Origin of the sequence: Devosia sp. UYZn731, assembly GCF_040546795.1 — a bacterium.
GTDB lineage: Bacteria > Pseudomonadota > Alphaproteobacteria > Rhizobiales > Devosiaceae > Devosia.
The window spans coordinates 403,036-458,533 of sequence record NZ_JBEPOL010000005.1 but is presented as its reverse complement, the minus strand read 5'-3'; the positions used below and the strand labels follow the sequence as shown (position 1 = coordinate 458,533).

Annotated in this window: 54 protein-coding genes (1 of these 54 cut by a window edge); 32 read left to right on the top strand and 22 right to left on the bottom strand. The window is 63.6% G+C overall.

The window, feature by feature from the left end:
* The 4 genes in view from ABIB57_RS15005 to ABIB57_RS14990 are tightly spaced (at most 25 nt apart) and all read left to right on the top strand, a layout consistent with a single transcriptional unit that may run on beyond the window.
* A protein-coding gene (locus ABIB57_RS15005; RefSeq protein WP_354041848.1) for a glycosyltransferase family 2 protein crosses the window boundary here: on the top strand, positions 1-961 show its 3' portion. 254 nt of this gene lie to the left of the window's left edge; the window shows 961 of its 1,215 coding nt (coding positions 255-1,215); its start codon lies beyond the left edge, outside the window; the stop codon is at positions 959-961.
* Positions 958-2,229 carry an O-antigen ligase family protein gene (locus tag ABIB57_RS15000; RefSeq protein ID WP_354041847.1) on the top strand — a complete coding sequence of 424 codons (1,272 nt, stop codon included), beginning with the start codon at positions 958-960 and terminating at the stop codon, positions 2,227-2,229. The genes ABIB57_RS15005 and ABIB57_RS15000 overlap by 4 nt, the downstream gene beginning before the upstream one ends.
* The gene (locus tag ABIB57_RS14995) at positions 2,222-3,223 is read left to right on the top strand and encodes a glycosyltransferase (protein WP_354041845.1); all 1,002 of its coding nucleotides are present in this window, start codon (positions 2,222-2,224) and stop codon (positions 3,221-3,223) included. The genes ABIB57_RS15000 and ABIB57_RS14995 overlap by 8 nt, the downstream gene beginning before the upstream one ends.
* A gap of 25 nt (positions 3,224-3,248) precedes the next feature.
* Positions 3,249-4,730 (top strand): lipopolysaccharide biosynthesis protein, encoded by a 1,482-nt coding sequence (locus ABIB57_RS14990; protein WP_354041844.1) that lies wholly within the window; start codon positions 3,249-3,251, stop codon positions 4,728-4,730.
* A gap of 137 nt (positions 4,731-4,867) precedes the next feature.
* Here ABIB57_RS14990 and ABIB57_RS14985 read toward each other — a convergent pair whose 3' ends face one another.
* The 3 genes from ABIB57_RS14985 to ABIB57_RS14975 are packed head-to-tail and all read right to left on the bottom strand — an operon-like array spanning position 4,868 to position 7,873.
* Entirely contained in the window at positions 4,868-5,761 is an 894-nt protein-coding gene (locus ABIB57_RS14985) for a polysaccharide pyruvyl transferase family protein (protein ID WP_354041842.1), read from the bottom strand.
* 26 nt (positions 5,762-5,787) lie between these two features.
* Positions 5,788-6,579, bottom strand: a complete 792-nt coding sequence (exoK, locus tag ABIB57_RS14980) for an endo-1,3-1,4-beta-glycanase ExoK (RefSeq protein WP_354041841.1) — start codon at positions 6,577-6,579, stop codon at positions 5,788-5,790.
* 19 nt (positions 6,580-6,598) lie between these two features.
* On the bottom strand, positions 6,599-7,873 hold the full coding sequence (locus ABIB57_RS14975; protein ID WP_354041839.1) for a polysaccharide biosynthesis/export family protein: 1,275 nt from the start codon (positions 7,871-7,873) through the stop codon (positions 6,599-6,601).
* A gap of 698 nt (positions 7,874-8,571) precedes the next feature.
* Here ABIB57_RS14975 and ABIB57_RS14970 point away from each other — a divergent pair.
* Positions 8,572-10,383: an ABC-F family ATP-binding cassette domain-containing protein gene (locus tag ABIB57_RS14970; protein ID WP_354041838.1), complete on the top strand. Its 1,812-nt coding sequence runs from the start codon at positions 8,572-8,574 to the stop codon at positions 10,381-10,383.
* A gap of 314 nt (positions 10,384-10,697) precedes the next feature.
* Here the strand turns inward: ABIB57_RS14970 and ABIB57_RS14965 are convergent, their stop codons facing one another.
* Positions 10,698-11,744, bottom strand: coding sequence for a LacI family transcriptional regulator (locus ABIB57_RS14965; protein WP_354041836.1), 1,047 nt, complete (start codon positions 11,742-11,744; stop codon positions 10,698-10,700).
* A gap of 484 nt (positions 11,745-12,228) precedes the next feature.
* Here ABIB57_RS14965 and ABIB57_RS14960 point away from each other — a divergent pair, with 484 nt between their 5' ends.
* Positions 12,229-12,447, top strand: a complete 219-nt coding sequence (locus ABIB57_RS14960) for a hypothetical protein (RefSeq protein WP_354041835.1) — start codon at positions 12,229-12,231, stop codon at positions 12,445-12,447.
* A gap of 184 nt (positions 12,448-12,631) precedes the next feature.
* Here the strand turns inward: ABIB57_RS14960 and ABIB57_RS14955 are convergent, their stop codons facing one another.
* From ABIB57_RS14955 to ABIB57_RS14935, 5 genes are read right to left on the bottom strand one after another with little or no spacing between them, the layout of a single operon-like run.
* Positions 12,632-12,829, bottom strand: coding sequence for a hypothetical protein (locus ABIB57_RS14955; protein ID WP_354041833.1), 198 nt, complete (start codon positions 12,827-12,829; stop codon positions 12,632-12,634).
* On the bottom strand, positions 12,816-12,962 hold the full coding sequence (locus ABIB57_RS14950) for a hypothetical protein (RefSeq protein ID WP_354041832.1): 147 nt from the start codon (positions 12,960-12,962) through the stop codon (positions 12,816-12,818). Before ABIB57_RS14950 ends, ABIB57_RS14955 begins: the two co-directional genes overlap by 14 nt.
* Before the next feature lie 53 nt (positions 12,963-13,015).
* A complete protein-coding gene (phnN, locus tag ABIB57_RS14945; protein WP_354041831.1) occupies positions 13,016-13,579 on the bottom strand; it encodes a phosphonate metabolism protein/1,5-bisphosphokinase (PRPP-forming) PhnN in 564 nt (187 codons plus the stop codon).
* Positions 13,580-13,583: 4 nt separating this feature from the next.
* Positions 13,584-14,714, bottom strand: coding sequence for an alpha-D-ribose 1-methylphosphonate 5-triphosphate diphosphatase (locus ABIB57_RS14940; protein ID WP_354041829.1), 1,131 nt, complete (start codon positions 14,712-14,714; stop codon positions 13,584-13,586).
* Positions 14,714-15,409 (bottom strand): DUF1045 domain-containing protein, encoded by a 696-nt coding sequence (locus tag ABIB57_RS14935; RefSeq protein WP_354041828.1) that lies wholly within the window; start codon positions 15,407-15,409, stop codon positions 14,714-14,716. The genes ABIB57_RS14940 and ABIB57_RS14935 overlap by 1 nt, the downstream gene beginning before the upstream one ends.
* Before the next feature lie 141 nt (positions 15,410-15,550).
* On the opposite strand from ABIB57_RS14935, the gene ABIB57_RS14930 reads away from it, so the two are divergent.
* From ABIB57_RS14930 to ABIB57_RS14920, 3 genes are all read left to right on the top strand, one after another.
* Entirely contained in the window at positions 15,551-16,804 is a 1,254-nt protein-coding gene (locus ABIB57_RS14930; RefSeq protein ID WP_354041826.1) for a glycerate kinase type-2 family protein, read from the top strand.
* 113 nt (positions 16,805-16,917) lie between these two features.
* Positions 16,918-17,271 carry a VOC family protein gene (locus tag ABIB57_RS14925; protein ID WP_354041825.1) on the top strand — a complete coding sequence of 118 codons (354 nt, stop codon included), beginning with the start codon at positions 16,918-16,920 and terminating at the stop codon, positions 17,269-17,271.
* Between the two features lie 73 nt (positions 17,272-17,344).
* The gene (locus ABIB57_RS14920; RefSeq protein ID WP_354041824.1) at positions 17,345-18,283 is read left to right on the top strand and encodes a Gfo/Idh/MocA family protein; all 939 of its coding nucleotides are present in this window, start codon (positions 17,345-17,347) and stop codon (positions 18,281-18,283) included.
* 154 nt (positions 18,284-18,437) lie between these two features.
* Here ABIB57_RS14920 and ABIB57_RS14915 read toward each other — a convergent pair whose 3' ends face one another.
* Genes ABIB57_RS14915 through ABIB57_RS14905 form a run of 3 tightly spaced genes read right to left on the bottom strand, consistent with a single transcriptional unit; the run spans position 18,438 to position 20,283 of the window.
* Positions 18,438-19,364, bottom strand: coding sequence for an aldo/keto reductase (locus tag ABIB57_RS14915; RefSeq protein ID WP_354041822.1), 927 nt, complete (start codon positions 19,362-19,364; stop codon positions 18,438-18,440).
* Between the two features lies 1 nt (position 19,365).
* Positions 19,366-19,890 (bottom strand): hypothetical protein, encoded by a 525-nt coding sequence (locus ABIB57_RS14910; protein WP_354041821.1) that lies wholly within the window; start codon positions 19,888-19,890, stop codon positions 19,366-19,368.
* 3 nt (positions 19,891-19,893) lie between these two features.
* A complete protein-coding gene (locus ABIB57_RS14905; protein ID WP_354041920.1) occupies positions 19,894-20,283 on the bottom strand; it encodes a VOC family protein in 390 nt (129 codons plus the stop codon).
* A 221-nt stretch (positions 20,284-20,504) separates the two neighbouring features.
* On the opposite strand from ABIB57_RS14905, the gene ABIB57_RS14900 reads away from it, so the two are divergent.
* The 6 genes from ABIB57_RS14900 to ABIB57_RS14875 all read left to right on the top strand — a co-directional run bounded on the left by ABIB57_RS14900 (position 20,505) and on the right by ABIB57_RS14875 (position 26,578).
* Positions 20,505-22,103 carry an ABC transporter substrate-binding protein gene (locus tag ABIB57_RS14900; protein ID WP_354041820.1) on the top strand — a complete coding sequence of 533 codons (1,599 nt, stop codon included), beginning with the start codon at positions 20,505-20,507 and terminating at the stop codon, positions 22,101-22,103.
* A gap of 63 nt (positions 22,104-22,166) precedes the next feature.
* Positions 22,167-23,174 (top strand): ABC transporter permease subunit, encoded by a 1,008-nt coding sequence (locus ABIB57_RS14895; protein ID WP_299722833.1) that lies wholly within the window; start codon positions 22,167-22,169, stop codon positions 23,172-23,174.
* A 7-nt stretch (positions 23,175-23,181) separates the two neighbouring features.
* Positions 23,182-24,078 carry an ABC transporter permease subunit gene (locus tag ABIB57_RS14890; protein WP_354041819.1) on the top strand — a complete coding sequence of 299 codons (897 nt, stop codon included), beginning with the start codon at positions 23,182-23,184 and terminating at the stop codon, positions 24,076-24,078.
* 7 nt (positions 24,079-24,085) lie between these two features.
* Positions 24,086-24,715 (top strand): hypothetical protein, encoded by a 630-nt coding sequence (locus ABIB57_RS14885; RefSeq protein WP_354041817.1) that lies wholly within the window; start codon positions 24,086-24,088, stop codon positions 24,713-24,715.
* Positions 24,716-24,899: 184 nt separating this feature from the next.
* Complete coding sequence (locus tag ABIB57_RS14880) at positions 24,900-25,748, top strand: ABC transporter ATP-binding protein (RefSeq protein WP_354041816.1); 849 nt, start codon at positions 24,900-24,902, stop codon at positions 25,746-25,748.
* Positions 25,745-26,578, top strand: a complete 834-nt coding sequence (locus ABIB57_RS14875; RefSeq protein ID WP_354041814.1) for an ABC transporter ATP-binding protein — start codon at positions 25,745-25,747, stop codon at positions 26,576-26,578. The genes ABIB57_RS14880 and ABIB57_RS14875 overlap by 4 nt, the downstream gene beginning before the upstream one ends.
* On the opposite strand, the gene ABIB57_RS14870 is transcribed toward ABIB57_RS14875, so the two are convergent.
* From ABIB57_RS14870 to ABIB57_RS14860, 3 genes are all read right to left on the bottom strand, one after another.
* The gene (locus tag ABIB57_RS14870; RefSeq protein ID WP_354041813.1) at positions 26,575-29,193 is read right to left on the bottom strand and encodes a bifunctional diguanylate cyclase/phosphodiesterase; all 2,619 of its coding nucleotides are present in this window, start codon (positions 29,191-29,193) and stop codon (positions 26,575-26,577) included. The two genes, ABIB57_RS14875 and ABIB57_RS14870, sit on opposite strands and share 4 nt — an antisense overlap.
* 204 nt (positions 29,194-29,397) lie before the next feature.
* Positions 29,398-30,171, bottom strand: a complete 774-nt coding sequence (locus tag ABIB57_RS14865) for a DeoR/GlpR family DNA-binding transcription regulator (RefSeq protein ID WP_354041811.1) — start codon at positions 30,169-30,171, stop codon at positions 29,398-29,400.
* 64 nt (positions 30,172-30,235) lie between these two features.
* Positions 30,236-31,645, bottom strand: coding sequence for a protein adenylyltransferase SelO (locus ABIB57_RS14860; RefSeq protein ID WP_354041810.1), 1,410 nt, complete (start codon positions 31,643-31,645; stop codon positions 30,236-30,238).
* A gap of 94 nt (positions 31,646-31,739) precedes the next feature.
* Here ABIB57_RS14860 and ABIB57_RS14855 point away from each other — a divergent pair, with 94 nt between their 5' ends.
* Complete coding sequence (locus ABIB57_RS14855) at positions 31,740-32,423, top strand: HAD family hydrolase (protein ID WP_354041809.1); 684 nt, start codon at positions 31,740-31,742, stop codon at positions 32,421-32,423.
* Positions 32,424-32,791: 368 nt separating this feature from the next.
* Complete coding sequence (locus ABIB57_RS14850; protein WP_354041808.1) at positions 32,792-33,703, top strand: cell wall hydrolase; 912 nt, start codon at positions 32,792-32,794, stop codon at positions 33,701-33,703.
* An 891-nt stretch (positions 33,704-34,594) separates the two neighbouring features.
* Here ABIB57_RS14850 and pckA read toward each other — a convergent pair.
* Positions 34,595-36,184, bottom strand: a complete 1,590-nt coding sequence (pckA, locus tag ABIB57_RS14845; RefSeq protein ID WP_354041806.1) for a phosphoenolpyruvate carboxykinase (ATP) — start codon at positions 36,182-36,184, stop codon at positions 34,595-34,597.
* A gap of 254 nt (positions 36,185-36,438) precedes the next feature.
* Between pckA and ABIB57_RS14840 the strand changes: the two genes are divergently transcribed.
* The 11 genes from ABIB57_RS14840 (at position 36,439) to ABIB57_RS14790 (ending at position 46,658) form a co-directional block, all read left to right on the top strand.
* Complete coding sequence (locus tag ABIB57_RS14840) at positions 36,439-37,155, top strand: response regulator transcription factor (RefSeq protein WP_354041805.1); 717 nt, start codon at positions 36,439-36,441, stop codon at positions 37,153-37,155.
* A gap of 7 nt (positions 37,156-37,162) precedes the next feature.
* Positions 37,163-38,962 (top strand): sensor histidine kinase, encoded by a 1,800-nt coding sequence (locus ABIB57_RS14835; RefSeq protein ID WP_354041804.1) that lies wholly within the window; start codon positions 37,163-37,165, stop codon positions 38,960-38,962.
* A 9-nt stretch (positions 38,963-38,971) separates the two neighbouring features.
* Positions 38,972-39,442 (top strand): HPr kinase/phosphorylase, encoded by a 471-nt coding sequence (locus ABIB57_RS14830; RefSeq protein ID WP_299725836.1) that lies wholly within the window; start codon positions 38,972-38,974, stop codon positions 39,440-39,442.
* A 164-nt stretch (positions 39,443-39,606) separates the two neighbouring features.
* Positions 39,607-40,008 (top strand): PTS sugar transporter subunit IIA, encoded by a 402-nt coding sequence (locus ABIB57_RS14825; RefSeq protein WP_354041802.1) that lies wholly within the window; start codon positions 39,607-39,609, stop codon positions 40,006-40,008.
* A 63-nt stretch (positions 40,009-40,071) separates the two neighbouring features.
* Complete coding sequence (locus tag ABIB57_RS14820; protein ID WP_299725841.1) at positions 40,072-40,380, top strand: HPr family phosphocarrier protein; 309 nt, start codon at positions 40,072-40,074, stop codon at positions 40,378-40,380.
* Positions 40,377-40,907, top strand: coding sequence for a GrpB family protein (locus tag ABIB57_RS14815; RefSeq protein ID WP_354041801.1), 531 nt, complete (start codon positions 40,377-40,379; stop codon positions 40,905-40,907). Before ABIB57_RS14820 ends, ABIB57_RS14815 begins: the two co-directional genes overlap by 4 nt.
* Positions 40,908-40,967: 60 nt before the next feature.
* Complete coding sequence (locus ABIB57_RS14810; protein ID WP_354041800.1) at positions 40,968-41,471, top strand: DUF2937 family protein; 504 nt, start codon at positions 40,968-40,970, stop codon at positions 41,469-41,471.
* A gap of 275 nt (positions 41,472-41,746) precedes the next feature.
* The gene (gene ahcY / locus ABIB57_RS14805) at positions 41,747-43,150 is read left to right on the top strand and encodes an adenosylhomocysteinase (RefSeq protein WP_354041799.1); all 1,404 of its coding nucleotides are present in this window, start codon (positions 41,747-41,749) and stop codon (positions 43,148-43,150) included.
* Between the two features lie 319 nt (positions 43,151-43,469).
* The gene (locus ABIB57_RS14800; RefSeq protein WP_354041797.1) at positions 43,470-45,926 is read left to right on the top strand and encodes a sensor histidine kinase; all 2,457 of its coding nucleotides are present in this window, start codon (positions 43,470-43,472) and stop codon (positions 45,924-45,926) included.
* A complete protein-coding gene (gene tsaE, locus ABIB57_RS14795) occupies positions 45,926-46,345 on the top strand; it encodes a tRNA (adenosine(37)-N6)-threonylcarbamoyltransferase complex ATPase subunit type 1 TsaE (protein ID WP_354041796.1) in 420 nt (139 codons plus the stop codon). Before ABIB57_RS14800 ends, tsaE begins: the two co-directional genes overlap by 1 nt.
* Before the next feature lie 139 nt (positions 46,346-46,484).
* Entirely contained in the window at positions 46,485-46,658 is a 174-nt protein-coding gene (locus ABIB57_RS14790) for a hypothetical protein (RefSeq protein ID WP_354041795.1), read from the top strand.
* On the opposite strand, the gene ABIB57_RS14785 is transcribed toward ABIB57_RS14790, so the two are convergent.
* The 3 genes from ABIB57_RS14785 to ABIB57_RS14775 form a co-directional block, all read right to left on the bottom strand.
* Positions 46,645-47,067 carry a DUF1810 domain-containing protein gene (locus tag ABIB57_RS14785; RefSeq protein WP_354041794.1) on the bottom strand — a complete coding sequence of 141 codons (423 nt, stop codon included), beginning with the start codon at positions 47,065-47,067 and terminating at the stop codon, positions 46,645-46,647. The two genes, ABIB57_RS14790 and ABIB57_RS14785, sit on opposite strands and share 14 nt — an antisense overlap.
* A 17-nt stretch (positions 47,068-47,084) precedes the next feature.
* On the bottom strand, positions 47,085-47,342 hold the full coding sequence (locus tag ABIB57_RS14780; protein ID WP_354041793.1) for a DUF2171 domain-containing protein: 258 nt from the start codon (positions 47,340-47,342) through the stop codon (positions 47,085-47,087).
* A gap of 148 nt (positions 47,343-47,490) precedes the next feature.
* On the bottom strand, positions 47,491-48,918 hold the full coding sequence (locus tag ABIB57_RS14775) for an MFS transporter (RefSeq protein WP_354041792.1): 1,428 nt from the start codon (positions 48,916-48,918) through the stop codon (positions 47,491-47,493).
* A 136-nt stretch (positions 48,919-49,054) separates the two neighbouring features.
* Between ABIB57_RS14775 and ABIB57_RS14770 the strand changes: the two genes are divergently transcribed.
* Both ABIB57_RS14770 and ABIB57_RS14765 read left to right on the top strand, forming a co-directional pair.
* On the top strand, positions 49,055-49,630 hold the full coding sequence (locus ABIB57_RS14770; RefSeq protein WP_354041791.1) for a TetR/AcrR family transcriptional regulator: 576 nt from the start codon (positions 49,055-49,057) through the stop codon (positions 49,628-49,630).
* A gap of 156 nt (positions 49,631-49,786) precedes the next feature.
* Complete coding sequence (locus ABIB57_RS14765) at positions 49,787-50,257, top strand: molybdopterin-dependent oxidoreductase (RefSeq protein ID WP_354041790.1); 471 nt, start codon at positions 49,787-49,789, stop codon at positions 50,255-50,257.
* 3 nt (positions 50,258-50,260) lie between these two features.
* Here ABIB57_RS14765 and ABIB57_RS14760 read toward each other — a convergent pair whose 3' ends face one another.
* Both ABIB57_RS14760 and ABIB57_RS14755 read right to left on the bottom strand, forming a co-directional pair.
* Positions 50,261-50,413 carry a hypothetical protein gene (locus tag ABIB57_RS14760; protein ID WP_354041789.1) on the bottom strand — a complete coding sequence of 51 codons (153 nt, stop codon included), beginning with the start codon at positions 50,411-50,413 and terminating at the stop codon, positions 50,261-50,263.
* Positions 50,410-50,586 (bottom strand): hypothetical protein, encoded by a 177-nt coding sequence (locus tag ABIB57_RS14755; protein WP_354041788.1) that lies wholly within the window; start codon positions 50,584-50,586, stop codon positions 50,410-50,412. Before ABIB57_RS14755 ends, ABIB57_RS14760 begins: the two co-directional genes overlap by 4 nt.
* A gap of 105 nt (positions 50,587-50,691) precedes the next feature.
* Between ABIB57_RS14755 and ABIB57_RS14750 the strand changes: the two genes are divergently transcribed.
* Together ABIB57_RS14750 and ABIB57_RS14745 are read left to right on the top strand one after the other, a co-directional pair.
* Positions 50,692-51,453 carry an ImmA/IrrE family metallo-endopeptidase gene (locus ABIB57_RS14750; RefSeq protein WP_354041787.1) on the top strand — a complete coding sequence of 254 codons (762 nt, stop codon included), beginning with the start codon at positions 50,692-50,694 and terminating at the stop codon, positions 51,451-51,453.
* A gap of 1 nt (position 51,454) precedes the next feature.
* A complete protein-coding gene (locus ABIB57_RS14745) occupies positions 51,455-52,534 on the top strand; it encodes a hypothetical protein (protein ID WP_354041786.1) in 1,080 nt (359 codons plus the stop codon).
* An 18-nt stretch (positions 52,535-52,552) separates the two neighbouring features.
* Here ABIB57_RS14745 and polA read toward each other — a convergent pair whose 3' ends face one another.
* Complete coding sequence (gene polA, locus ABIB57_RS14740) at positions 52,553-55,462, bottom strand: DNA polymerase I (RefSeq protein WP_354041785.1); 2,910 nt, start codon at positions 55,460-55,462, stop codon at positions 52,553-52,555.
* Positions 55,463-55,498: the final 36 nt, after the last annotated feature.

The following is a 55,498-nucleotide window of genomic DNA, read 5'->3' as shown; positions in this document are numbered from 1 at the left end:
CCGCAATCGCGGGCTGAAGGCAGCGCGCGGGCAGTGGATCGCGGTGGTGGATTCCGACGACATCATCCATCCAGAACGTTTTGAGCGGCTGCTGGCGGCGGCGAACCATGCGGGCGCCGATATCATCGCCGACGATCTGCTGCATTTTTATGAGGACGGCGCCCCCGCCAGCCTGCTGCTGGGCGCCGGGCAGGATACGTTGTTTTCCGTCGATGCCGCGCGATGGGTCGGGGCGGGTTTCGATGGCTCGGCAGCGCTGGGCTATCTCAAGCCGATGATCCGCGCCGAGGTGCTGGGCGATCTGCGCTATGATGAGAGCCTCCGCATCGGGGAAGACTATGACCTGGTGCTGCGCCTGCTGCTGGCGGGCGCCGCCATGAGCATTCTCCCGGAGCCCTATTATCTCTATCGCCGCCATAGCGGCTCGATTTCCCATCGCTTGTCGGTCGCCGACCTGGAAGCCATGCTCATCAGCCAGACCGTCATGCGGGCCTGGCTTGGCAGCGTGCCGCCGGACCTGGCGCAGGCCTTTCATCGCCGGCAGGAGCAACTGGGCAATGGCCTGGCTTTCGAAGAGCTGGTGGCCGCCATCAAGGGCCGGCGTCTGGTGCGGGTGGCATCCTTGCTGCTGAGCGAACCCCGATTGGCCCAGCGGCTGTGGCAATCCTTCAGCGAGGGCCGCCGCCGCAAGGCCCGGGCGCCGCGCGCACAACAAGCGGCCGGGGCAGTGACGCTTGGGCCATCCGAGCAACGCGTACCGGCCTATATCCCGGTGGACGCCGAGGACTGGAACGCGCCGCGTCAGCGTCAGGCTTGGCTGGAACTGGCCGATCTCGGCGGCGGCCAAACCATCGACGTCACCTGCCCGGACCAGGCGTCGCGCTATGCGGCCGGCTTTATCCCGATGGCGCGTATCCGCGAGCCGGCGATGCGCACCGAACTGGGGGAACTGGTCAAATGATCACGCGCTCGCCCGCCCATGGCCATTACATCACGGTCAATTTCGCCGCCGTGCTGACCTTTTTGGCGCTTGCGGCCCTGGTGCTCAATGCCATGCTGGGCTCCATGGCGGCGCTGGTCTTCATGGTCTGCGGCGGACTGCTGATCCTCACCAATATTCCGCAAAGCCTCGACAGCGTCATGCGCTGGTGGATCGTGCTGCTGCTGCCGGCCTATTGCCTGCTCTCAGCGTTGTGGTCGCAATATCCCGACAACACGCTGCGCTACGGGCTGCAACTGACCTTCACGCTCATCGTGGCGGTGGTCATTACCGGGCGCATGTCGACAACGACCCTGATGCGTGGCCTGTTCGTCGTCTATGCCATCGGCGTCGTCTTGAGCGTCGTTATCGGTCGCAATGGTGGCGGGGCCTGGCTCGGCATTTTCGGCAGCAAGAATGCGTTCGCCGCGCACATAGCCGTCTTTGCCCTCATTGCCGTGGCCATGATCGCCGACAAGGGCGCCCATCCGCTGTTGCGGATCGGGGCCATTGGCGGTGCGCTGATTTCCGGGCCGCTGCTGATTCTGGCGCAATCGGCCGGCGCCATCATGATGGTGGTGCCCTGCATCATCATCATCGTGCTGGTGCTGCTGACCGGGCGGCTGAGCCCGCAGCAAAAACTGTTCCTCGGCATTTTCATGGCTATCGCACTGGCCGCTTTGACCTTGGTCGTCGTCACTATGGGCGATACCCTCCTGGCTGATGCGCTGGAGGGCTCGGGCAAGGACCCGACGCTGACCGGGCGCACCGAATTGTGGGCGACCGGGTTCAGTTTCATCGCCGAGCGGCCGCTGCAGGGGCTGGGCTATCGCGCCTTTTGGGTCAGCGGCTTTGCCCCGGCCGAAGAGCTATGGGCCATGTTCCTCGTGCCCTCGGGTGCGGGCTTCAATTTCCACAACACCTACATTTCCAACGCGGTGGAGATCGGCTTCATCGGCTTGGCCCTGCAAATCATGATCATGTATGGCGGGGCCGCCATGATCGGCGCCTATGCGATGGCCCGGCCCAACGCCGCCAATGCGCTGCTGCTGGGCATGCAGGTGCTGATGATCCTGCGCAGCTTCATCGAGGTCGAGGTGTTCTTCGAATTCTCCATCCGCTCGATGCTGGCCGTCTGCACCTTCATCTATGCCGCCCAGGGCCTGCTGACCCTGCGCGCCGAAGCGAAGGCGCGCGAGCGGGCAGGCAATGTTTATCCCTACCAGCGAAAAGGACTGATCGATGCGTGACGTCACCGCCGGCCTGGTCCAGATTCGGACCCCCACCTACAAGCGCCCCGCCGCCCTCAAGCGCGCGCTGGAATCCATGATCGCCCAGACCTGGGACAACTGGGTCTGCGACGTCTATGACGACGATCCCGCCGCTTCGGGACGTGACGTCTGCGAAGCCCTCGGTGATCCACGCATTCATTACACCCACAACGTTCCGCAGCGGTTTGCCTCGCGCAATATCGACGGGTGTTTCACGGCTGATAATCCGCGTGGCGCCGATTATTTCTGCGTGGTCGAGGACGACAATTTCATCCTGCCAACCTTCTGCGCCGAAAACATTGCGCTGTGCCGAGCGCGGGGCGTCGAGATCGTGCTGCGCAATCAGGTTGTCGAGCATGCCAGCGGCACCGAACGAGCGCACTTGAGCGAAGGCGGCGTGCTCGATGAGCTGTTGGTCGAAGGGCTCTATGATGCGGCAGATTTCCGCCTGTCGCTGCTGATCGGCATCGGCGTGTCCAATGGCGGGCTGTTCTGGTCGCGCCATGCGCGCAGCCAACTCGAAATCCAGTATGGCTGCACGGCGACCTTGCAGGAATATCTGCGCACCTTCGCCATTGCCGAGCCAGTTTACGTGGCGATGACGCCCCTGGCCGTATGGGCCGAAAACGCCGAACAGACGACGCGCAATGCGGAGCTCAAAGCCTCCTATATGCGCCGCGAGCTGGACCTCAAGCGCTCGATCCAGGCGCTGCAACGCCAAGTCTGGCATGAGGCGACACCGGCCCAGCGCGCCGGTTTCATGACCAATCCGCGGTTTGCGGCTTCCCCGAAGGGACGCGCGCTTGGCATGGCCAAGGCCTTGCTCGCGCAGCCCATCGGTGACTATCTGCCATCCCAGGACGCTTGGCGCTTGCGCGGGCGGGGGCTGGCGATCCGGCTGCTCGGCCGCGTGACGCCCGAGTTCAACACCTTCGTGCGGGAGCGCGGCGCCGTGCCGCTGTCCCATCCCTGAGCCAGTTCCCCCAGTCGGTGTGCCCATGGCGGCGATAGACATTGTCGGCTCCGGTCCCGACCTCAATCACGTCAAGACCGGACGCGCCGGCGCCGCCATGCGTGGCGCGCTGTGGTCCATGCTGTCCAGCTTTGCGCCGGCCGCTTTCGGCATCGTGGTGTTCATGGCGACCTCGCGCGTGCTGGGTCCGTCCGAATTCGGCATCGTGGCCTTTGCGGCCAGCATCGCCACCTTCGGCATGGCGGTTGCGCCGGCCGGTTTTCGCGACGCGCTGATCCAGCGCACGTCCATCACCGCGCGGCATCTCGATGCGGTATTCTGGTTGAGTGTCGTATCGGCGGTGGTGATTTATGGCGTCATCGTCGCCGCAGCGCATCCCATCGCCACCGCCTATGGTGAGCCGGAACTGGCGCTGCTGATCCCATTCATCGGCCTGCGCGTCGTATTCGACATGGCCGCCACCGTGCCCAATGGCCTCTTGGTCCGCGCTATGTCGTTCAAGAAGCTGGCGCTGCGCACGGCGGCCGCCTCGCTGGTCGCGGCGATCGGCTGCCTCGTGCTGCTGTGGTTCGGCTTCGGGCTGTGGGCGCTGGCCTTCTCGCAACTGGCGACCTCGATCGTCACCTGTGTGGGGGCGCTGATCGCCTCGCGCTGGCGGCCGGGGTTCAGCTTCGATCTCAAGGCGCTCAAGGAATTGCGCAGCTTTGGCCTGTTCGCCACCGGCAACAATTTCATCACCACGGTGAGCATCGACCAATTGCTGATCGGCGTGCTGCTAGGGCCGGCGGGGCTGGGCATCTACGGCTTTGCCCGGCGCATTTTCCAGATTTTGACCGACCTGATCACCGGGGCGCTTAACCTCGTCTCATATTCGCTGCTGTCCTCGATGCAGCAGGAGCAGGAAAAACTCCGTGAGGCCTATCTGTTTGGCACGTTCGCGTCCTCGATCATTGCCTTTCCGGTCTTTGCCGGGCTGGCGCTGATCGCGCCCGATTTCATCCCCTTCGCGTTTGGGCCGCAATGGGTGGAAGCGGTGCCGGTGGTGCAGGCATTCTGTGCGTTGGGGCTGCTATCGGCTGTCGGCGTGTTGCAGGCCTCGCTGGTCAAAAGCCAGGGCCAGGCCGATCTGTGGTTCTATTACATGGCCAGCAAGATGGCGATCACGGTGCTCTACGTGTTCCTGTTCAGCGGCTGGGGTGTCAGTGCGCTGACCAATGCACTGGTGATCCAGAATTTTATCATGTGGCTACCCACCGTGCATATGGTGGTGCGGCTGCTGCGCATTTCGCCCTGGGCATATCTGGGCAGTTTCGCCCTGCCGGTGTTTGCGACCCTGGTGATGCTGGGGGCGGGGATGCTGGTGCAGTATGAGCTGGCGGAGAGCACGCCGCTCATCCGGCTGGGCGCGACCATTGGGGCTTCCGGCCTGGTCTATGGGGCGGTCGTGCTGCTGCTCGGCCGTCGCAAGATGCTGGCGATCATGGCGACGCTGCGGCGGCGGGGGTGATTCTTCACCTCTCCCTTCGGGGGAGAGGTCGGCGCGCAGCGACGGGTGAGGGGGCCTTCCCCAAACACCGAGTCGAGAAAAGGCCCCCTCACCCGACCCAAGAAGGTCGACCTCTCCCCCAAGGGAGAGGTGAGGCCTCAGCTCACCGAAACACGGCTCTGCACGAAATCGGCCACGGCCGCCTGTGCACGTTCGGTTGCGCGGGCGATCGCGCCGTCGGCGCTGAGTTGCGGTTCCAGCTTGGCCATGGTCTGCAGATGGCGGGCGGCCGAGTGGGTGAGCATGCTGTTGGGAATGCTCGCCAACGGCGACTGGCTGAGCTTGCCAACCTTGCCCTGACCACCGCCGCGCCCGGTGCGGCCAATGTAATATTCGAGCACGCTGGTGGGCTTGAGCAGGTTCATGCGCAGGTCGATATCGAGCGCACCGGCCCAGTCGAGCCATTTCATGTGATGGCCGCCATAGATCGGCTTGGCGCCGATCCAGGGGGTACGCAGCGCATCGGCCACGATGGCGCCATGCATGGCCTCGGTGATCAGCAGCTTGGCACCACGCAGTTGGCTCAGCACCTTGTCGACCGGATCGGTGGCGTCGATCAGCGTGATCCCCGCCAGCCGGCAGGCCTCGCCCCAGTTGCCGCGTTCCAGGCTCTCGTAATGCGGCATGAAGGCGATGCCGACATCCTTGGCGGGCTCCGGCAGGTCCATGGCACGCAGCAGCACGGCGCTATCGCAGATCGCGAGGTCCGGCGAGATCTTGAGCTTGCTTGCGGTCTGCGGGCCGCGCACGAAGCGGATGTCCCAGGTGCCGTCATGCACGTCGGGCAGGCCCATATAGCCGGCATAGCCCGAGCCCATGACGAATTTGCGCGCCTTGGGGTCCATTTGCGTGCCGATGATCGAGCCGATGCCGACGAACAGCTCGCTCTCGTCCTCGTCGAGGAACCCCCTGGGCAGCAAAGCCGGCCACACATGCAGGTTCAGCTCGTCGCCGAAATTGGGCACGGTGCCCCGGAAGAATACCAGCTTCATTTACAAGCCCCCATTTTGGTTCGGATTCACGGTTGCGCGCACAGCACGGATTCGGGAAATGCGCAGGCTTCGCCTTGCGCGGTGAAGGCGACCCAATCGACCTGCATGGCGATCGGCGCGGTTTGCGGGTCCATCTTGCCCATCCAGTCGGTCAGCGTATCTGTGCCCCAAAGGCTGAAGAACACGCGCTGCGGATTGGCGGGGATGGTGGTGGGATCGTCCATGGTGCGTACCAGCTTGCCATCGATGTAATAGAGGATTTTGTCCGGCTCCCAGGTCATGGCGAAGGTGGTGAAGTCGCTGTCGGAGGGATGGGGCAGGGCATGGGTCTGGCCGGAGCCAACCTTGCCGTCGCCGCTCTTGCCGTTGACGAAGGTCGTGGTCTGGACGCTTGAGGTATCCTTGAGCAGGATTTCGAAGTCGATCTCGTCATGCGGCTGTTTCTGTTCGGCGCCGATATAGGTGAAGAAGGCCGCGTTCAGGCCCGAACCCTTGGGCGTCTTGAGGCGGGCCTCATAGGTGCCGTAGCCATAGGCTTGCTTGGTCTGGATTTCGCCGCAGCTATATTGCCGGTCGCCCTTGGGGAGGGGCGCCAGCCCGACATTGAGCATGCCGTCTTGGCTGGTGACCTGGCTGCTCGACCAGGTGCAGTTCTGGTGCGCGCCGTTGGCCCAGCCATCCGAAACATACCAGCGCTTGGTGTCGAGCGTGTTGAAGTCGTCGTGGAAGCTGGCGCCCTGCGCCATGGCGGCCGTGGGTGCCAACACCATCAGCATGGGGACAACGGCCCGCATTCGGTTCTGCATCGTCTTGGTCATGGGAACGCCTCTACGCTGGTCAATTGGTGGGGACGGCTTCCGCCTCGCTGGGAGCGGCTTCTGCCCCGCCCGGAAGAGTGAGCCTGGCGACGACGACGTCGCCGGCCTGCACCTTGGTGCTCATGTCGGCGGCGATGTCCTCGCCATCGCGAACGATCAAATAGCTGTAGATCGGCGGCGCCGAATTGCCCGCAATGGCCGTGCCCGAATAGACCGCGGCTTCCTGCAACAGCGCCTGCTGGTTGCTTATCTTGAGCGCCAGGGCGGCGATCTGGCCATCCACCGTCTGGCGCTCCAGCGACAGGTCCGAAATTCGCGCATCGCCCAGTTCGGCGCGTTCGCGCTCGGCGGTGCCGATATCCTGCTTGGCTTGCAGGCTTGATGTATCGAGATCGAGCAGGCGGCTCTGCAAGTCCGCCACGCTGGTTTGGAGCGCGGTGACGCGCGAGGCCAGAGCCAGCCCGTTATCGGACAATTGGTTGATCTTATCGAGCTGCTCGCGGGCCTGTTCGAGCTGCTGCTCCATTGCGGTGCGCTTCTGCTCGAAGGTGTCGATCTCGCGATTGAGCAAGGCCACCTCTTCGTCGAGCGAGGTGGTCTGCGCAGTCATCTGGCGTTGCCGGGCGAGGAGGATCGACTGTTCCGCCGCCACCAGCGGCTGCGTGCCCTCGACCTGGGCCAGCTCCGGCGGCAGGGTAACGGTCTGTGCCCCGGCCAGTTCGGCGTCGAGCCGCGCCAGCCGCACCTGCAGGCGCATATGCTCGTCCACCAGCAGGTCGAGCGCGCCCGAATTGGTCAGCAATTCCCGCTCTGGCCGGCTGGTGGCGCTGGCCGCACGGCGTTCGCCGCCGGCCAGGGTCAGGGCCTTGATCACCGTCAGGCCGGGGGCAAACGGGTAGGCGCCCGGTGTGCTGACATCGCCGCTGACATAGACCGGCCCATAGGTGGCGATCTCGATGGTCACGTTGGGGGCAACCGTCAGGCCAAGCGCCTGCCGCAACGCGCTGCCCAAGGTCGCGGCCAGTTCGGTGGTGCTCTTGCCGGCGCTCGGGGTCGCGCCCACGAAGGGGAACGACGCCTGGCCGTCGGCGCCGATGACGTATTCGCCGCCCAAAGCCGTCAGGTCCTCGAACGTGGATTGGCCGGCATTCCATTCCACCACCTTGACCGTCAGCTTGTCGGAAACCGACAGCAGATAGGGCTCGGCGGCGGCGGCGCTACCCACCAGGATCAGGCTGACGGCAGCAACACATCCAAACAGTCGTCGCCGCGTTCGCATCGGATCGTCTCGCATGGCGTGTCCTCGCTACTGTACTCACCACAATGGTCGACGTAGATGATGCCCTCAATGGGGCAGTGGCCTATCTCATTTCTCGGTTTCGTGAACGACACGAGAGCCCCTAAGCCCCGGATTTCCTACCGATTTTGAGCCCCGTACGTCGTGCTGCCCGCCCAGCTCAAGGCAGACATGCGCGGCCGAAGCGGCCAAAACCCGGTTTTTAGGCCTCAGGCCATGCCACCGTGTTTCCTCTCACGGGCATAAAATATGAGTGTGACAGTCATGTTAAATCATGATTATTTCGCCCTACAAATCGCGACGGGCTGACCTCCGCTGGTGGCGATTGCGGAATGACGGGGCTTGCTGCTGCCGTCTCCCCGGGCTGGCCAAGGTCCTCAACACCTTGGCCAGCCTTTTTCGTTTGGACATCACGATGGTCGAGAGCCACCGGCCTGCCTCCCTCCCTCCCCCTTGAGGGAGGGATTGAGGGTGGGGTGTCAAGCCCTCAGTGAGGCCGATGTTCGTTGAGGCTTCGACACCCCCACCCTAACCCTTCCCTCAAGGGGGAGGGGATCAGATTGGGGCTCCCGGGCATCCGCACCCGAAAGTCGATTTAGCCCGGTGGCTTGGCTGCTGCATGCCCGGCCATCGCCGCGGCGCATTGATCTGAACCCCCCACTATGCTCTATCCCGGCCAAACCACCGGAAACCTTATGGCCGCTGCACCCCTTCTTTCGCTTCAGAATATTTCGCTGACTTTTGGCGGCACCCGCCTGCTCGAAAGCGCCGAGCTGATCGTCTCGCCCGGGCAGCGCATCGCGCTGGTCGGCCGCAACGGCTCGGGCAAGTCAACGCTGCTCAAGATCGCCTCGGGCGAGGTCGGCCACGATGGCGGCCTGCGCTTCCTCGAGCCCAGCGCCACCGTGCGCTACCTGCCCCAGGAGCCGGACCTGTCGGCGTTCAAGTCGACGCTGGAATATGTCGAAGGCGGCCTCGGGCCGGGCGACGATATTTACCGTGCGCAATACCTGCTCAATTCGCTGGGCCTGACCGGCGAGGAGAATCCCAAGAGCCTTTCCGGTGGCGAGAACCGCCGCGCGGCCTTGGCACGAGTGCTGGCGCCACAGCCAGATATCCTGCTGCTCGACGAGCCCACTAACCATCTCGACCTGCCCGCCATCGAATGGCTACAGTCCGAACTATCCTCGATGCGCTCGGCCATGGTTCTGATCAGCCATGATCGGCGTTTCCTCAGCGATCTCACCCGCGCCACCGTCTGGCTCGACCGCGGCCTCACCCGCCGGCTCGACAAGGGCTTTTCGGCCTTCGAAGCCTGGCGCGACGTGGTGCTGGAAGAGGAAGAACGCGATCGCCACAAGCTCGACCGCCAGATCGTGCGCGAAGAGCATTGGCTGCGCTATGGCGTGACCGCGCGCCGCAAGCGCAATGTTGGCCGCCTCGAACGGCTGGGCGATCTGCGCCAGGACCGCCGCGAACAGCGCCGCGTCACCGGTTCGGTCAATATGCAGGTTTCCGAAGGCCGCACCTCGGGTGCGCTGGTGGTGGAAGCCGAGAACATCCACAAATCCTATGGCAATCGCGTCATTGTGGGCGATTTCTCGACGCGCGTGCTGCGCGGCGACCGGATCGGCATTGTGGGCCCCAACGGCGCCGGCAAGACCACGCTGATCAAGATGCTGACGGGCCTGCTGGCCCCCGATAGCGGCAAGATCAAGCTCGGCTCGGCGCTGGAGCTGGCCATGCTCGACCAGGGCCGCGCCAAGCTGCTGCCCGAAACCCGCCTCAAGGACGCCCTGACCGGCGGCGGCAGCGACACCATCCACATCAATGGCGAACCGCGCCATGTCGTGGGCTATATGAAGGACTTCCTGTTCACCCCCGAACAGGCCAATACCCCAATCGGCAAGCTGTCGGGCGGCGAGCGCGCCCGTGTCGCTTTGGCCCGGGCCTTGTCGCTGCCATCGAACTTCCTGGTGCTGGACGAACCCACCAACGATCTGGATCTGGAAACCCTCGACCTGCTCGAGGAGATGGTCTCGGACTATACCGGCACGGCCATCATCGTCAGCCATGACCGCGATTTTCTCGATCGCGTCGCCACTTCGATCATCATCGCCGAAGGCGAGGGCGTGTGGACTGAATATGCCGGCGGTTATTCCGATATGGTGATCCAGCGCGGCGAAGGCGTGAACGCCCGCGCCGCCATCACCAAGGCGCATCGGGCCGGCAAGACTGCGCTGCCGCAAACCACCTTGGCGACGGCCAAGCGCAAGATGTCCTTCAAGGAAAAGCACGCGCTGGAGACTCTGCCCAAGCAGATCGAAAAGTTCGAGGGTGAGATCAAGGTGCTGAACGCGGCGCTGGCCGATCCCAAGCTTTATGCCAAGAACCCCGATGCGTTTGCCGAGAAGTCCAAGCTGCTGGCGGCCACCGAGGCCAAGCGGGCCAAGGCGGAAGAGGACTGGCTGGAGCTGGAAGTGCTGCGCGAAGAGCTGGAGGGGTAGGGCGCGCCGGGCAGGGAATACGCCTGCCCACTGTCCTTTCCGCTATCCTGCTTACTATCTTTCCCGCTGTCCTGCCCGCTACCCTGCCAATCCATCCTGCTTAACTTCCCGCCCTACTGCTTACTGTCCTTCCCGCGGACTTGATCCGCGGGCCTCTGGCAGCTCGGCGCGAGTGGAGGGAGGCCCACGGGTCAAGCCCGTGGGAAGAGCGGTGGTTGGGGGGATAGCGGTGGGGGGACGAACAGTGGTTGGGGCGGGAGGGTGGAGAGTGGTGGGGTGACAGAACGAAGCGTGGTGGCTGCGCCGACCTCTCCTCAGTCCTTCCACTCGAATTTCGGCTCGTCAAGGTAACTCAGCGCTTCCGTCTCTGCGCCATTGATCTGCTGCAGCAGCAACCTGCCCAAATGCCGGCCTGCGCTGACGAAGTCCTCGGGCACCGTATCGGCGCCGGGCTGGAACTGGTCGAACAGTGGCGAGGCTTGCTTGGCCACCACGAACGCCGTCTTGCCCACCACCATGCCGGTATCGGTCAGCCCGCCGATCACCGCTAGCGCCGAAATCTCCGAGGCGCAGATGTAGCCATCGGGCGCACCAGGCCGCTTGGCGCGCTTGACCACATAGTTGCGGATCGCGTCGGTGGGGCTGTTGATATTGACGTCGGCGGCAAATTCATAGGCGATGCCCATATCCGCCGCCCCCCGGATGATGCCGTTTTTGAGATGCTCGGTATAGCTCAACGCGCTATCCGGCAGCACGATCGAGACTTTCTTGCAGCCCTTTTGCGCCAGCCTCTTGGTGGCGCCATACGCATAGGCCTCATTGTCGAAATCGACCCAGGCATGCTTGTCCGGCCAGGAACTTTGCCCATGGCTGACAAAGGGAAAATCGCTGTCGATCAGGAAGCGGATGCGCTCGTCGAAGGGCTCGACCTTGGAGAAGATCACCCCATCGGCCATCCGGTTGCGCACGATGTGGCGGATTGGCTCCATCGGCTGCGCATTGCGGAATTGCGGCATGATGACGAGGTGATAGGCGGTGTCGCGCATCGCCTCGGTCAGGCCAGTGACGATGGACGAGCCGAAGCCGTAAATCTGTTCGTCCGGCTCCAGCACCAGCGAAATCACATTGGTGCGGCCGGTCTTGAGGCGGAGCGCCGCGCGGTCCGGCAGGTAGCCGATTTCGGCGGCGATCTTCTGCACCCGGTCGCGGGTGTCCTGCGCCAGCTCGGGGGCATTGTTGAGGGCGCGTGAAATGGTGGTGACCGCCAGGCCCGTCATGGTCGCGATCGTCTTGAGCGTGGGCTTGCCGGATGGCTTGACGCCGCGCTTGCGCGCTATCGGCGTAACGTCGTCTTCAGACACTGGACTTCCCCCTGTGCCGGCGGTGATCGGCCGGCTGACAGCCAGCCGACATCATCAGATTGTCATGCCAAGGACAAGCAAGACCTAGACGCATCGTCTGGCCCAATTCTAAGCCCCGACTAAAGTCGAGCAGGCTTTTTCATAATTGTATCGCCGATGAGCGGTCAGGGGGCTGGAAAATTGGCGCGCCTCGTCCTATCTTTGCGTCGTGCCGAACAGTGCTCGGCCGCGTGTTCAACACCCAGGAGAGGAAGCAAGATGACCCCATCGACGACCTTCACCATCCATTCCGGGTGTTCGAACGTACGCATTACCCACCTGCAAAGCCCCAAACGCTGGCAACGGATCTGTACCTCGAAACGAATGTGACCACGGTCACGCATTTGTCTCACAGACCCGATAAGACCCCAGCGTCGCCAGAACCGCGCCACGAATTTCGATTCAAGCAAGGTTCCCGCCGGACGCGCAAGTGGAGCATCCACCCATGCATGAATCAACACTCGACCGGGCATCCGCCCTACGCCCCATAGTCATCGAAGTCGCGGGCGAGCCGCAGGGCATCGTCGTGCCCCATGAAGGCGGCTATCGCTTCGTGGCCGTGCGCCTGCCGGCTTTTGCCATTGACGGACATCAGTTCGAGACCGTCGAGAAGGCACACTTTGCCGTCAAGGCCGCCGTGAACAAGAGTTCCGACGCAGCTTAGGTTTCACTGATCGGCGCGATCACGCTCGTCCACAACACCTCCCGCTGGCCGCTCTCAAACGGCACAAGCGGGCAGTGACCCGCGGATCAAGTCCGCGGGAAGACCGTGGGTATGGTTGCATTGAAGCCTAGTTGCTCACAAGAAGGAGTGGCCGCCCGTACGGTCGAGCGGAGCACCCGATCCCTTAGTCGTCATTGGTGGCGTTCAGCTCGTCTGGGTGCCGGCCTTCGCTGACCGGCACATGGGCCGCGATGGCGCTCTCGACGGCCTCGGCGAGCGCCGCGATATCGACGCCGTCCACGCCTTGCCGTTGCAACTCTGCGCTGATTGCCGTCGCGATGCTTTCGCGGCGGCTCGCCACGCCCGCGTCAGCCATTACCATCGATCGAGATCCCATTATTGTCCACGCGCACTTCGACGCCTGCGCGGTTCTGCTGCTGGTAGGTGTAGATGCCAAAGCCGACGACGGCGATGAGCAACACCGCGATCACAAGGTAAAGTCCATTCCGGTTCATGAGAACTCCTGACGCTGCTGGATCATGATCCAACGCGCCAGAGCCCAACCGGTTCATTCCCCCGCAATCCGGCGCAGGGCCAGGACGAACGCCGTCACGCCCAGGCTGACCGAGGCGGAATTGTCGATGACGATGGGCGAGATGCCCGCCGGCACCGGGGCGCTCTCGCGCGCCAGCCGCGCGGTGACCTGCTGGCGGTTCTCGCGGCCGCGCTGCGTCAGCCGTTCGGCTCGCAGCGAAATTTCGGCGGTGATCAGGATCACCGAGCAATTGGGATATTTGGCGCAGGCGCCGGCCACCATATGCCGCGACACATTGGCGACCACGACCTTGCCCAGCGCGATATCGGTCTCGACGCTCAGCGGCAGCGCATAGCGCAATCCGTGCGCCTCCCAGCTCAGCGCGAAGCGGTCGGCCGCCTCCATGGCGATGAAGGTTTGCAGATCAAGGCTATCGTGGTCTTCGACCGCCGCATGAGCCGGCCGCGTCACGATGCGCCGAACAAACACATACTGTTTGTCGGCATCCAGCGCCTGTTTGGCCCCGGCGATCAGCGTGTCCTTGCCGACCCCCGAAGGGCCGACCACCAGCACCAGCGCCCCCAGCGGCCTTGCCATTGTTTTAGCTCACCCTCTTGCCCTGCCGCCACACCGCCCGCACCACCGGCGCACCACGGATGATCTGCACCCGCACGAGATCGGCGCGCTTGCCCACAGCGATTTCGCCGCGATCATCCAGTCCCGCCGCGCGCGCCGGATTGCCCGTCACCATGGCGAGCGCCTGGGCCAGGCTAAAACCCTCGATCCGCTCGGGCAGCAGGAACGCCGCCTGCAGCAGGGCGAACGGCACGTAGTCGGAACTCAGAATATCCATCATGCCCGCCCGCACCAGATCGGTGGCGGAGATATTGCCCGAATGTGACTTGCCGCGCACCACGTTCGGCGCGCCCATCAGGATTGCAAGCCCCGCATCATGGGCCGCCGCCGCCGCTTCCAGCGTGGTGGGGAATTCGGCGATGGCGACGCCATCCTCCACGCCCTCTTCGACGTGGGCCAGCGTCGCATCATCATGGCTGGCCAGTGCCAGGCCAAGCTCCCTTGCCCGCCGCGCGATCGCCTTGCGATGGGGCGTCGAATAGCGCGCCTGCTCGGCCAGCCGGTCGGCAATGGCTTTTTCGGCATCCGCCTCGGAGTGACCCATCTGCTTTTTGTAAAACAGCTTGTAGGTTTCCAGCGATTGGAATTGGCGCTGGCCGGGCGTGTGATCCATCACCGATGCCAGCCTGACCACATCGAACCCCGCAAAGGCCTCGAAATGCTCCAGCACGTCATGGCTGGGCAATTCGCAGCGCAGATGGATGAAATGCTCGATCCGCAGGCGGTCGTCTTCGCGCGCGGTGCGGATCGCCTGGACCAACTTTTCGGCATGCGGCTTCATATCGGGGACATCGATGTCCGAGCCGATGCGCACCGCGTCGAACACCGTGGTGATGCCCGAGCCGGCAATCTGCACGTCATGGGCATGCAGCGCCGCCATCGGGTCCCAGAACACGCCGGGCCGGGGCCGATAGTGATTCTCCAGATGATCGGTATGCAGTTCGACGAGCCCCGCGATGAGATAATCGCCCTCAAGGTCCTCGCCGACCGATGCCGCGCCCTCGTCGACGCCGGTGATCAAACCGGCGTCGGTATCGACCGAGCCCTCGATGATCCGGTCGGCCAGCACGATCCGTGCATTGCGAAACGTTGCCATCAGCGCACCGCACCCAGCGGGAATTCGGCGGTGCGGATGAACGGGCGACCGCGCTCGGGCTCCTCGAACAGCGTCAGCCGGTCGAGCAGCATCGGCTGGTCCAGCAGTGGGCCGAACCAGGTGGTGGCCGCCGCGAACAGCTCGTCGCGGTCGGCCGCGTCCAGCCGGTCGGTCAGTGTCATGTGCAGCTGGAATTCTTCGAATACGTAGGGATAGCCATAGCCATCCAGCAGCTCCTCCTGCCGTGGCGTCAGGCCCCGGGCGACCCGCGCCGCCCGATCCTTGATGCTCATCGGCGCCCGGAACGGCTCGAAGGTTTCCACCACATGGGCGGCGAAATCCTGCAGCGCCTCGCTCTGCTGGGCCGGCACCAGCGCGATGAACCCGTCGATCAGCGCCAGCGTCATCCGGCCCATATCGACCGGCTCGTGCTGGGCCGAAAAGGCCTGCAAGGCGGCGTGCAAGTCCTCGGGCTGGGCGCCACCCACCAGCGCCATGGGCGCCTTGATGGTGGCGTGAAAGCCGTAGCGATTGGCCGATTGGGTCAGATTGAGCAGGCGGTCGCGGTTGATTCCCGCCACCGGCCCGTCGAACGGATCGCCCGTCGCCGCGTCCCGGCCCAGCCAGGTTGAAGCCTTCTCCCACAGGGAGCCCGTCACCCCGGGGGCATGATAAATCGCATAACGTTCGGCCATTGCTACTCCAGGCGGGCTCGATTACCCGGCTAACATGTCGGTCCCGTGTCAGTTCATCCAAGCTTGGCTGGACAGCCTTGCGGCTTGCCCCCTATCGTCTGGCTACCCTTGCCCCGACCGAATCGCAAGCCGGAGACCGCAATGGATCGCTCCTTGCTCGACGCATTGTTCGCTCGCGCTGTCGCCAAAGCCCAGCCCGCCCTTGCCGTTCGCCTCAATCTGCCGCCCAAGCCGCGTGGCCGCACTGTCGTGGTTGGCGCCGGCAAGGCCTCGGCGCAAATGGCCCAGGCCTTCGAGGCGGCCTGGGACGGCCCGCTATCGGGCCTGGTGGTCACCCGCTACGGCTACGGGGCACCGTGCCAGCAAATCGAAATCGTCGAGGCCGCCCATCCGGTGCCCGACGAGGCCGGTTACCTGGCCGCGCGCCGAATCATGGAAACCGTCTCCGGCCTCAGCCATGACGATCTTGTCGTGGCCCTGATTTCGGGCGGCGGCTCGGCGCTGCTGCCGGCGCCGGCGCTCGGCCTGACGCTGGAAGACGAGCAGGCCATCAACCGGCAATTGCTGGCCTCGGGCGCGCCGATCGGCGTCATGAACCTGATCCGAAATCAGTTCTCCACCATCAAGGGCGGACGGCTGGCGGCCCATGCGAGCCCGGCTCGCGTCGCCACGCTGGTGGTGTCCGACGTGCCCGGCGACGATCCCGCCGTGGTTGCCTCCGGCCCCACCATTGCGCTGACCGGCACGCGCGAACTGGCGCGAAAATATGCCACGCTCTATCGGCTGGCCTTGCCACCCGCCGCCGCGGCCTTGCTGGAAGGCGACGACAATCCTGCGCCGCTGGCCGACACCGCGGGCTTTGCCGCCAACACGGTGCGCACCATCGCGTCGGCCGCCCTGTCATTGGAATCCGCCGCCGATCTGGCGCGCAGCCAGGGCATCGAGGCCGCCATCCTGTCCGATAGCATCGAGGGCGAGTCACGGGACGTGGCGCAGGTCCACGCCGCCATCGCGCGCGAAATTTCCGTGCGCAACCGCCCATTCAAAAAGCCCATCGTGCTGCTGTCGGGCGGCGAAACCACCGTCACGCTGCGCGGCAAGGGCCGTGGCGGGCGCAATGCCGAATTCCTGCTCGCTTTCGCCATCGCCATCGACGGCACCGAGGGCATCACGGCCCTGGCAGCCGATACCGACGGCATCGATGGTTCGGAGGACAATGCCGGCGCCTATGCGGACGGCACCACCGCCACCCGCCTGCGCAAGGCGGGTATCGACCCCCTGGGGGCGCTGGCCAATAACGACGCTTATTCGGCTTTCGCCGCCATTGGCGAGCTGCTGGTCACCGGCCCGACGGGGACCAATGTGAATGATTTCAGGGCGATCCTCATTCGCTAGCGCGCCCGCCGCGAGCTAGTCATACCCCCACAATGGGGAGGGAACTCGCCCGCTACCCCAGCTTCCCATCGCCGGTCCGATCTGCTTTGCTGGGCCAACATGGAGGTGTGCTCATGGCGAAGGCAAAGGCAACAGGCATCGGGGGCGTTTTCTTCCGCGCCCGCGACCCCAAGGGGCTCGCCTTCTGGTATGAGACCCATCTTGGTATCGGTAACTTCTGGAGCCAGGACGCCGGCATGACCGTGTTCGCGCCCTTCTTTGCCGACACCGATTATTTCCCCGCGCAAAAGCAATGGATGATCAATTTTCGCGTTGATGATCTGGATGCGCTGATCGAGCAGTTGGCCTCGGCCGATATCGCCATCGAAACCCGTGCCGAATGGGATACGCCCGAAACCGGTCGCTTCGCGCGCATTGCCGATCCCGAAGGCAACCAGATCGAACTCTGGCAGCCGCCAGCCGACTGAGTGGCGCAAACCCGCTTCCAATCGGGCGGCCGATCTGCTCTATCCTCCGCCAAAACCTGAGGGGAGCCAAGTCATGGCAAAACGTAAGATTGCCGTCATCGGCGTGGGCAAGATCGCGCAGGACCAGCACCTGCCGGTGATCGACAAGTCCGAGGATTTTGAGCTCGCCGCGACCGTCTCCACGCGCGGCCTGGGCCATAACGGCAAGCCTGTGTTCAAGACCCCGGCCGAGCTTTACGCCGCCATGCCCGAGATCGACCTGGTGGCGATCTGCACCCCGCCCGGCATCCGCCATCAATATGTCCGCGAGGCGCTCGATGCCGGCAAGGACGTGATGATGGAAAAGCCGCCCACCACCACCATTTCCGAACTCGATGATCTGATCGCCTATGCCAAGAGCCTCGACCGCGTGCTGTTCCAGACCTGGCACAGCCAGTACAACTTGGCGGTCGACCGCACCCGCGATATCCTGGCCGCCGATGGGGTCAAGTCCGTGCGCATCGACTGGCGCGAAAGCGTGCGCAAGTGGCATCCGGGCCAGGACTGGGTCTGGGAGCCCGGTGGGTTCGGCGTCTGCGATCCGGGCATCAATGCGCTGTCGATCTTCACCAAGGTCATGCCCTTCCCGGTGTTTGTGCAGAGCTCCAAGCTGACCTTCCCGGCCAACAAGCAGACCCCGGTGGATGTGGAGATCGTCTTCAAGTCCGGCCAGATTCACCAGCCCACGATGAGCGCCGGTTTCAACTGGCTCGAGGAGAGCGGCGAGATCTGGACTATCGCCTTCGAGACCGTGGCGGGCGACAGCCTGAAGCTGGAAAAGGGCGGCACGGTGCTGCGCGTCAATGACGAGATTATCGTGCAGGCGCCGTCCGAAGAATATGAGCGCATCTACGAGCGGTTTGCCGAGCTGCTGGACAATCACCAAAGCGACGTGCACGCCGCCCCGTTGCGGCTGGTGGCCGATGCGTTCTTGCTGGGCGCCCGGGTGAATGCTGAGCCGTTCGAGTGGTAGGTTAAACGGCCCTAAATTATTCAGTCGACACCCTCCCCTTGCGGGGAAATCAAGGGGAACGTTTAGCCCCGATCCTGCATCATGGCTCCCAACACCCCATCCTCCCCCCGTCACGGGGGAGGAGCCCGCCTGGTGATTGCGGCTTGCGGTGTGCCTACTTCCCCGCCGCCGTCAATTGCGCCAAATCCCCATCGCTCAGCGCCAGCCTCACCCCCTTGGCCAGGCTCTTGACCTGTTCCACCGAAGTGGCCGAAGCGATCGGCGCGCTGACACCGGGCTGTGCGACGAGCCACGCCAGCGCAACTTCGGCCGGCGTGGCGTCATTGGCCTTGCTGACCTTGTCCAGCGCGTCCAGAATCCTGAACCCCTTGGGGTTGAGATATTTCTCCATGCGCGCGCCGCGCGGGCTCTTGTCGAAATCCTTGGCCGAGCGGTACTTGCCGGTCAAAAACCCCGCCGCCAGGCTGAAATAGGGCAGGATGCCAATCTCTTCCTTGACCGCCAGGTCCTGCAGCTCGCCTTCGAACACCTCGCGGTCATAGAGATTGTAGAGCGGCTGCTCGGTCTCATAGCGGGGCAGCGACTTGACCACCGCGGTCTCATGGGCATCGTGGATTTGCTTGGGCGAGAAGTTCGACGAGCCGATCACCCGCACCTTGCCCGAGCGGATCAGCACGTCATAGGCCTCGAGGGTCTCTTCGTGCGGCGTGCTGTCGTCCGGCTTGTGGCTCTGGTAGAGATCGACATAATCGGTCTGCAGGCGCTTCAGTGAATCCTCGATCGAAGTTTTGATATAGGCCGCCTTGAGGCCTTTTTCGGTGTCGCTCATGTCGGCGCCGACCTTGGTGAAGATCAGAAGGCTTTCGCGATTGCCGCGCTCCTTCATCCATTGCCCGAGCATGGTCTCGGACTTGCCCTTGCCGTAGACATTGGCGGTGTCGATGGCGTTGAAGCCCTCGTCCACAAAGGCGTCCAGCACCTGGAAGCCGGCGTTCTGGTCCACCGTCCAGCCAAAAATATTGCCCCCGAAAACCCAGGGTTCGATGACGAGTTCGCTGCGTCCAAGCGGGCGACGGTCCATGCTAGTTCTCCTTGATACTGTGTTGTTCAACGCCTTCGTGGGCATTCGGTTCGGCCGCGGCCTTGGGCACGCGCGGCGCGCAATAGGCGAGGGCCCTGTTAATCGCAGCCAGCGAGCCGCTCAGCGGGATCGCCGCCAGCGCCAGCGGTGAGCCGGCTTGGGGCTGCAGATAGGCCACCGCGCCCTGCTCCAGCCCGTCGCGCAGCGCCTGGATATCGCCGCTGATTCTGGCGCCATAGGGCCCGGCGTCGGTTTGAGCCGAAACGGGATGCGCATCCTCGTCGATATCCACAATCCAGTTGCCGGCGTCGCCCTCGCTGCGGCTGGTGTAAAGATGCAGCCCGACGCCAAAATCATCCTCGCAGCGCACCGCCACGCAGGCGTAATTTTCCGCCGTCGAACCACTGGCGCAACCCAGGGCCGCCCGGTCGCCTTCCCCCGGCAGCGGCGAATAATGCCAGCCCGCCTCCTGCGCCCAGGCCGGCGCGATCGCCAGCAGCGCCGCGATGATGACCGCTATCCGCATCCGCTAGCCCTTGGGTTGGATCAGGTCCCATTTATTGCCGTAAAGGTCCTCGAACACCGCCACGCTGCCATAGGCTTCGTGCCGCGGCTGTTCGAGAAACCGCACGCCTCGCTTCGTCATGGCGGCGAAATCGCCAACAAAATCGTGTGTTTCGATAAAGCCCATCACGCGCCCGCCGGTCTGGTTGCCGACGGCGGCGCGCTGCTCGGCTCCATCCGCCTGTGCCAGCAGCAGCCGCGCGCCAGGGCCTTTCGGTCCGACCGCAACCCAGCGCTTGCCATGGCCCAGATCGGTATCGGCATGGAGGGTAAAACCCAGCTTTTCGGTATAAAACGCGATGGCTTCGTCATAGTCGGCGACGACGAGCGTCATGGTGGCGATGGTCTGTGTCATGCCCGATTTGGCCACCACGCCGCGCTTGCCGTCAAGCGCCGAACGCTCGCTGGAAAGATCGTCCAATCGGGCCCGGTTTCACGCAATAGTCTTGCACCCGTCATGAGATTGACCAAATGGTCAAACTCCCCATTGCGCCCAAACAGATTCTACGCTTTGTTGGCCGCCAAGCTCCGGCCGGCAAACCGGATGCGCAAAAAACTTATCGGGAGACAACAATCATGAAAAAACTGATGCAGGGCATGATGCTCGCTGTCGCGACGCTTGCCGTCTGCGCCGGCGCCGCGCAGGCCAAACAATTGGTATTCTGCTCGGAAGCCTCGCCCGCTCATTTTGATCCAGGCCCGACCACCGGCGGCAACGACTTCGACGCCTCTTCGCGCACCATCTACAACCGCCTCGTCGAATTCAAGCACGGCGGCACCGATGTCGAGCCCGGCTTGGCAGAGAGCTGGGATATCTCCGATGACGGCCTGACCTACACCTTCCACCTGCGTGCAGGCGTCAAGTTCCAGACCACCTCGTATTTCACCCCGACGCGTGACTTCAACGCCGACGACGTGATCTTCTCCTTCGAGCGTCAGTGGAAGACCGACAACGCTTATTACAACTATCTCGAAGGCATTTCCTGGGACTATTTCCAGGGCATGGACATGCCAAAGTTCCTCAAGTCGATCGAGAAAGTCGATGACCTGACCGTCAAGATGACGCTCAACGAGCCCAACGCGCCGATGATCGCCAACCTGGGCATGGACTTCGCGTCCATCATGTCCAAGGAATATGCCGATCAGCTCGCCGCTGCCGGCACCAAGGAACTGTTGGCCTCCCAGCCGATCGGCACCGGTCCGTTCGAATTCGTCGATTACCAGACCGATGCGGTCATCCGCTATAAGGCCTTCCCCGACTACTGGGCCGGCAAGGTCGCCATCGACGACCTGATTTTCGCCATCACCACGGACCCCGCGGTGCGCGTGCAGAAGCTCAAGGCCGGCGAATGCGACATCATGGATTATCCAAATCCTGCCGATATCGCAGACCTGCAGGCCGATACGAACCTGACTGTTGCAGAACAGGAAGGCCTCAATATCGGCTACATGTCCTACAACACCACCATCGCCCCGATGGACAATGTGGCGGTCCGCAAGGCCCTCAACATGGCTATCAACAAGAAGGCGATCATCGACGCCGTCTATCAGGGCGCCGGCCAGGTTGCCGTCAACCTGATCCCGCCCACCATGTGGTCCTATGACAAGGACATCGTCGACGACGCCTACGATCCCGCAGCCGCCAAGGCGGCCCTCGAAGCCGCCGGCGTCAAGGACCTGACCATCGACCTGTGGGCCATGCCCGTCAGCCGTCCCTACAATCCCAACGCCGCTCGCGTTGCCGAACTGATCCAGGCCGACTGGGCCGCTGTTGGCGTCAAAGCCAATATCGTCACCTACGAGTGGACTGAGTATCGCGAACTCGGCAAGGCCAAGGATCGTCCGGGCGCATTCCAGATCGGCTGGACCGGCGACAATGGGGATCCGGATAACTTCTTTGCCACCCTGTTCTCGTGCTCGGCCATTGGCGTCTCGAACTATTCGAGCTGGTGCAATGACGATTTCGAGAAGCTGATCCAGGACGCCAAGAAGACCTCCGATCAGGCCGAACGCACCAAGCTCTACGAGCAGGCCCAGGTGGTCTTCAAGGAGCAGGCTCCGGCTCTGACCCTGGCCCATTCCAAGGTCTTCATGCCCATGAACAAGCGCGTTTCCGGCTTCACCATGGACCCGCTGGGCATTCATCGCTTCGACAATGTCGACGTAACCGAATAGTCTAAGCCACAGTTCAAGCAGGGCGGCGCCTTCCGGGCGCCGCTCTCATTTCATGGCAGGCCCATGCTCCGATACATTCTTCAAAAACTGGCACTGATCGTACCGACGGTGATCGGCATCACCATTGCGGCTTTCGCCTTCATCCGGCTGCTGCCGGGCGATCCGATCCTGGCCATGGCGGGTCAGCACGGCATCACCCCCGAGCGCTACGAAATCCTCAAGGAGCAGTTCGGCTTCAACCTGCCGATCTGGCAGCAATATTTCAATTACGTGGGCGGCGTGCTGCATGGCGATTTCGGTATTTCCGTCGCCACCAAGCGCCCGGTGATGACCGAGTTCCTCACCCTGTTCCCGGCCACCGTCGAACTGGCCACGGTGGCCATGATCCTGGCTATCGCGCTGGGCATTCCGGCCGGCATTTTCGCCGCCGTCAAGCGCGGCTCCTGGTTTGACCAGGTCACCATGGGCGTGGCGCTCACCGGCTATTCCATGCCCATCTTCTGGTGGGGCCTGCTGCTGATCATCTTCTTTTCGGGCTATCTCGGCTGGACCCCGGTGAGCGGCCGCATCGCGCTCAATTTCTTCCTCAAGCCCATTACGGGCTTCATGACCATCGATAGCCTGCTCTATGGCAATTGGCCGGCCTTCGTGTCGTCCTTGCGCTATCTGATCCTGCCCTCGATTGCGCTGGCCACCATTCCGCTGGCGGTCATCGCCCGGCAAACGCGCTCGGCCATGCTCGAAGTCCTCGGCGAGGAATATGTGCGCACCGCCCGCGCCAAGGGCCTGTCGCCGCGTCGCGTCGTGGGGCTGCACGCCTTCCGCAATGCGCTGATCCCGGTGGTCACCACCATTGGCCTGCAGGTCGGCACGCTGATGGCCGGCGCCATCCTGACCGAGACCATTTTCTCCTGGCCCGGTATCGGCAAGTGGATGATCGATTCCATCTCCAAGCGTGACTATGTGGTGGTCCAATCGGGCCTGCTGCTGATCGCGCTCATCGTCATGGCGGTCAACCTGATCGTCGATGTGCTCTACGCGGTGATCAATCCGCGCATTCGTGTGCAGTGAGGCCGCAATGACCGATAGCCGCACCATCGTGACCCGCCGTCCGCCCAGCGCCCTGGGCGAATTCTGGCATTACTTCGCCATGAACAAGGGGGCCGTCGTCGGCCTCGTGGTCTTCGTCCTGCTTGTGATCGTGGCGCTGTTCGCCCCCTGGATCGCGCCCTATTCGCCCGACCAGCAGTTCCGCGACAGCCTGCTCACGCCCCCCGTCTGGGAGGCCGGCGGCAAGGCGGCGTTCCTGCTCGGCACCGATCCGGTGGGCCGCGATATGCTGTCGCGCCTCATCCATGGGTCGCGCTATTCGCTGTTCATCGGCCTCGTGGTCGTGGTGCTGTCGCTGTTTTCCGGCATTATCCTCGGCGCCCTCGCCGGCTATTTCCGCGGCTGGGTCGATGCGCTGATCATGCGCGTCATGGATATCATCCTGGCCTTCCCCTCGCTGCTGCTGGCGCTGGTGCTGGTCTCCATTCTGGGGCCCGGCCTGTTCAATGCCATGCTGGCCATTGCCGTCGTGCTGCAGCCGCACTTCGCCCGCCTGACCCGCGCCGCCGTGATGGCCGAGAAGAACCGCGAATATGTCACCTCCGCCAAGATGGCGGGGGCAGGCCATATGCGCCTGATCCTCGTCACCATCCTGCCCAATTGCGTGGGCCCGCTGATCGTGCAGGCAACGCTGAGCTTCTCCAACGCCATCCTCGAGGCCGCCGCCCTCGGCTTCCTCGGTCTTGGCGCCCAGCCGCCAACGCCCGAATGGGGCACCATGCTGGCGACGGCTCGCGAATTCATCCTGCGCGCGCCCTGGGTCGTCACCTTCCCCGGCCTCGCCATCCTCGTCACCGTGCTCGCCATCAATCTCGTTGGCGATGGTCTTCGCGATGCGCTCGATCCCAAGCTCAAGCGGAGCTGAGTGCAGCATGGAAGCACTGCTCGACTGGCTTGGACTGACCACTCCGGCGCTGCGGCCTGCCGGTGTCACGGGTGTGTTCAGCCTCGTCGGCATCATGCTGACCGGCCTGTTCGCGACCCTGGCCTATGTGTCCAGCCGAGGGGCCGATCGTGCCGGTCGCCGCCGCCAGCGCGAGGAGAAAACCCGCGACCTGCAGACCGCCATCCGCGAGGAAGCCCGGGCCAATTGGTATGAACTGGAGCGGCAGGGCTCGTTCGAGGACGCAGCCGCCAAGGTGATCGAGGAAATCGAATCGGGCCGCTGGGTCGCGCCCGGCTACACGCCGTTTTTGACTCGTCAGGCTCCCAGCGTGGTGTTCGCGGCAATCGAGGACGATATCGCCCTGCTCGATCAGGCAGTCATCCACGTCACCATCAACTATTACCGCCAGCTTGCCGTAGTTGCGCAACTGACCGAAGATTTGCGTTCTGAGCGGTTTGCGGCCTTGCCCGGGAGCCGCAAGGCCCCTCTGGTCGCCGACTATTACCGCGCGGTCGTCTCGCTCAAACTGTGCGCGGCGCAGCTGAACGCAGCATTGGAACAGGCGCTCAATATTCCCGCCAAGCGGCGCGATCGCAATATGGAGCTTGAAAGCTAATATGCAATCCGTGGCGCATAGGTGGTGGGCATGTCCGCAACTGGCTTCAGCACCGGACGGGGCGCTGCAGGCTTGGTCTGTACAACCCTCGCTTTGGTATCGGCCATGATCCATTCTCCCGTTCGATGCCCATTATATAGCGCGAGCAGCGCTTGTTTACAACAAATCGGAGGGAGCCCCACTTATGCCCCTGCTTGAAATTACCAACCTCACCGTCGCTTTCGATACCTCCATCGGTCTGTTCAAGGCCGTCGATGGCATCGATGTGTCAGTCGATGCGCGCGAAGTGCTGGCTATCGTCGGCGAAAGCGGCTCGGGCAAGTCCGTCGCCATGCTGGCGGTGATGGGCCTGCTGCCCTCCAGCGCCACCGTCACCGCCGACAAGATGCTGTTCGAGGGGCGCGACCTGCTCACCATGAGCGACGCCGAACGCCGCCAGATCATCGGCAAGGATATCGCCATGATCTTCCAGGAGCCGGTGGCGAGCCTCAATCCCTGCTTCACCGTCGGTTTCCAGATCGAGGAAGTGCTCAACCGCCATATGGGCCTCAGCGGCAATGCTGCCCGCAAGCGCGCCGTCGAACTGCTGCGCCTGGTGGGCATCACCGATGGCGCCCAGCGGCTCGGGGCGTTTCCGCATCAAATGTCTGGTGGCCAGTGCCAGCGCGTGATGATCGCCATGGCCATTGCTTGCAATCCCAAGCTGTTGATCGCCGACGAGCCGACCACCGCGCTCGACGTCACCATCCAGAAGCAGATCCTCGACCTGCTGGTGAACCTGCAGGTCGAATACGGCATGGCGCTGATCATGATCACCCATGACATGGGCGTCGTCGCCGAGACCGCCGACCGGGTGATCGTGCAGTATAAGGGCCACAAGATGGAGGAGGCCGACGTGCTGACCCTGTTCGAAAACCCGGCTTCCAGCTATACCCGCGCGCTGCTCTCGGCGCTGCCGGAAAATGCCGTCGGCAACCGGCTGCCCACCGTCGCCGATTTCGCCTTCGATCCGGAAACCGGAGCCGCCCGATGAGCACGCCAGTCCTGCAAGTCAAAGACCTCAAGCGCGACTATCACGGCTCCGGCGGCCTGTTCCGCCCCGCCAAGGTCGTCCATGCCGTCAAGGGCGTGAATTTTACGCTGGAGAAGGGCCGCACGCTGGCCGTGGTGGGGGAAAGCGGCTGCGGCAAGTCCACGCTGGCGCGCATGATCACGCTGATCGACCAGCCGACCTCGGGGGAAATCCTGATCGACGGCAAGCCTGTCGACGCCACTCACGGCGTCACCCGCGAAATGCGCCAGAAGGTGCAGATCGTGTTCCAGAACCCCTACGGGTCGCTCAATCCGCGCCAGAAGATCGGCGACGTGCTGGCCGAGCCGCTGCTGCTCAATACCGATATGCCCAAGTCCGAACGGCAGGACCGCGCCCGCGCCATGCTGGCCAAGGTCGGCCTCGCGCCCGAGCATTTCAATCGCTATCCGCACATGTTTTCGGGCGGGCAGCGCCAGCGCATCGCCATCGCCCGCGCGCTGATGCTCAATCCCAGTTTCCTCGTGCTCGATGAGCCCGTCTCGGCGCTCGACCTCAGCGTGCAGGCGCAAATCCTCAACCTGCTCAAGGACCTGCAGGACGAGTTCGGCCTGACCTATGTGTTCATCAGCCACGACCTGAGCGTAGTGCGCTACATCGCCGACGAAGTCATGGTGATGTATTATGGCGACGTGGTCGAGCATGGCAGCCGCGACGCGGTGTTCGGCGATCCGCAGCATACCTATACGCGCTCGCTCTTCGCCGCGACGCCCCGGGCCGATGTCGAGAGCATCAAGGCCCGGCTGGCCCGGAAGGCCGCTCTGGCCGGCTAGGACGCCTTGCGCCAGCGCTGTTCGGTAATGAACGCCGCCAGGTCCGCGGCGCTCATCGGCCTGGCGAAGGCATAGCCCTGCAGGATGTCGCAGCCAAGCTCGCGCAGCAGACGCGCCTGCTCCATGGTCTCGACGCCCTCGGCCACCACTTCGATACCCATCGATTTGCCGATATCCACGATCGAGGCCAGCAGGCGCCGCTGGCCCGGTTCCTCGACGATGGGGTCGACCAGTTGCTTGTCGATCTTGAGGCGCTTGGGCCGCAGCTTTTGCAGCGACACGATCGACGCATAGCCGGTGCCGAAATCGTCGATTTCGATATCGATGCCCAGATCCTTGATCTGGTCGATGTTCCAGCCCACGATGGCGTCGTTCTCGTCGAGATAGATGGATTCCACCAGCTCGAACGAAATCCGGCCCGGTTGGATATCGAGCTGGCGCAGGCCGCGGATCAGGTCTTCGTCATGCAGCCGGCGCAGCGAGACGTTGACCGATGCGCGCGGCACATCGATCCCCGCCGCCGCCCAGCGATCGAGGTCGGCCAGCGATTGTTCCAGGATCAGCCGGTCGATGGTGGCCACCACATTGAGCTCCTCGGCGATGGCGAGGAAAGCGTCGGGCGACTTGAGGCCCAGGCTCGGGTGCTGCCAGCGCGCCAGCGCCTCGACGCCCACAATGTCATAGGTGTGGGCGTCGAACTGCGGCTGGTAGAAGGCGATGAATTCGTTGCGCTCCAGCCCACTCAAAATCTCGTCTGCCACGCGCTTGGTCTTGACCACCTCGGCCTGCAGCGCGGCGCTGAAGAACTCGAAGCGATTGCGGCCCCGGCCCTTGGCCCGGTACAGCGCGATATCGGCATTGATCAGCAGGCGCTTGACGTCGAGCGCGGCACCACGCTCCACCGCAATGCCGATGCTGACGCCGAAGCGGCATTGGTGGCCCTCATAGCTGGCGGGCTGGCGCATCTGCTGCACGATGCGGTCTGCCAGGGCCGCCAGTTCGCTGTCGCCCTCATTGGCCGAGGACACCACGACGAATTCGTCGCCGCCGATGCGCGCCACGAAATCGCCGGGGCGGCAATTGTGTTGCAGCACCTGCGCCGCATGGATCAGCATGGCATCGCCTGCCGCGTGACCCAGTGTGTCGTTGATCTGCTTGAAGCGGTCTAGGTCGATATGCAGCAGCGCGATGCTGCCGCTGCCCCGGTAGCCGGTGGCCGCGTGGCCCTTGAGCAGGTCGTCGAGATAGCGCCGGTTCGGCAATTCCGTCAGGCTGTCGTGCAGGGCATTGTGCTCGATGCGGACCCGCGCCAGTTCCAGCTCGTGATTGCGCGCCTCGGTCAGCTCCTTGGCGCGCTTCAAATCGGCATTGAGCGCCACATCGGCGGTGACGTCCCAGTTCACGCCCAGGATTTTGGGAGCGCCGTCGGTATCCACATAGACGGCCCCGAGGGCGCGGATGTCGCGGCTGGAGCCATCCTTATGCACGACGCGGAATTCCGAACGATAGCTGCCAGTGCGCAGCGCCAGGGCGAAGTCCGCCTCGGCCTGGACCAGATCGTCGGGATGCAGGGTATCGCGCCAATGATCGTAATCGCGCTGCCCGCCGTCCTCCGGCAGGCCGTAAAGCTGGTTCATGCGCGCATCCCACACCAGGGCACCGGTGGCGATATCGGTTTCCCAGACGCCGACCTGGGAGCTGTCCAGAGCCAGGCCCAGCCGTCGCGACAGCCGTTCGAGTTCGGCCTCGCGATCCTTGAGCACGCGGAAATGCTGCTGGCGCTCGCCAACCATCCGCCCGGTCACCACGATGGGCCACAGGATCAGCAGTGCCGACACCACCATGCCGAGCCGCAGCATCCAGGCATTGGGCTTGACGCCCCAGCCACCCTTGGGTTGCGCGGCGATTTCCCAGCCGCCCGAGGGCACCAGCACGGTTGCGGTCACCGCATCGGTGCCGGTGAGGTCCGGGCCGAAGAAACGGTATTTGAGATGGGTCGCCGGGTCGCTCGCCGTGATGCTGATATCGAGCGGCCGGTTCGGATCGAGCAGGCCGCTATCGGCATAGAGCCGGTCGACATCCACGACTGCCGACACGATGCCCCAGAACTGCTTTTTGCCCGTTCCGTCGACATAGACGGGGAAGCGGCCGACGAAGGCGCGGCCCCCCTGGAGCAGATCGATCGGCCCCGCCAGCACCAGCTTGCCGCTGTCACGTGCGAGGAAGGCCGCGGCGCGCTGGGCATCGTTGGTGCGATAGTTCAGCCCGATCGCCTGGGCATTGCCCTCCATCGGGTACATCAGCTTGATCACCAGGTTCGGCGCGCCCGCCAGGCTGCGCAACTGGCTCTGTTCCTCGAATAGGTTGCTGGCCAAAGCTGCGAACCGCGCCTGGTCCATGTCTGGCTCGGTCGAAATGGTGGAGACGAGGCCTCGCACCAGTTGGATATTGCCGTTGATATTGCCTTCGAGCTTGGCGCGGATCACCGCCACCTGGTCCAGCACGGTGCTGCGGCTGCGCTCTTGACTGATGATGCTGTTCTGGCGGTCGGCAAAGAAGCCCGCGGCCACGATCACCACGAGAGCGATTGCGGCCGGGATCAGCGTCGGACGCAACCAACTGCGTCTTCCGTCTTTCGAAGCTAAAAGATTGAACGCCACCAGCCTGATCCGCCCCTTGGCCCGCAAGGCCGCCCCGCCGCCAAGTTAACGGAACCACAGTTACCATTTGGCTTATCGGCGGCTCCATTCGCTGGCGTGGTAAACAGGATGCAAAGAGCTGGACGATCGTGCTTTCAGTTGGACTGGTTGCCTCCCGCGCTAGCTCCCTGGGCTTTGCTCGCTCGTCTCCACCAGCACCACGCCGGCAGCGCGGCACAAGGCGGCGAATGGCTCGGACGGGCAATGGTCGGTCACGAAAGTGCCGATCTGGTCAATGCGGGCGATCCGCACCGGCGCTGTGCGGGCGAACTTGCTGGCATCGGCGACCAGGATCACGTGGCGCGCATTGGCGATGATGGCCTGCGCCACCTTGACCTCGCGGTAGTCATAGTCGAGCAGGGCCCCATCCTGGTCCAGCGCGGAGGCGCCGATCACCGCATAGTCGACCTTGAACTGCGAGAAAAACGCCGCCGCCGCTTCCCCCACGATGCCGCCATCGGAGCCGCGCACCACGCCGCCGGCGATCACCACCTCGAACTGCGGGTAGACCCGCATGCGGTTGGCGACATTGATATTGTTGGTGACGACCAGAAGGCCCGAATGGTTGAGCAGCGCCTGGCTGACGGCCTCGGTAGTGGTGCCGATATTGATGAACACCGACGCATCATTGGGAATCAGCGCCGCCGCTGCCCGCCCGATCGCGTCCTTTGCGGCGGCCGCGATCAGCCGCCGCGCCTCATATTGCAGGTTCTCGATGCCCGAGGGCAGCTCGGCCCCGCCATGCACGCGCTTGAGCACCTGATTGTCGCACAGCGTGTTGAGATCCTTGCGGATGGTCTGCACCGAAACACCGAATTCGGCCGCCAGCCCATCGACCGTCACCCGATCGCGCACCCGCGCCAGTTCCAGTATCCGCTGGTGCCGCTCGCTCAATCCCGCCACTGGCCTGCCTTTCGCTTCACGCGCAAATTAGGGCAAAGCGAAACCTGAGGGAAGGCTAGACTGTCACCCCATAGGCCTCGCGCATTTGCGCAATTTCGGCCAGCGTGGCGTGAAACAGGCTCCAGTCGTCGGCCTCGGCAATGGGTGCCCAGATCGCCTCCATCTGCTCGATCAGCATGGTGCGCGGCGCGCTGCGGGCGAAATAGGCGTGATCGAGGTTGACGTCGTCGGCCGCCTCATAACCCTCCAGCGCATCGGCGATGGGGACGAAAGCCGGAGTGGCGTAAAACCCCGCAGCCGGACTTTTGGCCGCTCGCTCGATGCTGAGCGCGCCGCCCCGCCAGTCGAAAAAGAACTGCTCATAAGGCGCCTGCGACGCTGAGAGGAACCCGAACAGCGCCGTGACGAAAGCGCTGTCCTCCTCCTCGCCGCGCGGCGTCAACCCCAGCCGCCGCAGCATGGCCTTAGGCAATTCGGCGCGAAAAATCGGCCAGATCGTATTCAGCACCGGCTCCAGCGCCTCGATGCTGGAGAGCGGCAGCAGGCATTCGGCCAGCCGCGTGAGATTCCAGGCCAGCGTGTCCGGTTGCCGGCCAAAACTGTAGAGCCCGGTTTCATCGAAATAGGCGGCGGTGAAATTGGGGTCGTAAACCGGCAGGAACCGCCACGGGCCATAATCGAAACTCTCGCCGGTAATGTTGATATTATCGGTGTTGAGCACGCCATGCACAAAACCCGCCGCGATCCATTGCGCTCCTGTCCTCGCCACCGCCGCTACCACCGCTCCGAGGAAACCCGCCGCAGTATCGCCCTCGCCGGCGAGGTGGGGATAATATTGGGCAATGGCATAATCGAGCAGTTGGCGCAGGCCCGCGTGATCTTCCAGATAGGCAAGCCGCTGGAAGGTGCCGATGCGGATGTGGGAATGGCTCAGCCGCACCAACACCGATGAGCGGGTCGGCGATGGCTCGTCGCCGCGCTGCAGTTCCTCGCCGGTCTCGATGAGCGAAAAGCTCTTGGAGGTGTTGACACCCAGCGCTTCCAGCATCTCGGCGGCCAGCACTTCGCGCACGCCGCCCTTGAGCGTCAATCGCCCGTCGCCACCACGCGACCACGGCGTGCGCCCGCTGCCCTTGGTGCCGAAATCCAGCAGTCGGCCGTCCTTGAGATCATAGGCCTGGGCAAACAGGAAGCCGCGCCCATCGCCGAGATCGGGATTATAGGTGCGGAACTGATGGCCGTGATAGCGCAGCGCCAGCGGCGTCTCCAGCGAGCCGGGCAGGGGCTCTAAGCGACCAAAATGAGCCAGCCATTCGGTCTGGCTCAACCCCTCCAGTCCGACGCGGCCGGCCCAGCGCTGGTCGCGGTGGCGCAGGATGGTTTTGGGGAAATTGGCGGGCGCGGCGCGGTCATAAAACGCGTCGCCCAGGCTCTCATGCCGGCGGGCTGGCTTGAAGGTGTTCATGGGCCCAAAGCTAGCCATCGCGGCGGCTGGCTGCAACCCAGCCTTTCGCGGGCGCGTCTAGCGAAGCGGCGCGATCCGCACTATATCGGAACAGATGAAAACTGATTTCGACACACTGCGCCTGCGCCCCTTCGAGGCCGTCATCTTCGACATGGACGGCACCATCCTCGATACCGAGAGCGTCTTTAAAACCATCGTCTTCGAGGTCTGCACCGATCTCGGCTTCGAAATGACCGACGCCGTGCATACTTCCATGGTCGGCTCCAGCCACGAGACCACCAATCGCCTGTTGGTCGAGGCCTATGGGGTGAGTTTCCCCTATACCCAGTTCGACGAGCGCTGCCGCATCACCATGCGCGAACGCACGCATGCGGGCGTACCGGTCAAGACCGGGGCGCGCGAACTGCTGCTCGAACTGCGCGAACGCCATATCCCCATGGCGGTGGCGACCTCCTCGCGCTCGCCCCATGCGCAGACGCATCTGGCGGCGGTGGGGCTGATCGACATGTTCGCCACCATCGTGACGCGAGACGACGTCATCAACCCCAAGCCGCATCCCGAGCCATACCTGTTGGCCGCCGAACGTCTAGGCGTCGATCCGCTGGTGTGTCTGGCGCTGGAGGATAGCCCATCGGGCGTGCGCGCCGCTCATGCGGCCGGCATGCAGACCATCATGGTGCCCGACCTGGTGCATCCGAGCGCTGAAATCCGCGCCCTCGGTATCGCCATCATGGAGAGCCTCGACCACGTCCGGCAGGCCGCTTTCCCCGCCCACTAGCGGCCTTTTGCTGCCCGTACTTTGGATCCGCCCGGCCTCGTGCCGGGCGTTTTCGTTTCTGGCGCGCAGCAGCCGTTGGAAAAACGTTTCCACCGGCGCCAAACTGCGTAAACCTTTAGACATTCCCTTAAAACCCCGTTCTCCACGTGGCAAGCCATTGTCCGACAAGGGTTTTCAGACGGCACCATCTCGGTTAACCCTAACTTAAGAGACTAACCGGTATGGTTAATTACCGGTAAATTTTGGGTTCCCTCCAGGCAAAAGCTTGGATAGGGTGCAGCCGGGAAGTGACGGGGTCTCCAACGAGGGACCCACCAAGAAGGCCCGCCGGATACGACCGGACGTGGCTCAGGGGCAAGGACGGGGCATTGACGCAATCCGGGCTGACCATCGCATCGCGTGCCGCTTCGCGCGCGCTTGCTGTCTGTGCCGCTGTGCTCGTGCTCGCCATCACCTTTGGCGTCGCCCACGCCGAAACCACCCAGGTCGCCGATATAATGCCTGTGCAACTGCCCGCCGATCTGGTGCAGGTGCGTGCCCAGCCCGCCATGGTGGCGTCGGCGCCGGGCGAGCAGCCGCTGACCCCAGAACTGCTGGCCAATTATGTGGCTCGCCAGAAGGCGCTGCACGATTTCAACGTCGATGCCGCCGAGCCGCAGGCCGAACTGACCCAGGACGTGCTGATGGGCTACATAGCCCGCGCCTCCTTCGGTGGCGATAACGGCGCCTTGTCGGCCATCGATAGCTTCACCAAGCCGGCCACGCCCGAGCTGAACCCCACTCTGCTGGCCCGCTATATCGATGCCGGGTTCGAACCCACCGCCGAGCGTGTCAAGAAGCGCAATCTGGCTCTGGCCGCGACCGGCGCCGGGCAGTCCGAAAGCGATTGCCTGGCCCAGGCGATCTATCACGAAGCTCGTGGCGAAAGCGAAGCCGGGCAATATGCGGTGGCCAACGTCATCGTCAACCGCGCGCTCTCGGGCAAGTTCCCCGCCACCCTGTGCGGCGTGATCTACCAGAATGCCGACAAGGGTTATCATCGCTGCCAGTTCACCTTCGCCTGCGATGGCAAGGATGACGCGCCGGGCGAACGCAGCGCCTGGAACCGCTCCAAGGCCATCGCCAAAGCCGTCTATGTCGAATTCGCCAGCGGCCAGCAGATGGAAACGCTGCCGCGCTCGGTGCTGTATTACCACACCCGCTCGTCCAACCCGTCCTGGTCCAACACCTATACCCAGGTCGCCCAGATCGGCTCGCACCTGTTCTACGCACCGAACTGAGTGCATTGGGGCGACTGGCCCCGGTTTCATAATTCATCGACCTGACAAAGCCCCGCCTGGCTCGCGCCTGCGGATGGGAAAGACTGCGGCATGCGGCGAGACGCGCCTCATGGGTTTGGTAGCAAGCGAGACAGCGCCTCGCCGCACGCGATGGGGTTTCTGGCCGCTCGAACGTGGCCTCCCTTGTTTCAGAAGACGAACGTCGCGCTGGCCCAGGGATCGCGCGACCGCGTCCCCTCCCACCCTGCCATTCGAGCGTAGCTCTCATGGCCTTCTCGCCTCAAATCGATCCACCGGATCGATTTGCCCTTCGGGGCGGCTCAAAGCCCCACAGCCGTTCGTCGCGAACCCGCAGCCATTGTGGAGATATCGGGGGCTAGGATACGGGAGGAATTGGGGGAGGGGATAAAGGGGATAGGGCGCAGAAATTCGGGGGGCAACGGATGCTCACACCGCACTCGCTCTTCCCGCGGGCTTGACCCGCGGGGCACTGTTCGGTCGCGCCGAATTCGGTGGGGTGGCGAGAGGCCCGCGGGTCAAGCCCGCGGGAAGGGCGGTGGGGAACTAGATCGAGGCCAGCCATATGGCGCGCAGTGGAGTTGGTTTCGGCTGGCTCCACTCTTGCAGAGAGTTCCCCCCACCCTGGCCCTCCCCTCAAGGGGGAGGGGACGATGGAGCCGTGGGTTTGGATGAGCGGACCAGACCACCACATTTCCCCACCCACGGCCCTTCCCGCGGACTTGATCCGCGGGTCGCTCGCCGCTTGAGCCGGGCTGAGAGTGGCGCGCGGGTCAAGCCCGCGGGAAGCCCGGGGGGTGGGTGAGCCTCCGAGGCGGCATCGGGATAACGGCTAGATCAGCAAACTTTCTGCTCCTGGGACGCAACCAGCCGCTACTCGGCCGCTTGCGCCAGCCTCGGTCCAGCCGACGCATCCGCTTCGCCACCAAACTTCTCAAAATTCTTCCTGAACAACCCCGCCAGATAGATCGCCTTGGCGTCATACGCCTCGCCATCAGCCCAGGTGGCGCGCGGCGTCAGCAGCTTGCTCTCGACCCCTTCAACCGCCAGCGGCACTTCAAACCCGAACAGTTCATCAACCCGCATCGGGGCCCGCTCTAGCGTGCCACCCAGCGCGCCGTTGAGCAGGCGGCGAGTGGAGGCGATATCGATGCGCTTGCCCACCCCATAGCCGCCGCCGGTCCAGCCGGTATTGATGAGCCAGGCGCTGGCGCCGCTGCTGCGCAGTTTTTCAGCCAGCATGTCCCCGTAGACGCCGGGGTGTAGCGGCATGAACGGCGCGCCGAAACAGGCCGAGAAGGTGGCCTGCGGCTCGGTGACGCCACGCTCAGTGCCGGCCACCTTGGCGGTGTAGCCGGACAGGAAGTGATAGACCGCCTGTTCGGGCGTCAGCCGCGCAATCGGCGGCAGCACGCCAAAAGCGTCGGCCGTCAGAAACACCACGGTCCGCGGCGTGCCGCCAACGCTGCCCTTGGCAATCGAGGGGAGCACGCTGAGCGGATAGGCGGCGCGAGTGTTTTCGGTCAGCGAGACGTCGTCGAACTCGGGCACGTGATCCGCGTCGAGCACCACATTTTCCAGCACCGTGCCGAAGCGCTTGGTGGCGGCAAAGATTTCCGGCTCGGCGCTGGCGCTGAGCTTGACGGTCTTGGCGTAGCAGCCGCCCTCGAGGTTGAACACGCCATCCTGGCTCCAGCCGTGTTCGTCGTCGCCGATCAGCGGTCGGGCGGCATCATTGCTGAGCGTGGTCTTGCCGGTGCCGCTGAGACCGAAGAACAGCGCGGTTTCGCCATTGGCGCTGAGATTGGCAGAGCAGTGCATCGGCAGCACGCCTTGGCGCGGGGCGTGGAAATTGAACAGGCTGAACACCGATTTCTTGATTTCCCCGGCATAGAGCGTACCGGCGATGACCACGATATTGCGGCTCATGTCGAGCGCGATCACCGTATCGGTGCGGCTGCCATGGCGGGCCGGATTGGCCTTGAAATGCGGCACATGCACGATGGTGACCTGCATCGCGCCCGCGCCGGTCTCCACTTCGCCGGGGCAGATCAGCAGGTTGCGGATGAACAGCGCGTGCCAGGCGCTCGGCGTCAGCACCGTCACGCCATATTGGTGGCGCGGATCGGCCCCGGCCAGGAGGTCCTGGCGGTGCAGGTCCTGCCCGGTCAGCGAGGCGATGGCATCGGCCAGCAGCACGTCGAAATCATGCGGGCTCATGGCGCCCGCATTGTCCCACCACACGCTGTTCTCGGTCAGCCCGTCGCGGACGATGAACTTGTCCTTGGGGGAGCGCCCGGTAAAAGCGCCGGTGCGTACCGAGACGGCGCCGTCCGCCGTCAATTCGGCCTCGCGGCGCTCCAGCGCCAGTGCCACCAATGCAGGGGCAATGGCGTTGACTGAAAGGGCCCCGGCGCCCTCCACAATAGTCTGACGCAGGGCCTGATGATCGAACATAACCATTGTGTCGCTCCCAATCTCCGGCACGAAAAGACTTTGCGTGTCGGCTAACTGAGCGCAAACTACTGCATGGGAGCGAACACCAACCATCCCGAAATCGGTCTTAAGACTGAAGTTGCATCGGCTTTTGTAGGGGTTGCCAGCGCGCACCACCCTTGGCCGCGCCATATTTAACGCGTATTTGTCGCTTGCAAGAGCGCAAGCCTAAAAGCGTCCGGGCCGTTGTGCCTGTCTATAAAACAAGAGAAAGGCAGCTCATGCCAAAGATCGCCCTGGTGGACGACGACCGCAATATTCTCACTTCCGTGTCGCTGACGCTGGAAGCCGAGGGCTATCAGGTCGCCACCTATACGGATGGCGCGTCGGGCCTTGAGGGCCTGACGACCGACAAGCCGGACCTGGCCATTTTGGATATCAAGATGCCGCGCATGGATGGCATGGAACTGCTGCGCCGCCTGCGCCAGAAATCCGACGTGCCGGTTATTTTCCTGACCTCCAAGGACGAGGAAATCGACGAGCTGTTCGGCCTCAAGATGGGCGCCGACGATTTCATCACCAAGCCGTTCTCCCAGCGCCTGCTGGTCGAGCGCGTCAAGGCGATCCTGCGGCGCTCCGCCCCGCGCGATCCTTCCGCGCCCGCCGGCGTGCCGGGCGAACCCGGTTCGGGCAAGGCGCTGATCGAGCGCGGCTCGCTGGTGATGGACGAAGAGCGCCACACCTGCACCTGGAAGGGCCAGCGCGTCACGCTGACCGTGACCGAGTTCCTGATCTTGCAGGCGCTGGCGCTGCGGCCCGGCGTGGTCAAGTCGCGCAATGCCCTGATGGACGCCGCCTATGACGACCAGGTCTATGTCGATGATCGCACCATCGACAGCCACATCAAGCGGCTGCGCAAGAAGTTCAAGGCCACCGACGACGACTTCGAAATGATCGAAACGCTGTATGGCGTCGGCTACCGCTTCAAGGAGCAATAAGAAGCCTTTGGCTATTCTGGATCACGAGCGTGAGCAAGACACTGGCGCCACGGCGCCGGTCGAGCATACGGCTGCCCCGCCTCCGAAAGAGCCCAGGCGCCGCCGCCATCTCTGGCGCACGCTGATTACGCCGTTCTACAAGCTGGCCTATGGCATCGGGAAGTTCCTCGATTTCACCATTTTCTCCAGCCTGACGCGCCGCATCATGGTGCTGAACCTGGCGGGCCTCTTGGTGCTGGTGGTGGGCATCCTGTATCTCAACCAGTGGCGCGCCGGGCTGATCGATGCCCGCGTGCAATCGCTGCGGGTGCAGGGCGAAATCATTGCCGCGGCGGTCGCCGCTTCGGCCACCGTCGATAGCGATGTGATCTCGGTCAATCCCGATCGCCTGCTCGAGCTGCAAAGCGGCTCCTCGGTGTCGCCGCTGAGCTATTTCGATCCAACGCTGGAGTTTCCCATCAATCCCGAACGGGTCGCGCCGCTGCTGCGCAACCTGATCACCCCCACTCGCACCCGCGCCCGCATCTATGACCAGGGCGGGCTGATGATATTGGACAGCGACAATATCTATGCGCGCGGCGAGGTGATCCGCCAGACCATCACCACCGAGCCGCCGTTCTTCCTGTGGGATTGGTGGAATGCCGTTTTGGCGTGGGTGCCAGGCGACAATTATCCGACCTATCAGGAATACGACATCGACGAGGGCCGCCGTTATCCCGAGGTGGATTCGGCGCTGCAGGGCGCGCCGGCCGATTTCGTGCGCGTCGATGCGCATAATCAGCTCGTCGTCTCGGTCGCCGTGCCGGTGCAGCGCCTGCGCGCCGTGGTCGGCGTCATCCTGCTCTCGACCGCGCCGGGCGATATCGACCAGATCGTCACCCAGGAGCGCTGGGGCATCCTCCGCATCGCGCTGATCGCCGCGGCGGTACAGATCGCGCTGTCGCTGCTGCTGGCCGGTACCATTGCGGGGCCGATGCGGCGCCTCTCGGCCGCCGCCGAGCGGGTGCAGACCGCCGGCAATGCGCGCGCCGAAATTCCCGATTTCACCGACCGCACCGACGAGATCGGCCATCTGTCGGGCGCGCTGCGCTCGATGACCGACGCCCTTTACAACCGCATCGAGGCCATCGAGCGTTTTGCCGCCGACGTGGCGCACGAGTTGAAAAACCCGCTGACCTCGCTGCGCAGCGCTGTCGAAACCCTGCCGCGCGCCAAGCGCCCCGAGGATCTGGAACGGCTCAACGCCATCATCCAGCACGATGTGCGCCGTCTCGATCGGCTGATCTCCGATATTTCCAATGCCAGCCGGCTCGATGCCGAACTGGCGCGCGAAGGCGCCGAGCGCGTCGATATCGAAAAGCTGGCCGAAGCCATGGTGTCGATGCACAACGACATGGCATCGACCCGCAATGTCCATGTCGAAATGGCCAAGCGCGTCGGGCGCGGCGCCGCCATCGTCAACGGCCACGAAAGCCGGCTGGCGCAGGTGTTCTCCAACCTCATCGACAATGCCGTCTCGTTCTCGCCCGATGGCGGCACGGTGCGCGTAGCGCTGGCCACCGACGCCGATGATATCAGCGTGACCATCACCGACGAGGGTCGCGGCATCACCGGCGACGTCACCCGCATCTTCCAGCGTTTTTACACCGACCGCCCCGATACCGAGAGCTTTGGCGACCATTCGGGGCTGGGCCTATCGATCTCAAAACAGATCGTGGAAGCCCATAAGGGAACCATCAAGGCGCATAATCGCACCGACCGCAGCGGCGCCGTGTTCTCTGTTGTATTGCCCAAGGCGCGCAAATAGATTGCCGCAATGAGCAAACCGAAGAACGTGCATGGCACTGGGCTGGTCTTGGGCGAAATCGGCGTCTTGTTGCGCGGCCCCTCGGGCGCCGGCAAGTCCGTGCTGGCGTTGAGCCTGCTCGATCGCTGGACCGATCGGGGGCAGCCATCGTTCCTCGTCTCGGACGATCGGGTCGATCTGAGCGCCAAGGACGATATTGTCACCATGCACGCCCCGCCCAATCTGGGCGGGCTGGTCGAATTGCGCGGGCGCGGCCTGGTGCGGCGGCCGCAGCAGTCGGAGGCGCGCGTGCACCTGGTGATCGATCTGGTCGAGGATTTCGCCCGCATGCTGGAGGAGGAGGAATTCTCCACCGACCTGCTTGGCACCACGGTCGCGCGGGCTCCCGTGCCCAAGGCCGGCGTCGTCGGGCTGGGCCATCAGATGCTGCTGGTCCGCGAAGCCATCGCGGCATTGAGCCCGCGCTCGCTGCTGGCGTGACAAAATACCACTTGAATCCGTGCGGTGCCGGGGCAAGACTGAGCTCCCAAGGCGCTTTAGGCTGGGATATACCGGCCTTTTGATAGCGCGTGGGGCGTGGCGGGATATACTGGCATGCCTTAAACGTCGTAGACTGGGCGTTCCGGGCAGTCTGGGGAAATTGCATGATCGGTATGGTTCTGGTGACGCATGGCGCGCTTGCCCATGAATTCAAGTCGGCGCTTGAGCATGTCGTCGGACCGCAGGAACACTGCGAGACCATCGCCATTGGTCCCGACGACAATATGGAAGATCGCCGCAACGACATCCTCAAGGCCATCGACGATGCCGAGGACGGCGACGGCGTCATCATCCTGACCGACATGTTCGGCGGCACCCCGTCGAACCTGGCCATTTCGGTGATGCAGAACCGCCAGGTCGAGGTGATCGCCGGCGTCAACCTGCCCATGCTGGTCAAGCTGGCGCGCATCCGCGGCGACATGCCGATCAAGGAAGCCGTCAACATGGCCCAGGAAGCGGGCCGCAAATATATCAACGTCGCCAACTCGATTTTGGGCAATAGCTAGCATGACCCCGAAAAGTGCAACGCGGTTTTCGGACAAGGTCATGCCCAAGGGAGGGCGCTAGCCATGGAAACCGCGGCCGGCGACCGCGCGGTCGCGCAGCAATTGACCATCGTCAACCGCAAGGGCCTGCACGCCCGCGCCTCCGCCCGGTTCGTGCGCACCGCCGAGTGCTTTGACGCCACCATCAGCGTCATCAAGGACGGCACCTCGGTGGCCGGCAATTCCATCATGGGCCTGATGATGCTGGGGGCCGGGCCGGGCTCGACCATCCTGGTGCAAGCCAGCGGCAAGCAGGCCCGCGAGGCGCTCGAAGCCATTGTCGAGTTGGTCAATAACGGCTTTGACGAGGACAGCGACGGGGCCGCGGGGTGAGCGAGGCGATCGAACTGCATGCGGCCGATCCGGGCTGGCCTGCAGCATTCGAAGCCGAACACGCGCTGATCCTGCTTTGCGGTTGCGCCGATCCTGCTGGAACATATGGGTCGACCGCGATCCCGGGTCTTCCCGCCAAGCCCATCATCGATATCATTGCGCTAGTCGCTGACCTGGAGGCGGCGCGTGCCGCCATTCCCGCGCTGGAGGCCCTGGGCTATTCCTATTGGGCCGCCAATCCTGACACCACCAAGCTCTATCTCGCCAAGGGCCTGCCGCCGGCGCCGCGGCGCACGCATCACCTGCATATCCATGACGATGCCGACGAGGTGACGCGGCACCTGATGTTCCGTGACCACCTGCGCGCCAATCCGGACGTGCGCGATGCCTATCTGAGCCTCAAGCAGGATCTGGCCAGCCGTTATCGCCATGACCGCGAGGCCTATTCCAAGCTTAAGACGGATTTCATCGACGCGCTTGTACTGTCGCTGGGCGGTCCGGCGCGCAAGGTCGACTGGAACCGCTGACGAGACGCTGCCGTTGACCGGCCATGAGCCAAGCAAGCTAACCGCCAGGAGAGCCGTTACATGCGTCGAGTGGTAGCCTCTATTGGTGGCGTGGCTTTGGCTGTCGCGCTTAGCCAATTCCCCGAATATGCCCAGCAATATACCCAGCGCCTCGGTGGGGCGGTCGATGAACTGCGGATCGTGACGGAGAAGTTCGATCGCGATGCGCAGACGGCGGGCTTGGATCGACAGCAAGCGCTGACCCGGTTCGAGGCATCCTCCGACGCGTTTCTCGCCGGACGTGGCACCAGCGAGGCGGCCAATTTCGCCCGCTACGAGCAGTTGAGCACGACGCTCGCCCGCATCCAGAATGCCAATGCGGTGCAGCGCTTCCAGATGCTGCCGGCCTATTTCGATACCGATATCGGCAGCCGGACACTGGAGAATTACCAGCCGGCCGTGCCGGTGACGGTGGAGGGCATCCTCTATGCCGGCGGTGGGCTGCTGGTGGGGTATTTGTTCATGTCGGGGCTATGGCGGTTTTTGGCGATGCCATTTCGCAAACGGTATCCGGCATATCGGTAGGCGTCGGATTGAGTGCGCGCTACCGTTGAGGCATTATCCCGCCCACCCACCGTTCTTCCCGCGGACTTGATCCGCGGGCCACTCCCAACCTCGCACGAATGGCGAGAGGCCCGCGGATCAAGTCCGCGGCAAGGGCCGGTGGTTATTCTCGCTCCCGGCGTCCTGGGGCTGCTCTTAATGGGATATAAAGTTATCTTTATATCTCGGGTTGATCACAATCGGTCGCACAGGTATAAGCCCCCTCAATCGTCCCTGATCATGCCCGGAGCATCCTCATGAGCCTCAAGCCGACCGACTATGCGGTCAAAGACGTCGCCCTTGCCGATTTCGGTCGCAAGGAAATCACCATCGCCGAAATCGAAATGCCCGGCCTGATGTCGATCCGCGAAGAATATGCCGCCGCCCAGCCCCTCAAAGGCGCGCGCATTGCCGGCTCGCTGCACATGACCATCCAGACCGCCGTGCTGATCGAAACCCTCGTCGCGCTCGGCGCCGAAGTGCGTTGGGTGTCGTGCAATATCTTCTCGACCCAGGATCACGCTGCCGCGGCCATCGCCGCCGCCGGCATCCCGGTCTTCGCCCATAAGGGCGAGAGCCTTGAGGAATATTGGCAGTTCACCGACCGCATGATGGACTGGGGCAATGGCCTCACCCCCAACATGATCCTCGACGACGGCGGCGACGCCACCATGTACATCCTCAACGGCGCCAAGGCCGAAAAGGACATCTCCATCCTCGACAAGCCGGGCAATGAGGAAGAGGAAATCTTCTTCGCCACCATCAAGAAGCGCCTGGCCCAGAGCCCCGGCTTCTTCACCAAGATCCGCGATGCCATCCGCGGCGTGTCCGAAGAAACCACGACGGGCGTGATGCGCCTCTATCAGCTGCACGCCAAGGGCGAGCTGCCGTTCCCGGCCATCAACGTCAATGACAGCGTCACCAAGTCCAAGTTCGACAATAAATACGGCACCCGCGAATCGCTGGTCGACGCCATCCGTCGCGGCACCGACGTGATGCTGGCCGGCAAGGTCGCCATCGTCTGCGGCTTCGGCGATGTGGGCAAAGGCTCGGCTGAATCGCTGCGCGGCGCCGGCGCCCGCGTGCTGGTGACCGAAGTCGATCCGATCTGCGCGCTGCAGGCCGCCATGGAAGGCTTCGAGGTCGTCACGCTTGAGGACGCCGCCCATCGCGCCGATATCGTGGTCACCGCCACCGGCAACCGCGACGTGCTGATGGTCGATGACATGCGCAATCTCAAGGACATGGCCATCGTCTGCAATATCGGCCATTTCGATAACGAGATCGATGTGCTGGGCCTGCGCAACTTCAAGTGGACCAATATCAAGCCGCAGGTCGACCTGATCGAGCAGCCCAATGGCAACCGCCTGTTGCTGCTGTCCGAAGGGCGCCTGGTGAACCTGGGCAATGCGACCGGCCACCCCAGCTTCGTGATGAGCGCCAGCTTCGCCAACCAGACGCTGGCCCAGATCGAGCTGTGGACCAACGGCGTGAACCTGGAGAAGAAAGTCCATGTTCTGCCCAAGCATCTCGATGAGAAAGTGGCTGAACTGCACTTGGCCAAGCTCGGCGCCAAGCTGACTAAACTGACCAAGACCCAAGCCGACTATATTGGTGTTTCGCAGAACGGGCCGTTTAAGTCCGGCGAATACAGGTACTGATTTATCCCTATTGCTGTTATGCTCAAGGTCAGCCGGTTCGCCCGGCTGGCCTTTTTGTTTGCCGCTGTTCGTTTCTGCTTCGTTCCGCGTCAAGTGGGCATATCAATGATTTGCCCGCTATGCACAGCCATTAAGACTCTTTTAGCCGATTCACGCGACCGGTATGGTGAGGTGATTCGGCGGTCAGGGGCGTAAGGCCGGCGAATGGGGGCGGCAGGATCAACCGATTCGGCGTACGTCGCTCCGCTTTGAGTGCATGCGTTCCGGACTCGGAAAACGGGCCGGCCCTGGCATCGACAACAGTTTAAAGAGGCAGCGCATGGCGCCGGATCGTTTCCGGAGACGTTGGGGATTCGCGGTACTGAGTGCCGCGCCCCTGACCTTACTATCGGCTGTGCCCGCCCTCGCACAGTCCGGCTCCAGCTCTACCATTGGCGGCGCCGCGCCGCTGGCCATCGCCGTCGGTGCCGGAGGTTTCGCACTGGTCGCCATGGCCATCGTGCGCAGCATGCTGGTCGACGGCAAGGCCGCCCGGCAACGGGCCGCCGAGCAGATTGCCAGCCTGCGCGCCATGGTCGATGAATATGAAGTGCTGCTGTCCGGCAGCCGCGAAGTCACCGTGTTCTGGACCGGAACCGACGGCGGTTCCGTCAAGTTTCTCGGGCAGGTGGCCTCGGTGCTGCCGCCCGGCCGACAACCCGAAAGCGTCTTGAATTTCTCCACCTGGCTCATTGGCGAGGATGCCGACAGGCTGGCCCGCCTGCTCGAGGCCCTGCGTGTCGATGGCCATGCCTTTGCCGCCAGCCTCAAGGCGCTCGATGGCCGCGTGGTGCGCGCCAATGGCTGGGTGCTGGGTGGCGGCGCAGCTCTGCGCCTGCGGCCCGCCTTCCTGCAGCCCGAGCCGGCCATGCCCGGGCTTGCCGTCACCTCCGCCACCGGCGACCTGGCCAGCGCCCGCGCCGTACTGGCGATGATGGACCAGCCGGCCTTTGCCCGCGACGCTTCCGGCCGGCTGGTCTTCGCCAATGCCGCCTATCTCAAGCTCGCCAAGGACCTCGGCAAGCCCGGCACCGAGACCGCGCCGCCCGAACTACTGGACGCGCCGCTGCTGAAGAAACACCTCGCCGCCTGTGCCAACGGCCAAAAGGCGACGCTCCCCGTCGCCTGGCCCGAACAAGGCGCCTTCGAGCTGGTCGAGTTTCCGCTCGAAAACGGCCGCGCCGGCTATTTCCGACCCGTCGAAGTGGTGGCCAAGCCGGCCGACGCCACGCTATCCCACATCACCGGCATTATCGGCGCGCTGGCCACCCCGATCGCCATTTTCAACGCCAATCGCGAATTGGTGCAGTTCAACCAGGCCTATGCCAATCTGTGGCATCTCGATCCCAAATTCCTGGTGCTCGGCCTCGACGAGCGCGCCATTTTGGACAAGCTGCGCACCGAAGGCATGCTGCCCGCCGAAGTCGATTACCAGACTTGGCGGGCGCAGCACCTGACGTCCTATAGCCTCAAGGCGCCGCGCGACAACGAGCCCTGGCACCTGCCCGATGGCCGCACCATCAAGGTGATCGCGGCTCCCGCCGGCGCCAAGGGCGGCGTCATCTACGTGTTCGAGGACATTACCGAACGCCTCAAGCTCGAAAGCACCAACAAGGCCTTCACCAATGTGCAGCGCGAAACCATCAATGCGCTCAGCGAGGCCGTGGCGGTGTTCGGCACCAACGGCCGCCTGACCATTTCCAATCCGCGCCTGTCGGGGCTGTGGAAGCTGCCGATGAACGAATTGGGGCAAAGCCCCCATATTGATCAGATCGCCGAGGCCTCGGGCCGGGCCATGCCGGACGATGGCGCCAGCATCTGGCGAGATCTCAAGCGCGGCATCATCGATCTCAATCCGACCCGCTCGGACACGACCGGCCGCATCAACCGCGCCGATGGGCGGCTGCTGGATTATGCCATCACCCGCCTGCCCGACGGGCAGACCATGATGACCTTCCTCGATGTCACCGAAAGCGCCAGCTATTCCAAGGTGCTCAAGGAGCGCAACGATGCGCTGGTGGCGGCCGACCTGCTCAAGGACGCCTTCGTTGAGAACGTGTCCTATGAACTGCGCTCGCCGCTGACCAACATCATCGGTTTTGCCGACCTCCTGGCCTCCAGCGAGGGCGGCGGTCTGACCGAGCGCCAACGTTCCTACACCGATTACATCCGCGCCTCCTCGGTGACACTGGGTGTGCTGATCGACAACATCCTCGACCTCGCCTCGGTCGATGCCGGCATCGCCGAGCTGCGCCCCGAATTGCAGGACGTCACCAGCCTTGTCGACAAGGCTCGCGCTGGCCTGTCCGCGACCTTCCCCGAAATCTCGGGCGAAAAGCCCATCAACCTCACGGTCGAGGTCGACGATCACCTGCCGCCCTTTATCGCCGATGGCACCCGCATCGTGCAGGTCCTCTATAACCTGCTCTCCAACGCGGCGCGCTTCTCCCCGCCCGGTGGCGAGATCAAGCTGACCGTATCGGCGCGCTCCGAGCGCATGCTGTTCGTCATCGAGGACGAGGGCCCGGGCCTGACCGACGAAATGAAGAACGCCATCCTGACCCGCATCGACGCCCCCGCCGGCCGCCAGCGCGGCGCCGGGCTGGGCCTCGCCATCGTCAAGACCTTCGTCAACCTGCATGGCGGCACTATCACCGCCGAGCGCCGCGAACCGCGCGGCAGCCGCATTACCGTCAACCTGCCGCGCGATAGCGCCATGGCCGGCGTCGCCGAATAATGGAGCGCCTGCTCGCCGATCCCGAGGCGACCGACGCGCTGGGCGCCGAACTCGCGGCGAGCCTCAAAAGCGGCGATTTGGTGCTGCTGCTGGGCGATCTGGGGGCCGGCAAGACCGCCCTGGCCCGCGCCACCATCCGCACCCTGGCGGGCGATGCCGAACTCGACGTGCCCTCGCCCACCTTCGCCCTGGTGCAGCCCTATGACACGCCCAAGGGCCCGGTGCTGCATGCCGATCTCTACCGCCTGGGCGATCCGCGCGAAGTCGATGAACTGGGCCTGCTCGACAATCCCGCCGCCATCGTGCTGGTGGAATGGCCCGAGCGTGCCCCCGAACTATTCGACGCCGCCACATGGATCGTGTCGCTGGCCATCCCGCCGAATGGCGAGGGGCGGACCGCGACGCTTGAGCGCCGCTAGGCCCGCCCCCTTTGCCCGTCCCAGCGCGGGGCCACTGGAGGGAATGGACCCATAATGCCGCAGCCTCGACGACAGGGGATAAGGTGCACGGAACCTGTCCGCATTTTGGCAGTTGGTCTTCTTTGCCAAGGAGCCCGCCATGCAAATTCCGCCCGCCGAACCCGACGTGCCCAATCCCGGCACGCCTGATCCAGACCCTCATCCGCTGACCGACCCGCCCGAGCCCGGCACGCCGCCCGCCCCGCCGCCCGATAGCGATCCGCCGCCCGATCCGGGCGAACCGTCGGACCCGAGCCCGCTCAGAGCCGCTTGATCGTCTCGATATCCTCGACACTATCAAAAAATGCTACCAGCGCGCGGCGAAACAGCGGCTCATGCGGCGCCGCGCGGGAGAACAGCGTCATCGAGGAATGAAACTTGAGATCGTCGGGCGTGCCGAAAATTTCGAAAATGCTCGGTCCCGGCTGGCTTGGTACGCCGGCCGTGTGCAACACCGCGCGCGTGCATTGGCGCAGCCGCTCGCCCAACACCGGGTGGTCAAAATAGTCCCGCGCCTCTGCCAAATCGTGCAATGCAAAACGCCGGGCGGTGGCACTGTGGCCAAGCCCGGCGATCTGCGGAAAGATGAACCACATCCAGTGGCTGCGCTTTTCCCCGGCGCGCAATTCGGCCAGGGCCTGGGGATAAACGCCTTCCTGGGCGATGAGGAACTGGTCGAACATCGCCCCGGATGAGCCGGTCAGGCCTGGCCGCCGCCTTCTTCTTCTTCGAACAGCACCGCATTGGCAGCGGTGGCCGACAGGCGAACCTTGTCGCCTTCGATCTCGGCGACCAGCTGGCCTTCGATATAATGGTGGTGGCCCTCGTGGCTGCCTTCGCCGCTATCGGCCTTGGTCAGCTTGATACGGCCGCCTTCGACTTTGTCGACCGTGCCGATATGCACGCCATCGGCGCCGATGACTTCCATATGTTCCTTGATGCCGTCGAGATTGCTCATGCTAACGCTCCTGCTGAGTTGGATAGGGAAACGTCGTTGCGGGCGGATGGATGCATGGGCTCGCAGCGATGTCGCACTATCTTTGACGCTGATGCCGGACGGGTCCGGCATGCCAATGTGGGGCTTTGCCGTGTCGGGGGCAAGACGCTCAAGCCTGGGCGGGCACCAGTTGCTCCCGCGGGTCCATCGCCACCGTTGTACGGCGCGTGCCTGGCACGAGGAATGCGACCGCGATGGCAACTGTCGCCAGCGCTGCCATGGCGAAGAAGCCGGCGACAAAGCCGATCTCGGCCGGCTGGCCATTGGCCTGCAGATTGCCGGTGACCAAGGCGCTCATCAGCGCCGCCCCGATCGCGCCCCCAATGGTGCGCAAGTTGGAGTTCATGCCGCTGGCGACCCCGGTCTGCCCCGCGGGCGCGGTCTGCACGATCAGGCTGGCCATGGCGGCGATGCCAAAACCCAGGCCAAGCCCGAACACCGCGCCGGCCACGGACACCTCCCACTGGCTGGCATGGAACAGCGCCAAAGCCGCACTGGATAGCGCCACGAAGGCCGCGCCCAGCGCCAACTGATACTTGAAGCCGACCACAGGCACGATCGGGCCACTGGCAAAGCCGGCTACTGCCATCGCCACGAGCATCGGCAGTACCAGCAGACCCGATTGGGTGACGCTGGCGCCAAAGCCGAACCCGGCTGACGCCGGCAACTGCGCCAGTTGCGGCAGGAAGGCCCAGACGCCGAACATCGAGGCGCCGAACAGCAGCGCGGTCAGGTTATTGGTCCAGATGCCGGGCAGGCGCATCAGCTTCATGTCGATCAGCGGATTGGCCGAGCGGATTTCCACCGCGATCCAGGCCGCAAACAACACGGCGGCGGCGATGAACAGGCCAATGACGTTGGTGGACGCCCAGCCCCAGCGGGTGCCGAAGCTCAGCGGCAGCAGCAGGCTCACCAGCCAGCCGGCGAGCAGCACTGCGGCCAGCCAGTTGATCTTGCCGCCGGTGCGTAGCGGGGATTCGGGGATGACAAAGCGTGTCGCCGTGGCGCTGGCGACGAACAGGACCATCGGTATCCAGAATAGCCCGCGCCAGCCGAAGGCGCTTTCGATGGGTCCGGCGAGGACTGTGCCGAGACCCGAGCCGATGCCCATGATGGCCGAGAGCGCGCCGATGATCGATGGCATGCGGGCGCTGGGGAATTCATCGCGGGCAATGCCATAGGTCAGCGGGAACACGGCGGCGCCGAACCCCTGGATGACGCGGCCCACAATGACCAATTCGATATTGGGCGCGAAGGTGGCGACAAGACTGCCAAGCGCTGCGGCGCCCAGCGCGATAACCATGGTGCGGCGCTTGCCGATCATGTCGCCGACCTTGCCCAGGATGGGCGTAGAGACGGCCGCGGTGAGCAGCCAGGCGGTCAATGTCCAGGTGACCACGGCCGGCGTGGTGCCGAGGTCATTCTGGATAATCGGCAGCACCGGCACCAGCAACGACTGCAGCATGGCAAAGATGGCGACATTGATCGCCAGAATAGGAAAGATAGCGGCGGCGGGGCCGCGCGTGGTGGAAGTCATGACAAACGTCCTTGTAACTTGACTATCCGGAGGCAGGCTCCGATATAGAACAGGCAAGACCTCAATACGGAGGATGCCTCCGGTTACATGTAGCGGAGGCACCCTCCGTTTGCAAGGTCATTTCGGGAGATCAGCTATGTCCGCAGCGGTGGACACCATAACTATTGCCGTTCAGCGCCCGCATCGGGCGGATGCCCGGCGCAATTTCGATGCGCTGCTGACCGCGGCGCGCACCGCCTTTGCCGAAAACGGCACCGAGGCCTCGCTCGAGGATATCGCCCGCCGCGCCGGGGTGGGCATCGGCACGCTCTACCGCAATTTCCCCACCCGCGCGGCGCTGATCGAGGCCGTCTATATCGATGGTGTCGAGGACCTGGTCCGCGCGGCCACCGAGGTAGCAAGTCTGCCGCCCTGGGAGGCGCTGCAGCACTGGCTCTGGCGTTTCGTCGAATACGCCGCCACCAAGAAGGTGCTGATCGAGGCGCTGAACCGTGAATCCGCCATGATCAAATCCTGCCGCGACGCGTTCTACAATGCCGGCGAGCCGATCCTGAAGCGCGCCCAGGCCGCGGGCGACGTGCGGCCCGATACCGATATCGACGACGTCATGCGCTTGATCGCCGGCGTCGCCGGGGTGACCTTCCCCAATGCCGAACAGCGCCGGCGCGTACTGGCCATGGCCATCGATGGGCTGCGCCTGAGCAAGGCGTAAGCCGCGCCACTCGTCAAACTCAATCGACCCCCAACCGCCCCTGCTCCTCCCCCTACCAGGGGGAGGCCGGGTGGGGGTACCTCACCCTCCCCCACACCCGCTATGGCCGTCCCTCCCTACACCCGATATAGTCGTCCGAACATATCGGAGTGAACCATGTTCCGTCTGACCCTGTCGCTGGCCTTCGCCGTACTGCTCTCGACCACAGCCTTCGCAGCGCCCGCGCAATTGACCGGGGCGGTCACCACCCCGCTGACGCTCGATGAAGTCACGCTCAAGGCGCTGCCCGCCACTACGCTCGATGTCAGCTTCCAAACCTCAAAGGGCCCCGAAACCGGCCACTATACCGGCGCGCTGCTCTGGGACCTGGTGAACAAGGCCGTGCTGGTCAACGACGAGGGCAAGAACGCCGCGCTCAAGCACACGCTGCTGATCACCGGCAGCGACGGCTACGCCGTCTCGGTCGCTTTGGGCGAACTCGACCCCAACTTCGCCAACACACAGGTCTTGCTGGCCTACGACGGCGCCGACGGCAAGGCCGCCTTCGATCACCTGCGCCTGGTCGTGCCCGGCGACGTGCATGGCGGGCGCAGCGTGAAGGATGTGGTGGGGATTGAGGTGAAGTAGGGGCTACTCCGCAGCATACACGCCTGCCACGGCATAGAGCGCCGGCTCGAACTTTTCAGCCAGCGCGGCGGCCTGCTTCATGTACTTGCCGGCCTCCGGGTTCTTCTGCATCGCCTCGAAATCGGCCTGAGAGCACCACTGCGCATAATTGGTCACCCTGGTGCCATCCAGCGAGCTGTGAATATTGGCCGAAACAAACCCCGGCAATGCCGCATTACGTCCGCGGTGGCAGCATCGAGCAGTTCGATCAGCTCGGCTTGGCGCGCGGGTATGACTGTAAACACGTTGATGAGGGTGATGTAGGCGGCATCGGTGGTGATTTGGGTCATGGGGTTCTCCGGGGTTATGGGAAGAACCGGGCGGGGGTGGGGAGGTTCCTTGCGTAACGGGCTGCAGAAGTTTGAGGCTTATGGGGCACGTCGCCGTTGCGCGGCGTGTTGCTCGATCTCAGGATGAGCCTAGGCCCGCGCGAGAATGAAACCGTGGGTCGTTTGATGGCCAGCGGAAATTACATCGGGCGCTGGCCTCTGCGCAATCACGCCTGCCCTCACTCAATGTACTCCAAAGGAAACTATCTCAAAATCTATGTTGTTCATGGTATGTTCACTTGTGGTAAATTAGAAATAGGATTCGGTTGCGTCGGCGGAAGCTCAGGAGTGCAGATGGAAGATTTTATCCCCCCCGAGCCCACATGGGCGCCAAAGGAGCGAGTGCACGCTTTCGCTGAAGCTATTGCAAAGCAGGTTTCTCTCGAGGTCGGGGATCCCATCGTGCCGTTAGTAGCTCGACTTGGTGGGCACATCGAATATCGAGACACGCCTTCGAATAAGTATCCTGAATCTATTATCGTCCGAGAGCCGAATGAGTTCACCATATTTCTGCCTACGATGACATCGGTAGAACGCGATCGTTTCACTATTGCTCACGAATTGGGTCACCTCTTCCTGCATTTTCCGGTTGTAAGGAAAAAAAATCCACACTGCATGATGATGGCCACTCGGTGGGTAGATGAAACAAATGATTCGCTAAAGCGGACGGAATGGGAAGCAAACTGGTTCGCAGCGGGCCTCCTAATGAATGCTGTGAAGTTTCGTGAGGCGTTCTCATCATATGATGGAGATATTCCGAAGATCGCCGCCTTATTTGCAGTAAGCGAATCGGCGGCGGACGTTCGGAAACAAGCGTTGGGACTTTAGAATGGCCGAGGCGTGCCCAGAGTATCGGCTGCGGTTGTTTATGTCCGTCGATTTGACAGGTTCAACAGCTTACAAGGCACGCAGAGAGGATAGAGATCCGGATTCGCTGTCACCCAACCCCGCTTGGGTGGAGCGAATGAGGCGTTTCTACAGGGGCTTTCCCGCACGGCTTGCCACCGAGTTCCAGAAACTATGGAAGGGAAAGGGCGAACCTTACCCCATGGACTGTCCTGCGGTATGGAAGACGGTAGGCGACGAGATCATATTTGCCACCAGACTTAAGGACATGACGCATATGGAGGTGTGCGTTCAGGCGTTCATCGCTGCGCTTAAGTCTTATGGAAGCGTACTTGAGACGGAAAAGGAGCAACTTGACGTCAAAGGTTACGCATGGACCGCTAGTTTCCCATACCCAAATGTAACTCTTGGCGAGGCATTTGGTGAGGAGGAAGCGTTTGAACTCCCGGACGAGGAAACTGAGAATCTAGCAGACATAAAGCCGAGTGATTTTGATTTCCTAGGAAAGCATATCGACTGCGGATTCAGAATATCAAAATTCGCGTCAACTAGCGCGCTGATCGTATCCATTGAGGTTTTCTATCTGCTTGTACAAGGCGCAAAGCTAGGAGCTTTTGGCGACCTTCACTTCCAATATGAGGGAAGACAGCACTTGAAGGGCGTTATAGGGGACGCTCCATATCCCATTTTTTCTTTGGACACTGAACGGAATGCCGACAAGAAGTCGCTCCGGTCCAGAGAGGAGAGGCTGCTGCCGGAACGCAAGAAATTCGATAACAACGAGGCGTGGGACTTTGTGGTCGAGTTTATGGCGATGACCGAGATGGAAGTTCCTGTACTGCCAAAGATGGGCGAAATAGCCAACCCACCCCCCGCCTATGCCGAATATGTCGCAAGTTGGGACGCCAACCGCCAGGAAATCCTCGAGCGGGACAAAACAGCAGCCGATGCAGAACTGGGTGATGAAACGCAAACTTCCGGTGAACTTGCATTGGACATGGATCAGCTACTCGCTGACTTGGCCGACCGTTTGGCGTCGATTGTGGTACCGAAGAAAAAGTAGCCAATATTTGCCCACTATTTAGTGCGCTTCATCCCAATTATGCGCCGCATGTGCATCAACCCTGATCGGCACTGACAGCCGCACCGCCGGTTCCGCCGCTCCTTCCATCACCTTCGTGATCGCCGGCATCGCCGTCTCTTCGCTCCCCAGCGGCACTTCGAAGATCAGTTCGTCGTGCACTTGCAGCAGCATGTCGGCTTCGACGCCGGCCGTCTTCAACGCCGGCTCCATGCGGATCATGGCGCGGCGGATGATATCGGCCGCCGTGCCCTGGATGGGGGCGTTGATGCTGGCGCGTTCGACGAAGCTGCGCTCGGACGGGTTGGCCGAATTGGCGTTGGGGAACTGGATCTTGCGGCCAAAGAGCGTCGTGACGTGGCCGTCGATTTTCACCCTTCGGCGCTGCTCGTCCATATAGTCCTTGATGCCGGGAAAACGCTCGAAATAGGTCTTGATGTAATCGCCCGCTTCGCCGCGCGGAATGCCGAGCTGGTTGGCGAGGCCGAAGGCGGAAATGCCATAAATAATGCCGAAATTGATCGCCTTGGCGCGGCGGCGCACGTCGCTGGGCATGCCCTGGACCGGGACGCCGAACATTTCCGAGGCCGTCATGGCGTGAATGTCGAGGCCTTCCTCGAAGGCGTCCTTGAGCGCCTGGATATCGGCGATATTGGCGAGGACGCGTAGCTCGATCTGGGAATAATCGGCACTGATCAATATCTTGCCCGGGGCGGCGACGAAGGCGGAGCGGATCTTGCGGCCGTCCTCGGTGCGCACCGGGATGTTCTGCAGGTTGGGCTCGTTGGACGATAGCCGTCCGGTCAGCACCGAGGCCTGGCTGTAGGAGGTGTGCACGCGGCCGGTGCGCGGGTTGATATGGGCGGGCAGGGCGTCCGTATAGGTGCCCTTGAGCTTGGTAAGCTGGCGCCAGTCGACGATGGTGCGCGCCAGCGGAATGCCCTTGAGCGCCAGGTCTTCCAGCACATCGGCGCCGGTGGCCCAGGCGCCGGTCTTGGTCTTGGAGCCGCCGGGGAGCTGCATCTTGTCGAACAGGATTTCGCCGAGCTGCTTGGGCGAGCCGAGATTGAAACTCTGGCCGGCCAGCTCATAGGCCTCGGCCTCGAAGGCGGCGGCGCGCTGGGAGAAATCGCCCGACAGGCGCGACAGGATGGCTCGATCGACCGAAATGCCGCGTGACTCCATGCGCGACAGCACCGGGGCCAAAGGCCGTTCCAGTGTTTCGTAGAGCGTCGTGGCATTCTCGGCGGCGAGGCGGGGTTTCAGCACATGCCAAAGCCGCAGCGTGAGATCGGCGTCCTCGGCGGCGTAACGGGCGGCAGCGGGGATTTCGAGCTGGTCGAAGGTCTTCTGCGCCTTGCCGGTGCCTGCGAGGTCCGAAAACGAAATGCCGGTATGCCCCAGCCAGTTATCGGCCAGCACGTTGAGGCCGTTATACTGCACCCCGTCGAGCGCGTAGGACAGCAGCATGGTGTCGTCGATCGGCGCCATGGTGATGCCGTAGCGCGCGAAGATCGAGGTGTCGTATTTGGTGTTCTGCCCAATCTTGAGGATGGACTTGTCCTCGAGCAACGGCTTGAGCGTGTCGAGCACCGCGCGGATCGGCAACTGGCCCTCGACCAGCCCGCCTTCGTCCAAAAGGCTGGCGGCGCCGCGCGAATGGCCCACCGGAATATAGCAGCCATTGCCCGGCTCGGTGGAAAGGCAGATGCCCACCAGGTCCGCCGATTGCGGATCGAGCCCGGTGGTCTCGGTATCGATGGCGACATGACCCTTGTCGAGGATGCGTGCCACCCAGGCGGCGAGCTGCTCGGGCGTGGTGACGGTCTCGTAGGCATCGTAATTGATCGGGATGGCCTTGATGCGCGCATGCTCTTCCTGGGCATGCAAAGTGGGGCCGGTGCCGGGCACCTGCGGGGCGGCAAGCTTGGCGCGGGCGACCGAGAGGTCCGCCGATTTGCGCGGATCGCGGCCGGTGGCGGCGATGGCCGGATCGGCCTCCCACGCGTCGGGATCGGCATCGAGCAGCCCGGCGAGGCGCTTGGTGCTGGTGGCGAATTCCATCGCCTTGAGGAACGGGAACAGCGCGCCGGGCGCCATCGGCACGCGGATCAGCGCATCGAGCGAGAGTTCCACCGGAACCTCCTGCGACAGCGTCACCAGGCGCTTGGAAATGCGGGCGCTCTCGGCGTTCTCGCGCAGCTTCTCGCGGCGGGCGTTCTGCTTGATGTCGTCGACATGGTCGAGCAGGTTTTCCACGCTCCCATACTGGTTGATCAGCTCGGCCGCCGTCTTGACGCCGATGCCGGGCACGCCAGGCACGTTATCGACGCTGTCGCCGCACAGCGCCTGCACGTCGATGACCTTGTCGGGGGTGACGCCGAACTTGGCGAACACCTCGTCCATGCCGATCCAGCGCAAAGGCGGTTGGCCGGGGCGGGGGATGGTATCGAGCAGGCGGATCGAGCCATCGGGCTCGACAAGCTGCATCAGGTCCTTGTCGGAGGACACGATGGTGACCTTGTAGCCCTCGCGGCGGGCATTGCACGCATAGGTGGCGATGATGTCGTCGGCCTCCCAGCCCTCCATCTCGATCGACGGGATGGAGAACGCGCGGGTGGCGGCGCGGGTCAGCGGGAATTGCGGCACCAGTTCCTCAGGCGCCGGCGGCCGCTGGGCCTTGTACTGCGGATAGATATCGTCGCGAAACGTCTTGCCGGAATGATCGAAGATCACCGCCATGTGGGTGGGTGCGTCGTCGCCCTTCATGTCCTCGGTCAGCTTGAACAGCATGTTGCAAAAGCCCTGCACGCAGCCGACGGGCAGGCCATCGGATTTGCGATTGAGCTGGGGCAGGGCATGAAAAGCGCGAAAGATATAACCCGAGCCGTCGACGAGCAGCAGATGCATGAGAACCGATTCCTGAGACTGGACGCGCCCCGACTT

What these genes read in the sequence shown, in the direction of transcription:
- ABIB57_RS14900 (WP_354041820.1), top strand. Translation starts at nt 20,505, where the DNA reads ATGAAAAAACTGATGCAGGGCATGATGCTCGCTGTCGCGACGCTTGCC.
- ABIB57_RS14825 (WP_354041802.1), top strand. Translation starts at nt 39,607, where the DNA reads ATGATCGGTATGGTTCTGGTGACGCATGGCGCGCTTGCCCATGAATTC.
- ABIB57_RS14930 (WP_354041826.1), top strand. Translation starts at nt 15,551, where the DNA reads ATGGATCGCTCCTTGCTCGACGCATTGTTCGCTCGCGCTGTCGCCAAA.
- ABIB57_RS14780 (WP_354041793.1), bottom strand. Translation starts at nt 47,342, where the DNA reads ATGAGCAATCTCGACGGCATCAAGGAACATATGGAAGTCATCGGCGCC.
- ahcY (WP_354041799.1), top strand. Translation starts at nt 41,747, where the DNA reads ATGAGCCTCAAGCCGACCGACTATGCGGTCAAAGACGTCGCCCTTGCC.
- ABIB57_RS14830 (WP_299725836.1), top strand. Translation starts at nt 38,972, where the DNA reads ATGAGCAAACCGAAGAACGTGCATGGCACTGGGCTGGTCTTGGGCGAA.
- ABIB57_RS14970 (WP_354041838.1), top strand. Translation starts at nt 8,572, where the DNA reads ATGGCCGCTGCACCCCTTCTTTCGCTTCAGAATATTTCGCTGACTTTT.
- pckA (WP_354041806.1), bottom strand. Translation starts at nt 36,184, where the DNA reads ATGGTTATGTTCGATCATCAGGCCCTGCGTCAGACTATTGTGGAGGGC.
- ABIB57_RS14905 (WP_354041920.1), bottom strand. Translation starts at nt 20,283, where the DNA reads ATGACACAGACCATCGCCACCATGACGCTCGTCGTCGCCGACTATGAC.
- ABIB57_RS14925 (WP_354041825.1), top strand. Translation starts at nt 16,918, where the DNA reads ATGGCGAAGGCAAAGGCAACAGGCATCGGGGGCGTTTTCTTCCGCGCC.
- ABIB57_RS14990 (WP_354041844.1), top strand. Translation starts at nt 3,249, where the DNA reads ATGGCGGCGATAGACATTGTCGGCTCCGGTCCCGACCTCAATCACGTC.
- ABIB57_RS14755 (WP_354041788.1), bottom strand. Translation starts at nt 50,586, where the DNA reads ATGACCCAAATCACCACCGATGCCGCCTACATCACCCTCATCAACGTG.
- ABIB57_RS14920 (WP_354041824.1), top strand. Translation starts at nt 17,345, where the DNA reads ATGGCAAAACGTAAGATTGCCGTCATCGGCGTGGGCAAGATCGCGCAG.
- ABIB57_RS14860 (WP_354041810.1), bottom strand. Translation starts at nt 31,645, where the DNA reads ATGAACACCTTCAAGCCAGCCCGCCGGCATGAGAGCCTGGGCGACGCG.
- ABIB57_RS14915 (WP_354041822.1), bottom strand. Translation starts at nt 19,364, where the DNA reads ATGGACCGTCGCCCGCTTGGACGCAGCGAACTCGTCATCGAACCCTGG.
- ABIB57_RS14885 (WP_354041817.1), top strand. Translation starts at nt 24,086, where the DNA reads ATGGAAGCACTGCTCGACTGGCTTGGACTGACCACTCCGGCGCTGCGG.
- ABIB57_RS14775 (WP_354041792.1), bottom strand. Translation starts at nt 48,918, where the DNA reads ATGACTTCCACCACGCGCGGCCCCGCCGCCGCTATCTTTCCTATTCTG.
- ABIB57_RS14790 (WP_354041795.1), top strand. Translation starts at nt 46,485, where the DNA reads ATGCAAATTCCGCCCGCCGAACCCGACGTGCCCAATCCCGGCACGCCT.
- ABIB57_RS14800 (WP_354041797.1), top strand. Translation starts at nt 43,470, where the DNA reads ATGGCGCCGGATCGTTTCCGGAGACGTTGGGGATTCGCGGTACTGAGT.
- ABIB57_RS14975 (WP_354041839.1), bottom strand. Translation starts at nt 7,873, where the DNA reads ATGCGAGACGATCCGATGCGAACGCGGCGACGACTGTTTGGATGTGTT.
- phnN (WP_354041831.1), bottom strand. Translation starts at nt 13,579, where the DNA reads ATGGCAAGGCCGCTGGGGGCGCTGGTGCTGGTGGTCGGCCCTTCGGGG.
- exoK (WP_354041841.1), bottom strand. Translation starts at nt 6,579, where the DNA reads ATGACCAAGACGATGCAGAACCGAATGCGGGCCGTTGTCCCCATGCTG.
- polA (WP_354041785.1), bottom strand. Translation starts at nt 55,462, where the DNA reads ATGCATCTGCTGCTCGTCGACGGCTCGGGTTATATCTTTCGCGCTTTT.
- ABIB57_RS14840 (WP_354041805.1), top strand. Translation starts at nt 36,439, where the DNA reads ATGCCAAAGATCGCCCTGGTGGACGACGACCGCAATATTCTCACTTCC.
- ABIB57_RS14890 (WP_354041819.1), top strand. Translation starts at nt 23,182, where the DNA reads ATGACCGATAGCCGCACCATCGTGACCCGCCGTCCGCCCAGCGCCCTG.
- ABIB57_RS14820 (WP_299725841.1), top strand. Translation starts at nt 40,072, where the DNA reads ATGGAAACCGCGGCCGGCGACCGCGCGGTCGCGCAGCAATTGACCATC.
- ABIB57_RS14880 (WP_354041816.1), top strand. Translation starts at nt 24,900, where the DNA reads ATGCCCCTGCTTGAAATTACCAACCTCACCGTCGCTTTCGATACCTCC.
- ABIB57_RS14910 (WP_354041821.1), bottom strand. Translation starts at nt 19,890, where the DNA reads ATGCGGATAGCGGTCATCATCGCGGCGCTGCTGGCGATCGCGCCGGCC.
- ABIB57_RS14855 (WP_354041809.1), top strand. Translation starts at nt 31,740, where the DNA reads ATGAAAACTGATTTCGACACACTGCGCCTGCGCCCCTTCGAGGCCGTC.
- ABIB57_RS14955 (WP_354041833.1), bottom strand. Translation starts at nt 12,829, where the DNA reads ATGGTAATGGCTGACGCGGGCGTGGCGAGCCGCCGCGAAAGCATCGCG.
- ABIB57_RS15000 (WP_354041847.1), top strand. Translation starts at nt 958, where the DNA reads ATGATCACGCGCTCGCCCGCCCATGGCCATTACATCACGGTCAATTTC.
- ABIB57_RS14940 (WP_354041829.1), bottom strand. Translation starts at nt 14,714, where the DNA reads ATGGCAACGTTTCGCAATGCACGGATCGTGCTGGCCGACCGGATCATC.
- ABIB57_RS14895 (WP_299722833.1), top strand. Translation starts at nt 22,167, where the DNA reads ATGCTCCGATACATTCTTCAAAAACTGGCACTGATCGTACCGACGGTG.
- ABIB57_RS14875 (WP_354041814.1), top strand. Translation starts at nt 25,745, where the DNA reads ATGAGCACGCCAGTCCTGCAAGTCAAAGACCTCAAGCGCGACTATCAC.
- ABIB57_RS14765 (WP_354041790.1), top strand. Translation starts at nt 49,787, where the DNA reads ATGTTCCGTCTGACCCTGTCGCTGGCCTTCGCCGTACTGCTCTCGACC.
- ABIB57_RS14985 (WP_354041842.1), bottom strand. Translation starts at nt 5,761, where the DNA reads ATGAAGCTGGTATTCTTCCGGGGCACCGTGCCCAATTTCGGCGACGAG.
- ABIB57_RS14770 (WP_354041791.1), top strand. Translation starts at nt 49,055, where the DNA reads ATGTCCGCAGCGGTGGACACCATAACTATTGCCGTTCAGCGCCCGCAT.
- ABIB57_RS14935 (WP_354041828.1), bottom strand. Translation starts at nt 15,409, where the DNA reads ATGGCCGAACGTTATGCGATTTATCATGCCCCCGGGGTGACGGGCTCC.
- ABIB57_RS14810 (WP_354041800.1), top strand. Translation starts at nt 40,968, where the DNA reads ATGCGTCGAGTGGTAGCCTCTATTGGTGGCGTGGCTTTGGCTGTCGCG.
- ABIB57_RS14785 (WP_354041794.1), bottom strand. Translation starts at nt 47,067, where the DNA reads ATGTTCGACCAGTTCCTCATCGCCCAGGAAGGCGTTTATCCCCAGGCC.
- ABIB57_RS14745 (WP_354041786.1), top strand. Translation starts at nt 51,455, where the DNA reads ATGGCCGAGGCGTGCCCAGAGTATCGGCTGCGGTTGTTTATGTCCGTC.
- ABIB57_RS14950 (WP_354041832.1), bottom strand. Translation starts at nt 12,962, where the DNA reads ATGAACCGGAATGGACTTTACCTTGTGATCGCGGTGTTGCTCATCGCC.
- tsaE (WP_354041796.1), top strand. Translation starts at nt 45,926, where the DNA reads ATGGAGCGCCTGCTCGCCGATCCCGAGGCGACCGACGCGCTGGGCGCC.
- ABIB57_RS14960 (WP_354041835.1), top strand. Translation starts at nt 12,229, where the DNA reads ATGCATGAATCAACACTCGACCGGGCATCCGCCCTACGCCCCATAGTC.
- ABIB57_RS14995 (WP_354041845.1), top strand. Translation starts at nt 2,222, where the DNA reads ATGCGTGACGTCACCGCCGGCCTGGTCCAGATTCGGACCCCCACCTAC.